Origin of the sequence: Chitinophaga sp. SYP-B3965 (genome assembly GCF_009647655.1) — a bacterium.
In the GTDB taxonomy this organism is placed as follows: Bacteria; Bacteroidota; Bacteroidia; order Chitinophagales; family Chitinophagaceae; genus Chitinophaga.
Window position 1 is genome coordinate 115,343 of the sequence record NZ_WJFD01000008.1, and the last position, 51,576, is coordinate 166,918.

Genomic DNA, 51,576 nt, shown 5'->3' on the forward strand with positions numbered 1-51,576 from the left:
TCGTTCATATCCAGGTTCAGGGCCCGGATAATATTGATCAGTACCAGCAGGGAGGGTACTGTACGGTTGTTCTCGATCTGAGAGATGAGGCCTTTGCTCACGTCTGCTTTATCTGCCAGCTCCTGTACCGTAATGCCTTTGGCTTTGCGCTTTTCCTTGATCTTTGTACTGATCTGGATGATGATATCTTCTTGCATGCCTTTTATTTATTGGGAGGTTCCGTTCTAATCCGCAACAAATTAGATATTTTAGCTTAGCTAACCATCATCCCGGGTAAAGAATACTTTACTTTTGCAAAAATTCAATATATGTTCAGTATCGACCAGATCATTACTGTAGGCTTTACACTCTTCGCTGTGATTGATATCCTTGGCTCTATTCCCATCCTGCTGTCCCTGAAAGAAAAGCTTGGCGAGATCAGCGCCTGGAAAGCCACACTGGCTTCCGGTGTACTGATGGTCGTTTTTCTGCTGATAGGAGAAGCCTTCCTGAAACTCATGAGCGTGGATCTGCAGTCCTTTGCTGTAGCTGGTTCCATCGTGATCTTCATCATAGGACTGGAGATGATCCTGGGCATTGAATTTTTTAAAAGTGATAACGATACGAAGACGGGAAGCCTGGTGCCTATTGCCTTTCCGCTTATTGCCGGATCTGGTACACTCACCACGATCATGTCCCTCAAGGCGGATTTCGGGGATTACAACATCCTGGCGGGGATCCTGGTGAACCTGGTGATCATTTTTGTAGTGCTGAAATCGCTGAACAGGATAGAAAGGATCCTCGGGAAAGCAGGGCTGATGGTAGTGCGGAAGTTTTTCGGGGTGATCCTGCTGGCCATTGCTGTGCGGATCTTCAAAAGCAATATCGGGACTTTGTAATTTCCTTTTAATTAGCTTAGCTTTGCAGACCTTTTAAGGATTTGGCCTCGTCGTACAATGGATAGTACATTAGTCTCCGAAGCTGATGATCCAGGTTCGATTCCTGGCGAGGCTACTATCAAGCATAAAAAAAGTCTTGTAATTGATTTACAAGACTTTTTTATACCCGGATAAATTATTGCTCAATCTTCATTTTCCTGATCACAGCAATTAAATCCTCCATCCATCCTTCAGTATTCACCTTAATATGTTTATAATCCTGTAATAACGGAGGGAATTCAGATATCTCCAGATCGATATTTAGGATAATGAAATTCTTTTTCCCTGAAGCCATCCGGTTGCGAAAGAAGTATTTCATTTCGTCTCCAGCCCATTTAGAGTTTAAGAAATTCCTGGAATAACAGAGCAAACCGATATCAGACTTAGCCAACCCTTCATTTAATTTGTCTGTAATACTATCACCACCGTCAATTTCATATTTATCAAACCAAACCTTTATTTCTTCTTTCTGCAGCTCCTGAAAGATCCTTTCAACTATTGGCTTATCAAACGAAGAGTGGGATAAAAATATCTTGTATTTAAATATACTCTCGTCCTTGCCCCACTTTTGCTCAACGATATTAGCAGAGGCAAATAAAAAAATATCGTTTGGCTTATCAGTCACAATATTAGACACCTGCTCAAATGTACTGAAGGAATAAGAAGAATACCGATTCTTGTTTAACTTGTTAAATATAATATCATCTATACTATAATTAAACAGATAGTTCATTTTCTTTTGTGGATAATGTATGCCAAGCCAGCTATCAAATTCAGTGTCATTTTTCTCAAAAATCACCAGCAATAAAAACTCAAGATTATACGGATTATTGTTAACAAGCAAAGTGATTCCCGTTAACTCCTCATTATTAAACCGTGCAAGTATACTTTTAATGAATTCAAGTTCATCCGTTCTTCTTGCATAGGATAGATTAAAAAGATAAAATTTTGTTGCAATATCAATCATTGTAATAATTTTACTGTTAAGCTTACACTCCTTCCACTACGGATAATGCCCAGGTATCAATAATATAACCTTCTAACTCTTCAGGCGTGCTGGATGTTCTTACTTTTGCGAATATCTTACTGATCCTGCTACGTACCGCAGATTGTTCTTCTTTTATGAACTCAATTGGAATTCCTTTCAATATCAGCCACAACATATAAAAATTCATTGCAGCTCTTGTATTCCCCGTTTGAAGAATAACATCTAACCGCCGGCTCATTGAAAGCTCTGTTGTTTTCCCGGTGGAGCTGGAAATAAGAATTTTTAGTTTTCTTACAAAATCCGTTTCAAAGCTATTGAATGACAGTAAAAGCCCACTCTTAAATGCACGATTCTCCAGTACAAGCTTAATATGTCCCTTACCATTCCCTCCAATCTTCACTACAGGATGATGCCGCGATTTACAGATCTTCAATACCTCTCTTATACTTTTCATTTCCATCATATCTGGCGGTATCATATAGTTCAGATAACACAAGCAGGTGATCATCTCCTGATTTTGCATTCGGCGATCAAATTTTCTTAAGCTAAGCCAACTATTGCGCTCATAAATATCCTTTATAGCGCCAATGATATCACTGTCAACATAAGCATTCCAATACTCGAAACTATTTTCTTTAATCGGAAAAGGCTTATGGTTCAACCTTTTGAACAATTCTTCCGGTTTGAAAGTTTTGTTCTCACTTTGCTTGATCTCTATAATATCTATATCATACTCCATTATTCGTTCCTGAAAGAATTGTGAAAGCTGATCAAACCGCTTACCGTCAATTTCAGGCAATAATTCAGATTTAAGTTTTAACGCGAACCTGTTCTTTCTCGAAGGTTTAAATTCTCCATGCTGGTCCCTGTAGGCTTCACCAATAAAACCAATAATTGTCAATAACCGCTGTTGGCCGTCAATCAATTCACAAACTTCATCATCCCGTAAATAAACGGAAATAGGATTGATCTTAACCCCAAGCAAAATGCTTTCAATTAACGCCGATGCCTTCCTGATATCCACTACTTCATCACGCTGATAAGGAGGTCTTAATTCAAATTTACCTCTCTTCATTTTATTGAGTAAATAACCAATCGAACTCGAAGTGGCTACTGCCTTAGTAGGTTGTTCCTCTGTTTGGGCATGGCGCGTCTTCATATACAGGTCCATTTTCTTATTATAATTAATAAGGAACTCATTATCGCTTTTCAAATATTCATCAAAGGAAATATTCAATTGCGATTCAAAGAATGAAGAAATGGAGGCATATCTTTCTTTAACCTGTTGTGAATACATATTTTTATCCAAGGCATAATAATGTATATTTTTCCCAAGGTGCTTAACAAGCCTATCCTGGAAAACAGCGTTACTTATCCGCTCAATGCTCACATTTTCTTTTTCACAAACGGATAGTGCCCAGTACAAACATTCATATACCAATCCATTAGCGTGAACGTTCTCTCCATTTAATAAAGCTTTCATTTTAGTAAGGAAATGGAGTTTCTTTACAAAACCATCAAATAGAGATGGAATATCTTCTCCGTTCTCTTTATCAATTGTTTCATAAGAAAAACAGTCATAATACTTATTTACAATATCATCCCGATCTCTTACAAATCTGTTGATGGGGATATTATGGAGCACAAGGAGCTGTCGGATATGCTGCATCATTGTTTCCAGGTTTCTGCTCCTATGATCAAAGATGTATGTAACCTGTTCATACGTTGATACGTCCTGAGCAAAACACTTCTTAAAATATACATTGATCTTATCCTGCAGGTACTGCGCCTTGAATACTTCTTCTTTATTCAAAGGAGATATCCCCATATTGCTTCTTCTAAAGAACTCCCGTTTTATCCATTCTTCCTTTTCCCGGTCCATATCCTTTTCATTTTTAGGGCTTATCATTATAAACCGGAGTTGGGTATCCAGAATACGATCTTTCAGAGGCTGGTCAAGTTCAGAGTATTTTTTCCCCGCCAGGTTCCATAATTTATCCAGCCCATGTGGATGCAGCCTGAATTCATCCTTCAAAAACCTGTCTATTGTTTCACAGCGTTGCCTCCCATCTATCACTTCCCAGGTATCCTGTACCATATAAACTACAATTGGAGGTATCTCCCCGTGCAACAATATGGATTCAACTAAATAGGTAGCCTTCGAATCAGGCCAAACATAATTCCGTTGATAAGGTGGCTTATAATTTAACTTCCGGGCCGGGCTATCAAATACAGATTGTATGGCTTTCAGGCTGTTGGTCATAACAATGTTCCCGAATAACTCGTTCATTTTATTATTTTTTTAAGTGATTTCAATTAAACATCAGAACTTAAATTTCCTCTTGCTTTTCCCCTCCACTACGCTATTTAGCTTCCTCATAGCTTTATAAAATTGCTGCATTGCTTTCCAAGGTGTTATGTATAACTCCCGGGCGATCTCGTTAAATTCCAATCCCTTTATATACAGGTCGAGTATGGCGACTTGCAGCTTACTTACGTACATTTTATAATTCATTTTCAGTAATGGTGAATTTCTCATGGAGGATTCCGATGCTTTCTTTATCCGGGGAACACTTATCTTCAGATCCTTAATGCTCTGCTTTATTTCCTCAGTCACAAACTGATAAGATTCTCTGATCCTTTCGGCAATCTCCTTAGGTTTAAGTCCACGTCTTACCAGCTCCATTATAATCTTTCTGCTTGGGGGCAAATAAGGGATCGCCTTTTCTATCAATAGATTATTTTCCATCTCATTTGCAGCGATCCTGCGTTGTTCTTCTTCATCCTCTGGATCATAAACAGCTAGATCTGAGTCATCCAAAAAGTCCACCGACAGCATTTTCCTCCGGGCCGTTTTGCTATTACGGCAAGCCCATTCCACGGCTTTTCGGATAGAATTTCTTGCATGTGAAAAGTCTGTAATCTTTTCTCTACGCTCCCACAACCGGGAAATGGCATCATTAACAATGATCTTTGCTTCGGATCTATCCTGGATACTGTAAAAACAAAATCCAAACACTAAGGCATACAGCCGTTCACAAATGATCGTAGAGCTTCTTTGGTTTCCTGCAAGAAAAAGCTGAAAGTGGTAATCTAATTCTTCGGGATCATTAAATTTTTCATAACCTCTGGATGTACCAGCAGGATCAAGTTGGGGCATAATAATAATACGATGAGATAAAATGAATAGCTGACCAAATTGATAACACTCAAAGGTCAGCATGAATAAAATCTAGTGTAAACGGAAATCAGGTACGCATACCTGTATGCAGCCACTCTAAACAAAAAATCTCTATAAGTGCATAAGGGGAACGATTCAGCTGCAAATGTTGTTTCATTATGAAAAGTTATTTAATGGGGGGTTTTATGTAATCAATCGATCACGGCAGCAAATGAAATAATTATTCAATTCTAAAATCGTTATTTTTTAGTTAACAACAGATATAGTTAGGTATCCTTTTAAAAGAATGATATCATTCTAAAGGAAAACAGCATCTGCCAATATTTCACTTTACATCCTGATATTTCTCCAGCTTCATCTCCAGTATATCCTCCCCCATTCGCCCTACGAATAAATAATCTCCTTTGGTAGCTCCTTTCTTTAAACTACTAGAGAAAGGTGTTTTAAATGCCCTCGGATAACGCCACTGTACATGCAAACTATCTGTTGCAGGATCATAACGATACGTGCCGATATACCTGTTATTATAATGATTAAACTCAAGCACAAAATCGTCCTGCCAATCCATATACACCGTAGTAAGCACACTATCTTTTGTACTATGAGCTGCTACCGGAATGCCATTCACCATAAGATGACTAACCTTGTACTTACCCGTAAATTGCGGATGTTTATCCGGATAGGTATACGTAGCCAACAGGATCAGCGGTAGCAATATCACTACTGCTCGCAACAGGTATGTATTCCGGTTGCTAAGTGTTGCCGGCAATGTGCGGAAAAAGAAATTCACCAAGGAAGTCCGGCACTGCATCAGTAGATATATCGCCCCGGTCATTAAAATGATAGCATGTACCAACACACCTATATGCAGCTGATAAAAGAAATCTATCAGAATGATATTTATCAGAATTGGTACCATACAGATCAGACCGAGCAACCGGGTTCTTGGCCACAAGAGCAAATAAGCACTACCCATCTGTGAAATGGCAATGGCACCATATAAGGATAAGATCGCCTGAAATAAGCCCAGGTGAGGGTTTCTCCATCCAGGCTGTTAAAAGGAAGGTCTAACACTCCAAGTGGCACCACCATTTGCAGATGGCAGATCTTCTGCCAGCCAAATGATGCCAGGTCAAAAGCCAGCGCATAAGCAATGAGGGATTGAAAGAAAACGAGGGAATTTCTCTTCCGCCAAACAAAAGCATATCCCAAACAAACCAACAGACATAATGAAGAAATACCCCAGCCATCTGTTGGCAACAGGATTTGCCCCGGGAGCATTGCTGAGATGCGCCAGTGCCAGCAGGAACATACTACCGCAAGTAAGATAATAAGCCGTCATAAAAAGAGAGATGGACAAAATGAGAAATTACATAACCTTTGGGGGCGTTTTTTTTTTAGAAATGACTATTTCAACCTGATGACCAAGCCGTTAGCCTTCACTCACCTGGCATTACAAAAACCCTTAATTGGGTTACTCCCCAGCATAAATTTGCACTCATCCAATTTCTCCAATAACTCATTAGAATATTTCAAAATAAATAAACCGGCCACAAAATAATCTCCATCATCCCCGCTGCTAAATTGATTTTGCTACCATGTCCATCCCCGCCAGACGGGCCTATGCGTATTAATACTTAAATTTTTAACCGGATTACCCCTGCTAACCTCAAAAATGGGTCTTATAATATGAACCATCATTCACCATAACATCCTACAATGAGTGCAACCATCACCCTGGACCTTGGAATTCTGCTGGAAGTAACCTCCAAATGCAAGCAGGATTATGAGAACTGGACCTTCTTTAATGTAAGGGATGCCAACCGTTCAGTGCATTTTGACACCATCGCCAATGATTATTTCCGGCTGCTTTTGGTGGATATGAATAGCATGCTCAGCCTGTCCAGGAACATCAAGATCACCTTTTGGCAGGTTTTCGACCGCCTCGAAGCCGGGAAATATGGAGAAAACAAGATAAGCATTGCCGATATTATCCGCTGGCGGGAAGTACTCCTGGCCAGCTACAAGACCATTGAAAAGATCAAATTACTGCGGGACAAGAAAGTCTATTATGTCAATAATGAGCAAACCTGCGAGATCTTCATCAGCCGTAAAGAAATAGAGGAAGTGTTGCTGAAGATGGAGCACATTGTGCTGGAGATCTGTTATATCCTGGAATATCCTATCACCAGTATCCCTACGGTGGAGGAAAGATCCAATCATACTATTGCTGATGCGTTTAGGCAAATGTAAGATGCATTAATTAACCGCATGTTAAATAACATCTTTTTTACAAAAAAACATCCCTTTACGATAGTATATCCCTCTCGCACACACGAAAATATTTTTTCTCCTGAACACACCCTGCTACACTAATATGTGCGTCTACATTTCACTTTTGTTAATGCTAAGTTAGCATCTATTAATAGTTCGAATTCCATTCACTCTTCTCTCAATATTTCAACTCTTATTAGAAAGGTTTCATTACACGTTGTGAATATTTTCAAGCACATGAAATTATTCCAAACCATGTCTCGGAACGTACCAAAACAATAAATTGAAAAACTCTTTTTTTATGCGGAACCATTCTTTATTATTCAAACCATTAAACCGTAATCATTATTGACACCGTGCGGGCTGCCAGAGCCTGTGCAGCCCGTCTTTTCAAATAAGATTACCAGCTGATCTTATGGTACACTCCAGTATCCATACCTGAGTATAGCCATGCTATTGCCCAATGGCAAACAATTTTTCTCTTTTATCAAGGGATAGTGTTATTGCTATGCTTATTCTTAAAATTAAAAAAACGACAACCATGAAAGAATTCATTTATGATTTCAGATTTTTACTGGAAACCGCTGCTAAATGCAAACAGGATTTTGCATACTGGCAATTTTTCAAGAAACAGGACTACCAGCTCTCTATCCACTTCCATAAGTTATCGGAAGACTATCTCCGGTTATTATTAATAGACCTTCACGCACTGCTCAGCAGATCGGAGTATGACAAATACTCTTTCCGTTATTTGTTCTCCAGGCTCCAATCAAATATATATCACGAACAAAAGATCACTGACACGAATATTACGCGTTGGATTAATATACTTGACAAACACGAACAAAGCATTGAGAAGGTGAGAAAATGGAAAATCCAAAAAATTGAATATGGCTTTCCAAATCCGGGAAATCCTACAATGATGTCAACGAAGGAATTTCAGCTACTGGTCATTGCCATAGAATTTATTATCATAGAAATATGCTGTATTGAAGAATTGGGCCTGCCGAACCTAGCTACAATAGAGGACCGATTCAGCCATACTGTTGCAGATGGATTCAAAAGGATAGAACTGGAAAAACAAGTTGTAGAATTGTCTAAAAAGTTTAGTAACAACGAAGCCGGAATAAATACAATGCGAACTGCAATCTAAAAATCAATATTATGAAAGAAAATTCGACCAACAAATGGGACTTGATCATGCGCGTATACACGGACCTCGGTATAAAATACATTCTAAACGGTTTAAGAATCCTTACGATTCCATTCCAATACCTCGCCAGCATAGAGCGAAGGATCAGGAAACGGCTTTTAGGACCTCACCACCGGTCATTCGACTCCGGGTACCTTCTGAGGATCTTAAAGAATCCACCCTGGCAAATTTTTCAGGGTTTCAACCAGTACCTGTCACAAATAAAATAGCTACATTGTCTTATGTAATATGACAGACAAAACAGCCACATTCCTGGAATACAAAGCCCTGCTGTTCTCCATTGCCTATAACATGCTTGGCAATGTAGACGCAGCAGAAGACATCGTGCAAGACACCTTCCTGAAGTGGATGGAGATCGACACCATAGACATCCGCCACACAAAAGCCTACCTGGTAAAGATCACTACCAATAAGTGCATCAATTACCTCCACAGCGCCCGGCAAAAAAGGGAGGAATATATCGGCCTGTGGCTCCCGGAACCGCTGCTCAATTATAATCCCAACACTGAAACGCCGAAAATTGAATCCTACCATGCGCTGTCCCTGGGGTTTTTAGTCCTCCTCGAGAAACTGACCCCACAGGAAAGGGCCATCTTCTTACTGAAAGAAGTATTCTCCTACGACTATTGGGAATTAGCAGAGATGTTCGAAAAAACGGAAGATAACTGCCGCCAGATCTTAAAGCGCGCAAAAGACAACCTGGGCAAAGATGCCCGGCGCTTCGAAGTAGATCTTAAAGTACATGAAAAGATCCTGCACAAGTTCCTGCAAGCCATTTCCGAAGGCAGCATGGAAGAGCTGATCGATACCCTCAAAGAAGATATTGTGATGTTTGCAGATGGTGGTGGAAGACTATTCCCTACCAATGGCCAACGCCTCGCCGCTCCGCCAAAACCAATTTATGGCCGGGAGAATGTCAGCAAGCTGTTGCTCAGCGCTGTATCCAAACTGGATTATATCAATGGCCTGGAAAGAGAGATCATTGTGGCGAACGGGCTACCTTCTATTATTTCATATTCCAAAGGACTACCCTTCAGCCTTATTTCTTTTGAACTGGAAGAAGACCAGATCCGGAATATTTATCTCCAGATCAACCCGGATAAACTAAAACAATTTAAAAAGTAGCCGTCACAAAAGAAGCATGCGCCCTGTCTTATGTTTAAATAAAACACAGAGACATGCTTTTCAACACCTCTTTATGGTTCCATATCATCGGTATCAGCCTGATGGCTGGTGTTACCGTAGCAGATTTCGTGCTCACCAGGAAATTCTGGGCCTTCTATGTAAAATCGCCGCAGGAAGGGATTCTAGTACGAAAGATCTCCAATAAGCTCCCCGTATTGATCATTGCCGGCATCTTACTCATCCTGTTATCCGGTGTGGGGATGATGATCGCCACACATGGCGTTTTTGATACTTTCTTATGGTTCAGGATTAAAATGGGATTGGTGCTGTTGGTGATCCTCAATGCGGTCATATTTGGCCGCAGGCAAAACACGCAGCTAAATAAGCTCTTATTAAAAGAAATCCCAGAAGAACAATTACTAAAGCGCATCCAGAAAAACTTAAACACCTTCCATATCACTCAACTCACCTTGTTCGCCTTCATCTATCTCTTAAGCACTTTCAAATTCAATTAATATGAAAAATATCAAATACTGGTCTCTCACCTGCGCGATAAGTTTCTTCATACTGTTCAGCGCTTATTATTCCGGCACTCATGCAGCAGAATTTGCCCAGTTGGGGTTTCCCGAATACTTTAGGATAGAGCTTACTATTGCTAAGATCATCGGCGCCGTGGTGTTACTTTTCCCACAAGTACCGGTGAGGATAAAAGAATGGGTTTATGTGGCCTTCAGTATCAACCTGTTCTCCGCCTTCCTGGCCAAACTGAATACGGGGTCCCCTGTTATTGGTATAATAGAACCGCTTACCGTATTAGCGCTACTGATCTTATCCGCCTGGTATTTACGCAAGAATCTACAGCCAAACTAAAAAACACCCCTTATATTGCAGGTAAATAATAATACCTATGCAATTCTCACTTAAGGGGTTTTTTACCTTACTGTGCGTGTTTAGCTTCTGCACAAATGCCTTTGCTCAGGCACTCAATGATACGGCAGAAGTTCTCCTTGTAAAAATTGGAGAAAACCTGCCGGAAGGCGCAAAAAAGATGGGGGATGTAAAAGTGCTGGATGGCGGTTTTAAGATCAAATGCGGATACGACCGCACCATTGAACAGGCGAAAGAAAAAGCGCGAAAACTCGGTGCGAATGTTATCCTGATCACAGAACTGAAAGCACCAGATTCCAAAAGCACCTGTTACCGCCTGCGCGGAGATGTTTACTATGCAGAAAACATTGCTGGTTATACGCCCATCTCAAGCAGTGCTTTTGACTCTACAATGAATGCAATCGTACCACCTGATTCCCCTTATGCCGTAATATGTGTTTACAGGCCGAAGGGAGGAACCGGCATGCTCGTGCATTACAACCTGAATGTGGGAGATTCTGCAGATTGCCGGATGCGGAATGGTAGTAAGTATTCCGTAAAAATATACAAACCCGGCCCGCTAACGATATGGGCGCAAACAGAAACAAAAGAAGAATTGACTATGAATGTGCAACCCGGGAAAGTATACTTCGTGAAATGCAGTGTGAAGATGGGGGCTTTCGTGGGTAGGCCGAAGTTTGTTGAAGTGGATGCACACTTTGGCTTGTCCGAGTTTAATGCGGTGGAGATGAAAGGAGATCCTGAGCAACAGGGAGATCCTGTATATAAGTAAAATTTAATCATTGGTTTGGGTTCCTTAAAGGCCCCCAAACCAATGGTTCTCAATTAGATAAATACCTCTTTACCATAGAGCCCCCAAATTTTCTTGCTGGTGACTAACCCTACCTCCCTCATTTTTTCGTCTTATAATTAAGTGAATGTTAATTAGATGTTATCGACAAACTGAGAACAGTCTCAAAACATACTTCGATAGCGCATTTAGAGAATCAAACGGCTTGATCCAATATTATTACTCGTTAATACTTAGTTAAATACATCCAAAGTACTCCATCACGGCAATTGCAGGCACCGCAAATGTCGAACGTTAAAGTCATGCCTGTAATTATTCATTTAAAGGCTCAGATATGTTATTTGAATTAATTAAACAGCATCATCCAAATGCGATACGCACGTCTGTTATACCGGAGGAATATGCAAACCTTGCACTCCCTAGCCACGTAGCAGATGTAACTATTGATAATGACTGCACACTTATTCACCAAACTGTACATGAGAGAGGATACAATCTCTGGGTGAATAACTTCTTTATCCACAAGCCACTCAGGTTACATGTGCTTCCTCAGCAACGTTTGTATTCCTTGTATTATAGCGTAGAGAACACGGTAAAACTAATCATCCAAAATAAAGAAAGGAATATACCATTAAGAGATTTCTGTCTATTGGATCTGCCCCGCGGACAACATTTCGGTGACTTTGAAAAAGGAACATACAGATCACTTCACATTACTGTTGATGAACAAAATAAATCAATACTAAAAGATCCGGCTTACGCCGCCGCACTTCTTAGAGAATATTATTTCGATGCGGCTTTCTAGCTTCATCAGACTTAAAACATTCCTATATGAAGAAGAGGAACATGATGATCAATATCATCTCAGCCATTTTTATATTTCTATTTGTCTATACCGCACTAAGTAAACTATACACACATAAGCTCTTTGCACAATCCTTGGAAGAAACACCAATAATCGGGCACATAGGTATATATATTGCTATTTTACTACCTCTCATCGAACTGGGCATCTCTCTGCTTTTATTAATTCCACGTACCAGAAAATGGGGCTTATACAGTACCCTCACCCTGATGATAGTATTCACCCTGTACATCGGATACATGATTGTTTTCACACCCAACCGGCCTTGTACCTGTGGAGGAGTAATAGAAAAAATGACATGGACACAGCATCTTGTATTTAACATAGTATTCACCCTGCTGGCTTTAGCAGGTGTAATACTCGTCTTCAGTAAGTAGATAATCTATTCACTTTAAATCCAACATTTATGAAAAAGCATCTATTAGGCATTTTTGCTGCGGCATCTGCCATTGCATTAAGCTCCTTTACCGCACCCAAAACTGAGGTAGTCAGTTTTCATTTTCTTCCCCCCAACGGATATGAACTTGCATATGAAAACCCCATGTTCTGGGAAGTAGCCGCTAGCAGTTATGAATGTAACGACTATCCCAATGACGTTTGTATTCTAAGGATATCAGAAGATTACCTGTATACCTATCCGGGAACCCGGCGGGATCAACTTGCGGCCTACCTGGCTGATCAAGGCGTAAGCTCCACTGATTTTTCAAATGCCGGGGATGCCGTTGCGTATTTCACTTTCTCCATGAAACCTTAAGCCAATCTAAAAGCGGTTGTATCAAAAGCCGGGTACAACCGCTTTCCTTACCCCCCAATACCCCAAATAAACATGGATGCCCTGCATATATATAACTTAAAGTATGCCCATTGGTTTGGATGATCTTTGTAGATGGCCAGTTGTGCGTAGTGTCTTGCAAAGCTTTACATACCATCAACGTATCAAATATAGCCCACAAAGGTTTCCGGGTACCGTCTTCAAAGGAAGGGTGTGTCCAGAAATAGTCATTGTTATATTTTATCAATTCATTTACGCCATCAAATACCGTAAAACTTTTCGTATTCCCGGATAGGATCAATGCTATGAATACAGTCTGAACCGGCATGTGATGAAAGACCAACTCCCGCCCTCTGAATAGGATGCTTTCCTTATATTCATATTTTATATTCCACTTTGTTTGCACTACGCTGCGTGTCTGGCCCTTTAACCATTGAACGGCCGACTTCAGGTTCTCATTATTAACGTCGTACCCTATTGAGGTCAGGGTAATGATCACACGGGATGTGTAAGTAATGTTTGAAGTATCTCCTGGTTTGCTTCCCCATCCTTTATCCGGATTCTGTACTTTAATCAGCCAATTCAAGCCTCTTTCATATTCATAAGTATTAGCCTTTCCATACTCCTTAAGTGTTTTAAGCGCCAGGCAGGTGGTGTACACACGGGATATATCTCCGGGCATTATTCCCCACCCCTCATCCCGCAAACACCTGATAGCACTTTTCATCAGCCAATTCAAGCCGGCTTGTATTCTTGGATCATTTCCATATTCATCATGTAATGCCAGCAATGCCATGCAGGTGGCTTCTGTGTTAGCCATTTTGTAAAAATTGGTCACATCCCCCCATCCTGCGTATCCTCTGCTGTTACCGGGGCTTTTGATCTGATCATTCAACAGGCTCTCTTCCACATTTAGCTTGTCGTTAAAATCCGCTCTGAAATATTTAAAGGCCAATAATACTTGTGCAGTGGCAATTGCATCTATTTTCTTGTCCTGCCGGTAGTGGGACTTAATATTCTTTAATGCTTCCATAACTGTAAAATCAATTTCTGCTTTTTTAATGCTTTTTTTCATTTACGAAATATTATGGCACATCATAAAGGGTTCTGTTCGACGCCGGTCAGCTGGATCACATCTTCAGGAATGGGCATAGCATATCCCGGGTCATTAGGCGGCAATACATACGTTTTATTATTCACGACCCTTTTCAGTACAATATCTTCCCCTTCTTTGTTTAATCTTTTCACATCCATCCATCGCAATCCCCGCATGATCAACTCCTTTCTCCGCTCAGCGAAAATGAGCCTCAAGGCTTCCCTGGGCGTATTCGCTACTAAAGGAACAAATGTGTTTATAACAAATCGTTTTTCCAGCAACTTGTTTAGATCAGCCATCGCAGCAGGAATATTTTCTGCCCTGGCATAAGATTCAGCACGCATTAAATACACCTCATTAGTGGCCAGCCCGCTGAATAAAGCCACAGATCCTGCATAACTCCCTCTAAAGCCATAGCTATTGCTGCCATTACTCCTAAAGAGCATCTTCTTTCTCAGGTCATTCGGGCCAAATGATGCGTATAAGTTTGAATCTATCCTGGCGGTCATTGGATTTAACGGAGAAGTGATCAGCATACTTGATTCTGTAATGATTTCCTCATTACTATATCTTGGTGCAAAAGGAAATGAAGTGGATGGGTTCTCCTGGAGAGAATTAAAATCCTTTAAGGTGCTTTTCATTTGTAAACTGAGATTTGCATAAGTGCCCATTTCAGGATACTTCCTCATAGAAAGATACGTACGGGCCAGTAACGCATAAGCAGCAGCTTTAGAAGGGCGTATGATATGTTTTGGCATTTCAGGTAACAGGGCTGCCGCCATTTTCAGATCGCTGATGATCTGATCATATGTTTGCTTTAACGAAGCCCTTGTTGTTTTTATATTAGCATCCGGATCTAACCTCAAAGGAATACCCAGGTCTGTATCCGCTGTACGCTCATCATAAGCTGCCGCCCAAATGAAAGCCACCTGCAGGAAAGCCTGCCCTCTCAGAAAAAGCGCATGGCCTTTAAGATTATTCCAGTCTTCCTGGTCTCCCGGAACTCTGTCTACTTTATCAATATTAAATAATACATTATTTGCCCTGTTAACATTTACATAAGCATTTCCCCAGTCACCATTACTTCCCGCCTGAAATAAGTTACCCTTATCCCAGATGTACATCCGTTTGTCAAACTCGTTTAAAAGGTTCCAACTAGCATCCGCCAGGTAGTAGTCGTCCGCGCTCATTTCAGCAGCCCGGGGAATTTTTTGATTGATCAATGGTTCATTGTCCAGCAATGCCTGCAGATCTTTAATTTGATCAGGGGTCACTAATTTCTGGTCCGGCTTTTCGTTCAGGAATTTTTCACAACCAGTACCTAGTACCAGTAGCGCTAAAAATAGTAGACTTTTCATCAGTTATTTTTTTGAAAAAGTAAAGTTGGCACCGAATGTTATACTGGGAGAAATACGTATACTCAGACTCTCAGGGTCTATTTTATCTTTATTCGCTCTCCACAGGATCCCCAGGTTATTGCCTATCACATAGGCTTCTATCTTTCCGAAAGACGAACCGAATAACCGGGGCCGGATTATTTGATAATTTAGATTCAGATTTTCAAGCCTGATATGATCACCTTTGGCTGCCTGATCACTATTCAGCATATTGAACCGGTCCCTGTCCTGCACGGCAAATTTCATGGAAGGTACTGTAGTGGTTCGTTCATCCCCGGGCCTCTGCCATCGTTTGGAATAATCAGCATGCCCAACCATTAAATAACTGAGGCTTTCATAGTTAATAGATTCTTTCCGGAAATAATACCCCAGCTTATATGCTATCCTGACAGTGAGTGTAAAATGATTCCAGCTGATGGAATTACTCAGTGAGCCGGACCATTTAGGCAGCATCCTGCCGATATATACCAGTTCATTGAGTTTTGTACCACTGCCAAGTATCAGTGAATAATTCTTACTGGGTACTCCGTTTAAATATCCTCTGGGATCACCATAAGCGGGATCAAGCCCGGCAGATGGATAAGCGAAATAAGCATATGCAGGATATCCTTCCCGCCCAACTGCCATTCCTCCTGTAATAGACGCTGGGTCTAGTTTCCCGTTATCCTTTAGTTTAATGATCTTATCCTGATGCATGTTCACAATTAGATCCGAACACCATTTTACCTTTCCTTTAATATTAATGGAGCTAAGTACTATGTCTACTCCGTTTCCTGCCATTTTACCAATATTTTTGGTGGCAAGATCTCCTTGTCCGGCAGTAGGATCTATGCGGCTTTCGCCATACAGGTCCCTCATCCATTTTCTGTAAAATTCAAAACTGCCGAATAATCTGTTATTCTTCAAGCTGAAATCAATTCCTGTATTCAGCATGCTTACCTGCTCCCATCGGAGTTCCGAGTCAAAGAAATTTTCTATCCTGGCATAGGGAGAATTTAAGGCTGCATTCTGGCCTTCATACCGGATGGTTGTTATCGCTACTTTCCTCGGATCCACATTACCATTTTGTCCGTAAGAAAAACGCCACTTCAAATAGGAAAGCCATCTATGGTCTGGTTCATTTAAAACAAGCCAGCTGAAACCGGACGACCATAAGGGTTTCCATTTTTCGTTTGTTTTCATCCCAAAGGTGTTGGTGGCATCCCTTCGCCCGCTGATGGAGAAAGTATACTTATCAATAAAGGTATAAGCGGCGTTTGCATAAATGGAAACGAAGCGGATGTTCGTCTTGTTCAATAAAGAAGTACCGGGGATCCTTTCCTCTGTACCTGTAATAAGATGAGGATAGGGATTCATGAAATCCACCCCCGCATTGGAATATATCTCTTCATCAAACCCATAACTCCTGGAAGAATTTTCCTTCGTGAGTACCTCACTTATTTGTCCGCCAGTGATGGCAGCTATATTATGTTTCCCAAATGTCTTATTGAAATCTACCTGCCCCCGCGCATCACGGCTCAGCTGATTAATATTCATAATGTCCAATATGCCGCCCGGAGGAACCATGTATTTTATGGTGTTCCTGGAATAGTCGATCAGGGAAAAACGGTTGATCATATCGCGGGTGTAGTAACTATGTTTATCCTGATGCAGGCTATTTTCCGTTCTTTGGTTTTGAAAACGGTATTTGGCAGACAAGGTCAATTCATTTGTGAGCCAATATTTCAAACCCAATTCTGTATTGATTTCCTGGATATTGGTTCTGTATATGACATGCTTATAGTCCTCCAGCGGATAATACAGCCAATTCTGTAATTTGTCACCGCCCAGTGTATCTATAAACCCTTCCCGGTAACTGTTATAAGTATATAAGGGTATCTGCTGCCCATCTTTATCAAGGAACGCTGTATAGATGGGTAATTGATCTGCCCTGAAACTCCCAAAAGCAGGCGCACCGCTTTTGCTATCACTTTGTGTAAAAAATACATTGCTTGTAAAGTCCAGTTTCCCTACTTTATAGATATTGGAAAACCGCATCGTATATCTTTTGTAATTTTCTTTCAGCTCATTTTCGTTATTATCAAAGCCCCCTGAAAAACGCCAGGCATGGTCTTCCGTACCCTGGCTAACATTTATGGCATATTGCTGATTTACGGCATCCTGATAAAAATACCGGTTAAAGTCATTTCGTACGTCTCTGTTCCTAAGCTGGTCTAATTGAGCTTTGGCCTCAGGTCCCGATATCTTTCCCTCCCTTTCCATTAACAATATACTAACAGCCGGAGTGAGAGAGGCATATGCCGGGAACGGGATCCTGGCATCATAAAATTTATCCTTGAATAATTGTGTTTCCACATCTATCATATCACTTGCGGGCATCAGCTTTAGAGAGAACAGATCAGGCCTTTTAGTGACAGTAACATTGGTACTCAACGTTACATTAAAAGGTTGGTTGAAGCGGCCTTTCTTTGTATTGATCACTATCACACCATTCCCCGCTCTGGCTCCCCAAATAGAAGTGGCAGCGGCATCCTTTAGGATGGTGACATTTTCTACATCATTGGGATTTATATTCCGCGGATCATCATTAAACTGGAAATCATCTAAAATGATCAAAGGTGGTGTAGGGCCGCTAAAAGTACTCAGCCCCCGGACCAAAAAACGATTCCCGGTAGGTTTAAGATGGGGAGGAATTGTTGTCAGCCCGCTTGCTATATACGGAAGGCGGCTTAAAACGTCCGTACCCGCCTGCTCATTGAACCGTCTGTTATTGATTGTTGCGACAGAGCCCGTCGTGGTTTTTCTTGATATATTTTGATATCCTGTTAAAACATTAATATCCACACCGGGTAATTCCTCCGGTAGCGTATTAAGGATGATCCGTGAATAGATCTGACCCGTCGGAATACTCACTAATTTAGATGCATACCCTATGGAAGAGACCTGCAAAGTATCATTACCAGGAACAGTCTTAAAGCTGAAGTAGCCGGTAGCACTGGCAGCCACTTTCTCCTTTCTTAAACTAACCGTTGCCCCAGGAATAGCGGTCCCATCCGCATTCATGACCCTTCCGGATAGTTTTTTGGATGGAATGGAATCCGGTGGCTTACTCCTGGAGGGTTTTTCTTGCATTATATTAGCTGGCTGCACCACATTACTCCTTTCAATTATTACATTAAGACTGTCTTTATAAGACCATATAACCGCTTTTCCTGCAAAGATACGCTTCATGGCACCTTCAACAGTGACATTGATTAAAGGTTCCTTAAGCGTTTCATTGATGTTAAAGTCCTCTTCATTATAATGGAAATTAAGCAGGGTTTGCTTTCTAATGCTTCTAAACACCTCTGCAAAGGTCTGCCCGGCAGCAACCATCTCTATTTTCTTGTCCTGCGGCTTCTGTGCAGATACTGGCATGAAATTCAAGAGAAAAACGATCAGGAAAAATACAAATTTGTAAAGTTTAGTCATTGATCCAGTTTGTGTATTATAAACCTCCCTCAAGCCGGACATCCATCCGGCCTGAGGGCCTTAATAAAATCCCGGCACAACTCATTTGTCTTTTTAAATTGGAAATCTAAATTGGATAGGCAATATCATTCAACTGTAAATAGTAAAAAAATAAAAAACGTGACATTAATTTTCAATTTATATTTTTTAGTCTTTGCAAATAATTAACTAAAACTGCGGGATTTTCGAACCAATTTTAATAAAACATTCCCCACGCCCAATGAAAAACATATCTGCCGACATAGATCTTTCGAACGCCGACGATGAAACACTGCTGCATGAGATCGAAAAAGGAAATAAACCGGCTCATGATGAGATGTACCGCCGATTCTTCAGATTCCTTAAAATAGAAGCCTATTGCCAGTTAGAAGACATAGATAATGCGGAGAATGTGGTACAGGACGTATTTATGGAAATCCTTGAAAAACCGAGGATCAGGCATGGTATCCAGCTAAAGCGTCATCTGTTCAATAAAGTAGTACGACGCTGCCAATCTATCCTAAAGCAAAATGGGAAGGTCAGCTATCAGGATACTTCCGCGATTGGGCTCTATCATGATCCTAATGAAGATTACGATCGCAAAGATGTGCAGAAAAAGTTCGATTGCGCCATTAAACATATATCTATTACCAGCAGGGAAGCCTTCAGATTGCGGTGGAAAGAAAACAAGTCCCATAAAGAAATAGCTATAGCCCTGAATCTGTCCGTTGATGCCGCAAAAAAGAGGATCAGCCGTGGGAAAAAGGAGTTTTTCAATTATCTGAGAGCATACCGCATATACCCAATTTAACATCTACTCTTACTGCAACCTTGTATTTTTATGAACGTACCACCTAATGAGCACCTCTCTCAACTTATTACTGAAGAGATTTCCGGGATTATCAGTCAGGAAGACCAGCGTATTCTGGATAAAGCTAAAACAGATGATCCGAAAGTACATCGGCTCTGGAAAAAGAAAAATGCTTCCATTAAGGAACAGCATGTACAAAACTGGATAAATAAACCTGCTGACCCGGCATCAGGCAAATCGGCTTCGAAGAATGGAAAAATCATCTGGTTAATCCTGTTCGTAATAGTCATCACTGCCGGGTTGTATTTTTTAAATCTCCCATCTAAAAAAACAACTTACCTAACTAAGACCATTGAACTTCGCCTTCAAAATGGATCAGTGATTGATCTGAGCCAGGAAGGAAAAGTAACCACAGGCAACATCACATTGAACAAACTAAAAGGATCATTGACTTATTCTCTGAACACAGAAATTTCAGAACGGGCAGAACTCTACGTTCCTGAAGGCCAGGTATATAAAGTAACATTACAGGACGGTACGGAGATATTCATAAATTCCGCTACAACAGTAAGTTTCCCCACCTCCTTCATGAATAGCAAAAACCGGGAAGTCACCATCAAAGGTGAAGCTTATTTAAATGTAGCGCAAGCCCCTAACCGTCCCTTTATTGTAAAAGCAGACAAAGTAACCGTGGAAGTACTGGGAACGGAATTCAATGTAAACAGTTATAAGGAAAAGCGGATAGAAGTCGCACTCGTGAATGGTAAGATTCGGTTTAACGCAGGGAACAGGTCAGCTATATTACAACCAGGGGAGGTTGCAATAGATATGGAAAACGGCATACATACCAGAAAGTTTTATGCAAATGATCTGCTGAGCTGGAGAAAAGGCCAATTTATTTTTGAAAATAAACCACTTGAAGAGTTAATAGAAGAGATCCATCGTGTGTTTGGACAGGAAGTAATCCTCGAAAATCCAGACATTGCTAACCGGCGTTGTTTTGGCACACTGTATAGAAATGATAGTATTCAGAAAAGCCTGGATTTCCTCAAGCTTAAATATTCTATTGACTCGAACAACGTCGTTCATATTAAATAGATCCATCTGAGTGGCAAAGCGAATTTGTTAATAAAATCCGTTTTGCCACTCTATTATCTGCCTTCATTAACATTTATCCCCCCAAATAGCTACCCAATTGTAGTAATACAACTACCCATTCCGTATTTGTTAGGATTCCTCCTGAGCCGCTGATCCCAACTGCAGTAATATTGCAGTATAATCGTTTAAATTTAAAACGTCGTCGCATATACGTATGGAACTAACGGGTATCTCTGAACGTCTGAAATGTTAAAAATTCTGCAACAACAATGGAAATATTTCAACTGCGGACATATTACAGTAGCATTTCGCAATTTCGTACACGTTCAGTTTAATCCCAAAAATTTACCATGTTAACCTAAAAGAAAATTAAACCATTTAACTATGCGATTTATTTACATGTAATTTTAATTTATCCAAGGAAAACCATCCGGCGTTATTTATTGATTGGACCCATTGCGTGAGATTAGCTTAAAGACATGAGACACCCATTCCACAGATAGCAGATTCAGCCGGATCAACGATTACATTAAAAGGCCATTAGACATGTTATTCCAATTAAGTGAACAGAATTTCCCTGATGCTATCCACACGTCCGTCATACCAGAAGCGTATGCCAGCATCGCCCTACCAGATCATACCGTGAATGCAACTATAGATGATTGCTGCACCCTCATTCACCAGTCTATAGAAGAGAACAATTATACCATCTGGGTGAATAATTTCTTCATACACAAACCCCTTGTGCTTTATGTGCTACCGGAGGAGCCTACTTATTCCCTCTACTATAGTATGGAGAATACCGCCAGGTTCCTCATTTACGATAAAGTATCCGTCATAGCACCTGAAGGATTCAGTATCCTGGAGATGGCCCCCTGCTATCATTATGGGATCTTTACAAAAGGGGTATACAGGTCCCTCCACTTAACAGTTGATGCACGTAACAGGTCTATCCTGCAAAACCAGGATTATGTGACGGCATTATTACGGGAACATTATTACGATATCGCTTTTTAGACATACGATTGTCCATTTATTTAACATTGTGGCATCCATGAATATACTAATTGAAAATCCGGAACTGGAGGAGATAGTCATTCAGTCCAAAGTAGATCATGCTTTGCGTGCGCACCAGATAAGTCTTGCTACAGCACAAACCATTACAGGCCATTTTGGCCACATCCTTACACAGTACATTCCTTTCGATGACTTTACCGTGTGGCATCATATGCTGCACATTAAAAACACGGTAAAACTCTATGCCTGTCAAAGTGAAGACGGGCTTCCCATCATATTTGCACTGAAGGGATCTGTGCTCTCGGTTGAAAAATGCCATATCAGCGAAGGACAGTGCCTGATAGCAACGCCAAACATCTCCGAAGGCAAATACATTGAGCCTGGAGAGTATGAGTTTCTGCATGTAGATATTAAAGCTGGGTACCTCACCAGCCTGGCAGAAATATTCCCCGCACTGAAGCAGGTGAATAACCCAAAAGTAGAGTACAGAGCAGTGATTCCTGTTAAAGCACTGCTACGGATCCATACCCTCTTAAAAAATGAAACGGGCGAAATGACAGGGAAACTTATCATGGACTCCACCGTGAAGCAGATATTGCTTTATACCATTGAGGAATTATCCAAACAACGGGTAAATGGGGTGGTGCTTCCTTTAAAGGAAAAGCAAAAGTTGGAGGCGGTCAGGTCTTTTATCACCAATAACCTGGAAGGGAAATTGACCATTGAGCGATTAGGAAAACAGTTCGGCATTGCGCGCACCTCTTTGAAAGAGAATTTCAGGAAACTGTTTCATACCACCATACATTCTTATATAATAGATAGGAAAATTGAAATGGCGAAGTTGCTATTAGAGGAAGGAGAGACCATAACGGAGATCGCTGAACGCGTGGGATACCCTGATACGACTAACTTTGTGAGGGTATTCAAGAACCAGACTGGTCTTACACCTGCAACGTATAGAGAAAAGAAAACACGACCTAATTGATTATTATTATTTGTCCGATTTGATCAACAAATATCTCTTACGTTGATGGATATTTGAATGTAGACAATAATAATTGCAAAACTAATTTTAAATGTTTCATTGACCTTGTATTATCCTACATCTCCCAATGGAGCTGTAGGTGTTTACAGGGTAAGCAAAAAAAGAACACCGGCCGAATTGATCATTTTTAATTGTCCGATTTGATTAGAAACATTTGATGCAGGTAAATGATATTTGAATTCGAAAAAGATACAGGTCAATTACAGCTTAATCTCCAAAAAGAAATAACAAGACACATTGATCCATAATCTCACTTTGTTATGAAGAGCAAAACTATTGTTGATATCCTAATTTCATTGTTTATCCTATTGTTTATATACACCGCTACCAGTAAGGTTCTCAATTGGGACGATACCGTAAAATCAATGCATAACCAGCCAATTAACAGATCACTGGCAGATGTACTCGTTTATGCTTTACCGATCTTAGAATTGGGCGTTATTGGCTTAATGCTTTTCAACAGAACAAAGCTGCTGGGGATCTATATATTCACAGGAATGATGCTCGCATTTACAGGTTACGTAGCATTGGTGCTCACAAACTATTACGGGAGAGTTCCTTGTTCTTGTGGTGGAATTATCAAAGAAATGGGATGGAGAAGCCATCTTACAATGAATATCACATTTGTTATCCTTGGATTAGTAGCCATATACTTAATAAAGAAAAAGGAACCCAAATACTTTGTTCCGAATAAGAATATGATTGTTGCTGAATAATTACCACTAATTTATTACTACTCATTTCAACATACTGATACGTATCACGTAATAGGGAATATAATAGGTTGCAAACTATTTCTAATCCGTTCCCCTTTACATTCATTTTCCATAAAAGTTCATTTTTAACTATTAAAATTCAAAAAGATGAAAAATTTAAAAGTTGTATTATTTGCCCTGGCCTTGATGGTAGGTGCTGGAAGTGCATATGCTTATAAAGTTGCTGCTAACTGTACTGGTTCTTTGCCTGTTTTCACCAAAGCTATACAAACTGAAACTTTTGTAGCTAATGGTGCTATTGCTGCTGATCAAACACTCAGTAACTACGTTACATTATCTGGCGTTAGCTACGAGTGCCTGGAAACAGATGATTTAGTTTGCACTTATACTTTTGATGTAAATGCTCCTGTTGGTCAAAGGATCAAACAATGCACTGAAGGTATAAACGAAAGAGACTAATTGACATCTTTTTATGAGGGCTGCCTGCAAACGGCAGCCCTCATAAAATTTATATATCCAGCAAAGCAAATCAGTCAACATGCCATACCTGAAGTTCACTTATTCCGCTGCAATCATACTGATCGGTATTGGAAGTGCTTTTGCACAAAAAATGATCTCCTCCTCATCAGCATTACCCGTATATGGGAAAAATATACAAAGTGAAACATTCGTTTCGGTAGGTGCTCTTGCAGCTGATCAGAATATCAATAATTACTTCTCTTTAGATGGCATAGATTACAGCTGCATTGATGACAATCGCGTATGTTCTTATACTTATGACATCTCAGCACCAGCAGGCAGTAGAATTAAGCAGGATTCAGAAGGGCTTCTAGAAGTTGAATAACAAATACCTCAAATCCCTCAAGATGAAAAATTTAAAAGTTATACTATTTACGCTCGCCCTTATCCTGGGTATCGGTAGCGCATATGCTTATAAAGTTACACTTAATTGCATTAATGGCCTTCCTAGATTCAGTAAAGCTGTACAAACTGAAACGTACATAGCTGAAGGTGCTCTTGCCAGTGATCAAACAATCAGTAACTATGTCTCAATAAGTGGCAGCAATTACGAGTGCCTGGAAATAGACAACCTGGTATGTACTTATACCTTTGATGTAAATGCTCCTGTTGGTCAAAGGATCAAACAATGTGATGAAGGTATGTACGAATCAGGCGATTGATCTCTTTTATGAGGGTTGCTGCTTGTAAGTAACCCCCATACATTCTACAAGAGATTCCTTTTTATGATACTGATCAGTGAATCCTTATTCCGAAGCTCCGAATTAGAAACGCTTGCGATCCTTCCGTTCTTATCTATTAAGATAGGCCTTGGATAGGACCTGATGCTATAATGCTTTATAATAGGATGATTAGTTGATAGCGGGCCTGTATTTAGATTTATCAAATTATCCTTTCCTATTGATGTATAAATACCGCTTCGGACACTTTTTTGGAATACCTTAAAATCCTTATCGATATTGACCGTTATAAATATCACATTAGTATCTTTTCTAAAAAAATCTTCTACGAAAGAAAGCTCTTGTCCATAATATTTGGAGCAGGCCCCGCATCCTGTATACCAGAAATCCATCATCACTACCTTTCCTCTAAAATCGTTCATCGTATAATCATTTCCATTATAACCCTTTAATTTAAAGTTGAACGCTTCCCCTCCTATCTTATTATTATCATGGAGCTCGTTCAGGAAATCAATGTATTTCTTATTTGAAATCATGCTGGTTGCTTTACTAAACAACCCGTCTACATCACTCGTTTTAATAAAATTCTCTATCGTGTAATTAAGGACCAATTCATCCTTTGCAATTCCATTATAACCAGCGATATTATCCAAAACCGATTTTCCATTACCAAATTTTTCAATCGCCAGGATCTTAAACCTTTCATTTAATGTACTAACATATTCTAAAGCATTAAATAATGCATAAGTGGATGTATCAAGCAGCTTGTTTTCTATACTATCCTTAAAGTACCGTTTAAACTTTGCAATCTCACCTTCCATTGTCTTCTTAGCAAGATCGTCTTTTGCCTTTGTTAAGTCATATAAAAACCTATTAACGTAAAGCTTCAAAAGAAAGGCCTCATAGTAATCATTCTTTACTTTTGAAATATTCCAGAATATCTTAAACAGTTCAGGAGTAATCTTGTCTTTATAGGTATTTAACAGCTCCCATTCCCCCTTCATTATTCTTCTGGGTTGTTCTATCGCAGCCAAATAGGTGCTAAAATCCTGGACATACTGTTCTTCAGATTGTTCTGCTTCCTTTTTTACTTCTTCATTACTTATCTTTTCGAGATGCTTAATAACATCCTTCGATCCATATTGATATTGCATCTTTGCTGCCCCTCTTCCCCCAAATTCAATTTCACTCCCTGATGCATACATAACAATGCTATCCCCATTTTCCATTACAAAGTTTTCGAATATGGGTTCGGGGTTCCCCCGTTTAGTTGAACCGCAATACAATGATACATAGCTATACTCTACGTTGGAATTTAGTTCAAAATGGAATGTTCCATCTGCGCTAAGTGCGGCCCTTTCCATGTGAGGCAAATATTTGGCAAATTTCTCAGAACAAAGGTTTTCCCATAAACGCAGCCTGATTGAGTCCCCGACTTTATAATCCTTTATCTTCCCCGATATAATAATTTTCTGGGAGGTATACTTCTCATTAAATGCTCCTCCGGCATCAAAACACAATAACATGGAGAGAAAAAACAGCATTAATGAGCCTGCATATCGTCCATTCATAATTCGCCCTTTTAAGTAATAATAATTAATTGTCAAGATATCTATCAGATCGTTTTTCTACTATTCTATGCAGGACATTAACTTTAATTTAACAACAGGATCCTACATAAGAATAAGAGTATTATTACTATTAAAAGGGTTAATTGTTTAAAGAGAATTTTAGAAAATTAAATTCTGCGCAGTATAGGCTAAAATAGCTTTGCCCGCTAATCCTTAAAAGGACTAGCGGGCAGAAAAATATTATATGCTATTTATCTCAACGTATATTCTGCTCTATGCCGGAAAACGCAATAACATCATTAGGGATAGGCGCCACATACCTTGGATCATTTGGCGGTAATGTATATGTTACACCGTTCAGTATCCTTTTCAGCGTGATATTCGCACCTTCTTTATTGAGTCTTCTCAGATCTGACCATCTCAATCCTCTAAGGATCAGTTCTTTCCTCCGCTCAACTAAAACCTGGCGCAAGGCATCAGCACCATCTGTGGCCACATAATCTACAAATGTTGTTTGTCCGCTAACTTTACGCCACCTCGTCTTCAGCAGATCATTCAAATCCTTCATGGCTTCCGTAACCTTTCCTGCACGTGCATAACATTCTGCGCGTATTAAATAAACCTCATCCGTTGCAAAACCACTGAACCGTACCCTCTCATTGTAACTGCCTTTCAAATTTCCTGCGGCTGTATAGTATATCTGCTTTCTGAGGTCATTAGCTACATAAGAACTCAAAATGGTTGTATCAACAAAAAAACCAGCCGTTACACGTAAACTTGCTATGACTGTTGATTCTGACAATACGCAGCTTTGATAAATTGACTCTACGTTGAATTTAGTAAAAGGGTTGGTTGATGAAAGGGAAATTGTATTGTAATCTATCAATTTATTATAGATCGCTAGTGTGCTATCCGCATACTGCCCTGCCATCTTATAATCCCTCATACTAAGGAACGCCCGTGCCAAAAGAGCTGTAGCTGCCGGTTTTGACGGTCTATTCCTGTTCAATTCAGGTACCTGAACCTGCAACAGGTTCTTCGCTTCAATAAGATCATTAATTATCCTATCATAAGTTACCTTAACAGTAGATCTCTCGGTTTTATCATCAATGCCTGCTGTTAACCGTAAAGGAATTCCGTACATGTTTGAAGCTGCACTCTCATCATACATAGGGCTATAGGCCTGTGCCAGATTATAAAAAGCAAATGCCCTGATAAATAATGCGCTTCCTTTTATGTTATTATAAAAGGACTGGTTTGATGCATTCACTTCTATATTTGCCAGCCCCTCCAGTACTACATTCGCATAAAACACTTGTTGATAGGGTAAATTCCAGTCACTGATCTTTTCAACACCATTATAGATCTCCTTGTTCCATATGTAACAATTCTTCTCGTGTATCTTCTTCAATCCGTTCCAGTTATCATACTTAATATAGTAATCATCTGAGGAAAGATCACCAAAAGCGGGTGTTTCCCTCATATAGCTATCTACATCAAGTAATTTCTGAAAATCCTCTAGTGTTGAAGGAATAGTGATGGTTGAGTTAGGACGCTTTTCTAAAAATTCCTTATCGCATGACATTAATGGTATCAGGACAATTGCAACCGCTATCACGCTGTAATATCTATATCTGTTCATATCTAGTTCATTTAGTATAGTTAATCAATCTATCTATCTCCAGGCACCTCTTAGAGGTCCATACTTACGCCAATCGCATAAGAACGAGGAGTACTGATACCCCCAACAAAGTCAGGATCAATTCCAGCTTTGTTAGATTTCCAGATCAATCCTACATTATTAACATATAAATAAGCATTCAGATTCTTAACAACATTACTCCGGAATTTAATAGGATAGTCCAGCCGGATATCCTGTATGCGGATATGATCACCTTTCAACACGTTAATCTCAGCATTTGCGTATAACAGATCCCTCAAGCTATTGGATGGATAGATCATAGAAGGAACATTCGTATGGCCTTCGTCTCCCGCTTTTTTCCATCTGTTCACATACTCATCCTCTATAGCACCTGAATTACCAAGGATTCCGCTGTATTGCAGGGAGGGTTTCCTGATATAATAATCGAGTCTATAGGTAATATTAACCGTCAAACTGATCCCTTTCCAATCAAATGAGTTTATAAAACTTCCAAAATAAGTGGGTTTTGCATTTCCGATATATACCGCATCATTTATATCAGTAGAAGAATACAAGGCACTATAATCTTTACTGGCTCCGCCTTTTAAATACGATTGCGGATCACCAGTTGCCGGATCAAGACCTGCCCACTTGTATGCATATACACTGTATAACGGCCTTCCTACAACCGGATTAATTATTGAATTGTAAAAGAGTGTATTAAGTCGGCCGAAATCCAGTTTATATTCTGTCACCTTTTCTTTGGAATGGTTAAATATTAAGGTGTTTTGCCATCTGAATTTCTTATCAATAATTATGGATTTTAGCATAATATCAAATCCTTTCCCCTCAATATTTGCCGTATTACCAACAAAGGTTGTTATCCCGGAAGTAGGATCAATGGGGCTGGAACTAATCAGGTCATCGCCCTTTTTGTTATAAAGATCCACACTCCCGCTAATTCTGTTTGTTAGCACCCTAAAGTCCATCCCTACATTGATAATCCTGGTCCTTTCCCATCTCAGCGAAGGATTAGGAGGATTTTTCACCAACAAAATAGGTGCATTGTAATTATTTACAGCTCCTGCTGATGCGGTGGCAACTGCAGACAAGGAGTTATCCACGTTACCATTTAAACCATAGGTAGCTCTCAGTTTCAAATAAGAAACCACTGTGCTTTTGAAGAAACTTTCATTGGATATATTCCAGGCACCGCCAACAGACCATAAAGGCACCCCTTTCTGATTGGTTTTAACGCCGAATAGATTGGATTCATCCTTTCTTACACTTCCTGACAAAATGTATCTACGATCAAAGGAGTAGGAGCCATTCGCATAATATGACCTGAACCGGTTCACTGAATTATAAAGAGATATTGGATACAGGAGAGGAATTCGTCTTAAACCGTTATTATTAAAGATTGGATATTCCTTATTAAAATCAACCTGTGCTTCTACTCCTAATTCAGTATCATATCCATACAGGCGCCTATTAGTTCTATTATTAACTAATTCACGTTGCTCTGCACCAGCTATTATTGCCAGTTCATGAATACTATTAAAGGTTTTTGCATAATTTACCTGGCCCCTCAAACTAGATGCAGCGGTTTTCAAATCATCCAGGTCCACAATTGCACCTAATGGAATAGCTCTGTTAACCTGGTTTGTAGAATAGTTAACATCAGAATATTGATTGATCAGATCCCTGGTATAGTAGGAATCTTTATCGTACAAGAGCCTGTTAGCAGAATTCCCATTTGCATACTGGTAATTGAAACTTACATCTAATCCATCTAAAATTTTGTAAGAAAGCCCTGCATCGAACCTATAATCAATCGACTTTGACGTATTCCGGTTTAGCCCGATCTCAGCTAAGGGGTAATACCGCCAATCCAATAACTTTCCCTGTCCGGCAGTATCAAGAAAGCTTTCCCTGTATTGCCTGCCTGCACTTAATGGATCACTTTTTGTTCCTAATGAATAATAAGGCTCCAGTGAATTTATGCTCTCAACTCCCCCCAGATCCATATTCTGCTTTGAAAAATAAACACCCAGATTAACCTGCAATTTATCTTTCAGGAGCAATAGCGAATTTTTTGCATTGATGCTTATCCGCTCAGTACTATTCCCTACCAATGTCTGATTTCCTTTATCATACCCCAGTGAAATATAATAATTCTGATTCCGGCCACCTCCGCTCAGATTAACCGCATATTGCTGGTTCACGGCTGGCCTGTAAAAGTATTTGCTCTGTTCCGCAACAACGTCATTTTGTCTGAGCAGGTTCAGTTCATTATTCATCTGTGCTTCACTGATCAAGCCATCTCGTTGCTTAATGAAGATCTCAACAGCAGGTGATAAAAGGGGATGTGTAGTACTATTCTCGTCAGTACTATAATAGCCATTATCAAACAGATATTTTTCGTAATCAATGTAATTATCTGCCTTAAACCGGGGAATGCTTCTTAGGTTAGGCTTTTCCGATACAGAAACGTTTGAATTAAACGACACCTTTAAGGGCTGATTATTCCGTCCTTTTTTTGTAGTGATCACAATAACACCATTTCCGGAATAGGCGCCCCAGATCGAAGCCGCCGCCGCATCTTTCAGCACCGTGATCGTTTCAATATCATTGGGGTTGATCGTACTGATATCAGCTGGATAAGGAAAGTTATCTACTACGATCAGGGGATTAGGATTAGCAAAAATGGTCCCCCTGCTTCTTATGCTAATGGCAGATTCATTTGCCCTCCCCTGTGCATTCTTATTAAATACCAGTCCGTTCACCACTCCTTCTAATCTATCCAAAGCATTGGCAGATACCCTTCTGTTCAGTAGTTTGTTATCCACCAATTCAAAAGAACCCGTTGCCCGTTCTTTTGCCATATTCTGGTATCCGGTTGACACTACTTCAACTCCTTGTATATCTCTGATCAGAGAATCCAGTTTAATAACCAGTTCCCTTTGCCCGGCTACTCTATATTGCTTTGCCCCAAAACCGATCGAAGAGATCAACAATGTGGCATCTGCAGGAATATTAGCAAATTCAAAATTTCCGTTGCCATCTGTACCCTGTCCCCTTCCCTGCCCGCGCAAAGAAACGGTGGCGCCCGCAATGGGTCTGCCCTGAACGTCCATCACCTTTCCGGACACATTCATTAATGGAACAGAATCTTTATCCTTATTCTTTGGTACGCCATCCACAATGATACTTGGCCCCTGGTCCTTTTCACTTTTTCCGATCCGCACGATGTTATCAATGTAAATCCAGGACATCGCTCTGCCGGCAAACAGGTATTTCAACACTTTTTCAACGGTCATATCTACAGAAGGAATATTTACCCTTTCATTCTGGTTAAAATCGTCGTTGTTATAGCTGAATCGCAGCCCTGTCTGGTCTGTTATACTTTTAAGGATTTCCTTTATTGTTTTATTCTTAGCCGCTACACTTACCACTTTATCACCGGGACTGTTCTGTTTGGCCTGGCCTTCCACATTAAATGAGATCACTAAAAAAAGAAAGAATGTCAAAAATTTCAGAAAACAAGTTGATTGATTAGTACAGCTACTCATGATGTTCGTATTTTCTTTTAAAACTGCCTCTGCACTTAAAGAAGTCAGAAGGATTCCACCACTTAAAAAAACTTCCAGATGTATAAGCTAAACGGTAGAAAATGCAGCTTTTCTGCAGGTATAGATTATAAATTAATGATTGATCTTCTGTTTAATTAGTATCCGGGTATAGGACTATACCATCTAATGTATGCGGTTAGATTAGTTTTACAATATCCCATGATCAGCAATTGGTTTATTCTAATTCCCCTGACTAATGTTCTACTTTATAAGTTGCGTCTTTGTAAAATAGGTGACATTAATTTTCAATTATTTTTAGAATAAATAAAAAATAAACCCGGTTTAAATAACAACTTTTTAACAATCACTGTTATAAATTATGATTAATATAATTAAGAGATAGATTAATTTTACAGCATTACGTAAACCATAGCAACTGTTTTCTTACGTTTTTTCTAAGTTTTTTTTCTCGTGAACCTTCTGCAGTCCTGTATTGTAAGTATATAAGGCAATTACACAAACAACTATGAGCAGCACACAGTGGAAAAAGGATTGGAAAAACTAAAACATATACTATTTTTACGAAGTCCATTATGTTCTGCCTATAATTCTGACTAAGCGAGAATTATCTATTACACTGAATAAGTAAAAACCAACTCAAAAAGAGCGGATACACTATTATGGATTTTTTGCAGTCTGACGATCTAACGCTTTTGCATGAGATTAAAAACGGAAACGAACTGGCATTCAATGAAATGTTCAGGCGTTACAGCCGTTTCTTAAAGATCCAAGCCTACTACAAGTTGAAGGATACCCAACTTGCTGAAGAAGCTGTGAACGACGTCCTCATTTCTATCTGGCAAAGGCGAAATAACATTGAGATCAATATACCACTGAAGGCTTACCTCTTTAAAGCCATCACTAAACAGTGTGCCTATAAAGAAAGGAGCCTCCGGCAACATAGGCTATTGGTAAACCATGTAGATGTGATGGAAACAGACTTTGGTTTCTATCCCGCCACCCTGGAGAATAAGGAACTCGGCCAAAAGATCCTCAACGCCATAGCTCATATATCTGCCCCATCCAGCAGGAGGGCATTCGAGATGCAATATATCTACCACAAACCCCAAAAGGAGATCGCCCAGGAAATGAATATGTCCTTAGATGCTGTAAAAAAGAAGATCAGCAGGGCCACTCAGGAAGTACGCTCCCTTTTAAAGAAAAGTCATTAACAATTCAGGTCTCCAATTGTTAATTCCCCCTCTTCGTGTCACCATTTATTATTTAATGCAACTTTAGATTTGTATGAGCTTACCATTAACCCGTTATGAACAGCTGATTGCCGAGGAACTTGCCGGCATCATTACTTCAGAAGATCAGGCCGCTTTGGACAAAGCAAAAGCTGATCATCCGGAGGTATATGAGCTGTGGAAAGAACAGCAGTCTCTTTTCGCGCAAGAAGATGTTCGCAGCTGGCTGGAGCAGGATACCCCCCCACCAGTTATTGATGCCCCCCCGGTAGTAGTAAGGAGGGGACAAGTTAGACGTGTGTTGATGGTAACCACTAGCATAGCAGCTATTACAGTCCTTATTATAGGTAGTATCTATTTTCTGGGGCATAAAGAAGAAAGCGTTTTAACAGTCAATACCAGGAAGCCAGCCATTGAACTCAAGTTGGAAAACGGGTCTGTGATAGACCTCAGCCAGGAAGGCAAAGTGCAGGCTGGTAACATCTCATTAAGCAATCAGCAAAAATCATTGACCTATTCTGCCGGCAATAACAAGGAAATGGCTACCCTATCCGTACCAGCCGGTAAAGATTATAAAGTAACACTCTCCGATGGTACAGAGATCTTTATGAACTCTGCTACCTCCCTACGCTTCCCTATATCTTTTAATAACGCTTCCACCCGGGAAGTAACGATCACCGGGGAGGCTTATATAAAAGTAACGAAAGACCCCAGCCATCCTTTTATCGTTAACACGCCCGAAGGATCTGTGCAGGTGTTGGGAACAGAGTTCAATATTAACAGCTACGAGAAAGGAGATTTTCATGTAGCGCTGGTAGAAGGGAAAGTGCAGTTTAAAGCAGGAAGGGATTCTGCTATCCTAAAGCCAGGCTTCTCAGCTGTCTATAAGAATAACAACATACAAACCGAACGCTTTGATGCGGATGATGTGCTCAGCTGGCGGAAAGGCATTTTCCTCTTTAATGATAAAGCGTTGGAAGAAGTGTTTAAAGTGATTCCGCGGTGGTTTGGGCAGGAAGTGGTGATAGATAATCCTACAGTAGGGAAGGAGCATTTTACCGGGTTGTTTGACAGGAATAAGACTATCCAGCAAAACCTGGATGTACTAAAAGCTTATAATGGCATTGATTACTCCATTGATGGGAACAATGTTATTCATATAAAATAACCATTCGAGAACCGTCCGCATACCATTTTATGTATTCCTGAACTAAACTGTTTGTAAGTAGTTCTGATTTAGATTTTGGTTTTTACATAATCTCAATTCTAATGCGAAATCAAGAGGGGCTTCTGCCCCTTTTATTATCTCTTCTTCCCGTTCCGCCTAAATACAGAGACAAACTGGTAAATGCAATAACCGGTAGTAACACACTTTTGCCCTCAAATTATACCTGAAAAAGTTAAGCTATTTCGTCAATATCTGTCTCAGGTAGTTTTAACGCTGCAGGAGTTTTTAGCAAATACAATATTCCATTGATATCAATGCGAACTTCATCCGCACCTAGAACCCCTTTTACCACTAAATCAGATAGCTTGTCAATTATTTCAAGCTTTTCTTTTGCAATTTTTACTTTCAATTGCTCATTTTCGAGTACTACCTTTTCAAGAATTAAAGCATGAATTATTTCCACATCACAATCCGACGGTTTGTCCTTAAGCTCTTTTTCCAACAATTCAGTCTCTTTTTTGGTCTTTTCAATTTCAGCGTTTACCTTTTTTGTTTCAGCGTGAGACACCTCCCCACCTGTCAAAGCTTTTCCTACAGCCTCCTTAGCCGTCTCCAATACTGCTTTTACTTCCTCTTTTGCAAATAAGTTCTTTATATACAATCTTATTCTTCCAATTAAACTCCCAACCTTTATTTCCTCTATTGCAATTTTCACATTATCAATATTGGATAATGCGTTTATGATTAAATATAAAGATTGAATTAATATTGCTGCGTCATTTGTCCGATCCGAAATACCGAAGTCAATTGTCATTTCATAAGAGGTATCCCCCTCTTCGAATTGGTCGTTTTTATCATTCCACGTTAGCTTGAGAACTTCGTGGTTATGACAATATGCCCCAAAGTTCGTTTTGTAAACCGGAATTCCAGTTTCCCAAAAAGCATCACAGCCAAAATCTTTAGAAATCCCTTCCTCAGCGTACTCAAAAAGTGGAAAATATCTTTCAAATTGCTTTATAGAAATGAGGTTTAAATTAATTTTCTCTTCCTTAAGAAAATTCACATAATTCCCTTCCCATAGGAAAGGAAAGTTTTGACTAACGTTCCGAAAGTAGAAACTTTCATCTTTGATCTTATTCGAATTCTTTAATAAAATCGTAGAGAATTTAATATACCTATTAAAAGCCCAATAAATTGGACGGTCAGTAAAGCCCTTAAACTTGAATAAAACAAGAAAACAATATAAACAGTGGCTAATGTAAGAATATACAATAGCATTAGATTGTTCGCTGCTGGTAGTACTGAACTGTTGATATTCCAGGTCAAAATTCGCGAGGTTGTGATAGAACCCTTCTATTTCAAAATCATTTGAGGCATTGAGTCTATGCTTTTCAATTAGTTCGTAGAATTCTTCAAAAATATTACTTTCTCCTAGTTCTGAAACCGGTGCTTGTATTATTTGCATAGTTAATATTCAATTTTCTATTCAACATTTGGATTACGCTCAATACATATACATAATTAACCATGCAAATAATAAGCATAGTATCATCTTAATAAGATTCCAAAGCGCGTTGTAAGGGTGAAGGAGCTCACCTGAATTTTATCTATATTCGATGGATTACTGTTAGGAACTGTGCCAAGATCATTTTAGTTTGCAGTTAGGAAATTGGGATGCAAAAGTTTGATGAGTATTACCGTCTCAATGGAATTGATGCGTCATCTTGATAAAACGGACCCTTTCTTTAATGATTGTTATAAGGCATTAGCACTACAATATCATCATACGCAAAAAGATCCAAGTCGCCCAAACAACACTATAAGTTTTATTCCTCCACAGGATGAAATACTCTCTCATTTCTTTTTTGGTACTGCTTCTCCATTATACAACCATTTTCTTGAAGTTATTGCAACATTAGAAAGGATTGTTAAATATTTAGATGAAGACAATGTTGATCTAGAACTAAATAACTTAAATGCAATAAGTGACCAAATATTGCATGAGAAAACTGGAATCAAAGATAATTTTGAAGAGTTCATTAAGTCATACACCGGAGGAGTAGCTAATTGGTCTCATTTTAAGAAAGATAAAAAGGTAAAACCAGAGTTATTAAAGGATAAAAAATCTGGGAGGTTGTTGTCACTTTTCGCATTAGCAATGCTGAATAGAGCACATACTACACACGAACTTCCTTTTGATGTTGAAAAAATTGATGCAAAATTCGAAAAGCCATTGGAAGAGTTTCACTCATACTTTCAACCATTACTTATTCTGGTCCAAACACTTTTCACCAAAATACTCGATGGTGTTGTCGCTATGGCCGATGTTAAGAATCCGAAATGGAATACATATAATGATATTCAAATTTTGGCTGCTGCTTGCTATGCTACTTATAGAGATAGAAATAAGGATGTGAAAGTAGTTTTAGTAACCGATGACAATGGTATTCATACTGCATGTAAAGGCACCAATATGGAAAATAACGTTTGGAAGGTGAACCAATATTTGTCGTATATCTACTAATAGACAGTAGGTAAAAATGCATTTCGAAACTAAATCCTCTCTAAAAATCACCTTTAAATCACACCATTGATCAACTGCCGGACCAAATGAGCCATATGTTCCGCAAAAAACTGATTAATAATTGGAGTAGCTGCATGTTTTTCCTTGCTGGAGTAATGTTTAGTCCAAATAACGTCAAATTGGTGATTGTCCTGCAAGGCCTGAACTGCGTTTACCGTACCGCCTGAAGTCCGGGTGGCGCAAATGATAATCTGGCAGCCTCGAGCCAAAAAAATCTTTAGACTTTCAGGAAGCCGGCTACCAGGATCTCCTTGGCTTTCGATACCTATTTTTATATCCCCGATAGTGACAATCACCCGGTTATCCCCTCCAGTTATCAAAAACTCTACGATTGCGCCAGGAAAATGACTGGGAAGGACATCTATAACTGCGTTAACCGCGGTGGATTTACCGATGGAAGATCCGCCTGAAATTGCGATGACTGTATGTTTCATTCTATTTAGGTATTTGAGGGTCTCTTAATATAAACTATTTCTTTAACAAAAGCTTTTCAAACAAATTCGCCAACATCTGATTACTATTCTGACCAGCTTTCATTTTCTCCAATTCCACGGTACTTTCATCTTTCCTTAACACAAAGTTCCGTTCTGTTTTAATCAGCTCCGTTAAGCACAATGTAATCATTGCCTGATCCTCCTGATAAAGTGCCGTTTTTAAAGAAATCAATTTGAAATCAATATTCGTTTTCTCATTATTAAAATATTTAATCTCCTGTAAATTTGCCCTGTAAAGCTTCAGAAAGAAAAAGGCAAATATCTCAATAAATACCACCAGGGAGATCCGGGGAATATAATGAGAAAGCAGGCTCACGGTATCGCTGTATTTTACCTCATTTAAAAAAACTTCATAGGTTAAGCTAATAATCGCAATGGCAGTAGACAATGTTCCTATTACCAGGTTTAAGTTTGCGCTTCTCCTCAGCCTGCTTAACTCCTCATTGATCCTATAAGTCGCCTTGTCAAATTCACTGATCAAACTACTCAGCTTTGCATTTTTCTGTGCAATATCAGAAAATGTCTTTTCGATCTTGTCTTGGATATACGCTTGAGTGAATGTTTCTTCTATTACGTTTCCAACAATACTATCAAGATCCCTACCATCGTCCAATATCCCCGCCTTCTTCTTAAAGTTCAGAAACTCGTATCTTAAATTATAAAGTTGAAGATAAATTTCACTATTGCTTTTTTTACTACCAGAATTTATTGACCCAAATCCATTCTGGAGGTACTTTAAAATAAAAAAACCAACTCCTATTACTAATGGAACCCCTAAAATAATGGGTTGCATTTCTTTCCTGAAAGGATCCAAATTAATAAGAGTAATAACGCATAATAATAGCGAACCAGTAAATAAAATAGAAACTAATCTTTGCCGAAACTTCTTAAATTTATATTCTTTCTCAAGCCGCGATCTTGCCTCTGCTCTCAAACCCTTTATTTCATCTTCTAATCCATCATAAGAATTTTCATTAATATCCATTTCATTCTAAATTTAGTGTTTATAAATTCGCACTAAGGATATTCTACCTTTAGACTCAACCATATCGGAAGCTAAATTATCCGTTGATTTCTTTTCGAAACCAATACATATTTCAACAAGCTTCTGAAAAAAAACTAATGGATGTATATTCATTCCTTTCTCAGGGTTTGATTAAGTATGTAAACAGCTGTAAAAACCAAACAGTATAAATAGGGAATCCGCCCGCAGGAATGGTAATGTTGATCCCTCAGAGAGTATCTGTGTTTTAAGGAAAGCCTAAAACTCAAATGCATGAAAGTTATTACTGAGTAGGAAACCCGTGTTACCTGTAATAAAAAGTCCTCTTCATTATCATAAATACAAAATGGAAGATCGGGAACCGAAATATATATAAAAAAGAGGCAGTATCTCTGCAATACGGATTCTAATATGAAGAGCCTTTAAACTTAAAAAAGGGGGAATAAGGTAGATAAAAAACTCAGCCTTTCTTCCCATGCCGCCTGAAAGCAGCAATGAACTGGAATATGCAATAACCCGTAGCAATACGCCCAAAAAAGTCCAGGAATTTAGCAAATCCGTTCAACTTTTCTTTATCTACCATAAAATCAATCTTGTGCGTGATATCCAGGAAGGAAAAGAAGTTGCCTATAAAGTCGCCAGTGCCACTCCATTCAAAGGGCCTTCCCCAGTTAGCACTGATGAAGTACAATATATAAATAGAAAAAAGCACATAAAACGAAAAACACAGTGCTCGACGCCAGCTTTCTCCGTGGTTATTGGATTTTTTATTCAGCCAGAAGTTGAACAGGTCAAAGGCCTCTTCGCTCCACCATTTGCGAGGCAGTTTACCAGGCCTTTCATCATAGTATAGCGACAATAAGCGTTGCTGATTAGCCATAGCTTTAGCATGATACCAGGTTCCTTCAACAATATCGCCCTGGTTTTCAAATATTCTTTTCAACTGGTTATATATGGATATTTTCTGTTCGAAATAGACTTTATTAGGTAAAGAGGCTTCCAGTTCCTCATTGTATATGTCTATTTTCTCTCTGGGAAGTTGGGTGCCGCTAATAAATACCTCCAGCAACTTACTATCTCTATATTCGAAATGAAAACCTGTCAGATTGCTTCCGGTTATTTCCGTTTTGCCCAATGAGCTATTTACAATCCTAAAAAGTGGTTGGATATGCCCCTTTAAAATAGGATTATTCCTAAGGGCGTCAACTTCAAAATCATAATCATGCCTAAGCTTTTCCAACAATGCCCTTTTATCGGCATGAATATCTCGCATCTTAATTTTATTCTCTTCCTGATTATATTTTTTAATGCGTGGCTGCCACACGAAAGGTTTAGCGGCTACCTCTATATTGCGTAATATGAACTGCCCTTGTATCAATAATTCCTGCAATTGAATAATATACACTTTACTATTTATGATAGAAACGATCGTATCTTTTAATAATGATGTTTTATATAGTTGTAGATGATTGATGCTACAACTATCAATGTATAATTCAAATTTTACACCAGTTTCTATGACTAGCTGATGCAAGCTGCAATTAGTGATCTTCATAACAGATACAATAGCATTACGCAATGTTATGCTACAGAAATTATGCTCTATCACAATTGCGCCTACCTTTCCATTCTTGATCCGTATGTCCCCACTTAGGCTACCTTCATGAATTTCAAGCATCTCAATCTGACTGTCCCCCAAAATAGAAACCGGCCCTACTAAACTGTTTTTAGTAACATTAATACTATCGGCCTTACTACTGTTGAAACTAAGGGCGTCGCATTGGCTATTATTCTTTATGTAGACAAAATCAGCGCTGCTTTTATCTCCCACATGAATAGATTTACAATGGCTCCCACCATCAATCCAAATAAAACCACCCGCACTCTTTTTTTCGATATATATATACCGGCATCGGCTCCCTTTTTCAATCAAGATGCTTCCACTTTGGCTCTCTTTTTCTATCAGGACCTGTTTGCTTTGGCTGCCCTTTCCGACTAATATAAGTTTACACTTGCTATTTTGAGTCACCTCCACATCACCAAACTGGCTTTTTTCCTCAATACGGATATTCCCGCCTTCACTCTCATTACTGATCCGAATTCCAGCACATTTACTATTATGCTTAATTGAAATGTCTTCACATTTACTGTTGGCCAACACGCTAATCTTCTCAATACGCGATCCATTCTCCACATAGATACTTTCGATCTGACTATTCCTGAGCAATGAAATTTGTTCCATGCTGCTTTCGTCACTGATATAAATAGATCTACATTTACCATTTTGAATAACCAATACATCCCCACAACTACTGCTATTATCAACACGGATAGCCCCACATTTCCCATCAGTAATGATCTGAATATCCTTAGTCCTACTACTGTCAAAAACAATAATATTATTACAAGTGCCACCATGGCTCAACAGTATATTCTCATTCCAACTATCCTTCCCTATTTTTATATTTCCTATTTGGCTATTTGTCTCAATCCGAATACCTTTCTCTATATATGTATGAATAAATACCCATTCATTCGTAAATGTTTCAGATAGATTGAATCCTGGTAGGATACATTTCAGGAAAATAAATGTTGGACGAAAATCAGCCCCTCCATATCGCAAAAATTCCAAAAGTCTTTCATCCTGAGATAAACATTTGGTCTCTATTAATACGATATACAACTGGTCATCTTCAAAATTAACATCAGGAAACATTTCCTTATTGCTAATGTCTCTTCCTCTTTTACGATAAAACCATTCTCTCTGTATAAATGACAGCCTTTGTACTGCACTTATAAATTCGTCACTGGAAATTTCATATTTAGTTTCTGGTGGAGTGGGTATAGTAATGGAGCTCATTGGGGGTAGATATATGATTCTCTAATTTACATTCTTTTTAATATCATTCCAATACCTTAGCCAAAAGCGCCTTGATGCTCCTTTTCTCTCCAGCGTTCGACGTTTCGTTAAATTCATCTATGGTAGGTATTATCAAATGTTCATAATCCCGCTTCTTACCTATAAGGTGAAGGATGAATAATTTGTCATTAGGAGCAAGTGTAGATTCATTCAACATATCTTTATACTTCTTCTCCATAAATCGCCTGTTTACAAAATAACTCCATTGAGTATTAAAATCCTGGCGTTTGAGCCAACTCAAAATGACAGGCCTGGCAGGGTTCCTATCGTCTACCACATAGTTTAAAGCGTAGTTAATCACATGAACGGCATTTAACATTACGGTGTCTCGATGCATGTTATCATAATACTTTATAAATAACAGAAAATCCTCCATACTTGAAACAGATACCTTCAAACTCCATTTACTAAGGGCTCTAATGGCAATTGAGAGCACCCTTTGGACAGCAGCTGCCTCCTCTCCAAAGTAAGGAACCAGCCCCTCATGATCAAAAGGATAATCTAGTATTTTTAAGGCTTTTTTATCATCTACAAAGCCAAATTTAGTTTCATCGCCTTCGATGGCATGCACGCTTACGGATCCAAAGCGCATAAGCATGCGCCTATGCAGGCCACTGGATTGAAGTAACACTTCTGCCTCATAGACCCTCTCAATATGAGCGATATCAATTTCAGGAAATGTTTCCTTTACACGACTAAGGTACCTTTTGGTAAATGCCGGTTCAATAACTTCCGTTGTTTTCACATGATCAAAGATCAGATCCATTCTCATCTGTTTACATTCCAATTGTCTCACAAACAGGATCCTATTTTCAATTAAAAGCTCTTCCTGGTCTTTCTTCGATCCGTGTTTACTCAATTCCCGTCTGGTAATTCCGATCCTATACTGAAAAGGCAACTTTCCCTCGTAGTTCTCAATGAACGTTTTTGAATTAAGGTATTTTAACATTTCCTCTCTGAAAGCGCTGGTTGTGAATATCTCTGCGGACCATGTTTCACTATGATTAAAAAGATGCCACTTCAGCTCTTCATTCTTTGACCGCAATATTTTCAATAACTCGTTTTTAACAGCCGGTATATAAGAGTGGCTTAATAAAAGAAAGAAGCCAGCCTCTATAACGCCGCCAGGTGTTCCCTTTTTCTTAATGACTGTTATATATTTTTCAAACAGGTAATACTGAAACTGCTCCATATTGAGCAATCCCCAGAAGACACCACCGAAAGATCCATTTGGCGGATCATCTGCATCCTTGATCATTATGTCAAAAGCAGTGTCCATGATCTCTTCAACCAGGCTGAACTCTACTTCCACATCATTTGCCAACACCTGCATGACTACTAAAAGCGGGCGAGATAGCGCTGGGAAAATGTCTTTAACATTCAATATATCCTTAATGAACCTGGATGCAGTTTGCCTGCTGATCCTTGTATTATCATTTAACCGGAAAATAGAAGCCGCTAATGTGATCACCTCCCGCCAATTGGCGTCATATACATAGATATCCAGGTTTTCTTTAAAAGCGCCTTCCTTCCACCTGGCCACAAACTCTATGGCTGCGAAATATTCCTGGAAGGTTTGATGCACGAAACCGAACATGGCTTCCCCCTGTTCATTTCTTCCCTTTTCAAAAAGGAAACCCGCATCTTCCCGGAGAAATTCAATAATGTCCCTTACATCGCTTTTCTCCTCTTTAGTGCTTAATTTTGGGTTGATCTTTCTATACTCCTCCAACAATAATCCCTTCAACTCGCTTTCTGAGATAAGGCCAGTGGTATAGTTCTGATGAATATGAAAAGAAATGGGAGATAACATCTCTATCAGCATTTCCTTATCGAAATTAGCCGGTTTACTTGGCTCCCGCTGTCTTACCCAGTTTTCCAGGAAAGTAGAGGTAGCTACTTCATACAGGGCAACTCTTTTCTCCGGTAGGGTATTTCCCTGATAGTGAATTAAGGCGATGATCGTTAATAGCAATGGGCTACCAGCCAATTCATACACAGATTTATTTCTAGAGATGGCCCTCAATAGATCATCTGTATTATTATGATCACCTTTATCCCCCATAATTGCGGCAAACCAGTTACTGACAAACTGCTGGATCTGTTCATGTCCAAACCGCCCTACCTGTAAATGATGAAAATGCGCATTCAACTGCACTTCCTTGTATCCCACTATCCGGGAGGATACAATGATCTTTATCTCCGGATACTGGGCTATGAAAGCATTGATCCTTTCCACTACATCATGTCGCAGTTTGATCCTGTTGATCTCGTCTATACCATCTATCAAAACGATCAGCTGGCTTTTCTCCAGTTTCTCTGCAAACAGGTGTTCATATTTTCTGTCCAGTTGATCAATGATGAATTCTGCAAGGCTCTTGTAGCTAGCCGCCAGGTATTTGGCATACTCACTGCCCTTGATCAATACTGGTAATAGTTCTGCATACTGCAGCTTCTTTGTTCTATTAGTGCATATATCATAAGCCAGGTACTTTAATATGGTGGATTTCCCGGAGCCTGGATCTCCTAAGATCACCAGCCTGTTTAATTCAGCCAGGGCCTCTTCTATTCCAAACACTTTTTCCGTTACATGGGTCACAAAAGCATTGTTCTCCATTTTCAGCTCCAGTGGAACATAGATATCCTCCAGGGTGATCTTCACCAGGGTATTATTGATCTTGGGAGAAAACCCTTTTATATCCAGGAATTGATAGCGATTGTGAATGTATTGATCGTAGCTTTCAAGGCCCTTGCAATATAACTGCCATTTGTCCATAGCGGCAGTATCAGCGAATTGCCCTTCGAGGATTTGCATTACCCGGTCTATTGTATCCGGGTTGTTCTTTGCGTTTAAGGCCCGGTAGAGATCTGTTCTGTCCAGTATCTTCCAGGCGCTGCGTTTTGCCTTTGGGGGTTTATCAGTTATTATAAAGAGGTATAAATTGTTGAACCCTTCATCAGTAAATTTGTGGATAGCGGCATCCTGTTTCTCTCGTCTGGTGGTTGAAGTCACCTGCACAGCTACGCCTGCCGCCTTATCTCGCAGATCTATGGCCGGGTAGTTTTTACCTTCTGTGTAGTTAACATTCTCCAGGTTCCAGCCATACACTTCATTCAGTACTTTGATGAGGATGTTCTCCGCATGCAGGTTAATACTGAACTCTCCGTTTGCATTTAGGATCTTAACCTGTTCTCTAAACCTGGAAAGTAATTGTGAGATGCGGAATAACTTCTGAGCCTGGTTCATAATTGTTCGAAAATGTTCTTTACGTTGATAGCGCTCAAACCGGCGCCGCGGCTTTTCTTAAGGAATCCAAGTGTGAATGAGGTTAAATGTGATGTTATAGTGGGAACATATTAGCCGGCAGGCCAGTCGGTACGGGTATGTTCATAGGAACATAGTGTATCAGCAATGGGATGGCTTTTTCAATAAGCAGGTTTAAATAATACATTAATAAAATAATCATTTAATCTTGTCATTGGGATTTACTGGTTATGTTTCCCGGAGATCGGAAAACGTATTGTTTTAGTTAGTGTAAAAACATAAATAGTTTATACTTCCAATAAGACTACGTAAAGTATGGGGTAGGGTGAATTATGAGTGGAGGAATTTTGAAAAACTCATTACGTTAACGAATGATTAATAATTAAAAGGCGAACAAACATGCCTGTGCGTTTTTGTCAATTAGCTTAAAAGTCTTGTATCCTGCTGCCGTGCCTCTCTGTTCATCCTGTATATTAGCTCTCCTAACTTAAATACTCAACTTAAATTAACAATTTAAATGAGCCACTGCGGCCCAATTACATTGAAAACTTCGCAATTTGCAATTAACACAGCTTAAAGACACGATCTACCATGAATCCTTATTGTTTTAAAATCCATTTAGCAAGAAAAAGGAGAGTTCAATAATCACATTATTCATTTTTTGCATGTAATTCTATTGCTCCTTGACCGGTATTAATTACATCAGATAAGCTTAAGACACGCTTTAATTAACTTAAGGCGGCTAAAAATTACAGCCAGATATTAACCATTACCACAAAATTGAATACGATCATGCCATTCCAATTGCGTAAACAGTTCTGTCCTGATGCTATTCCACTTATTGGTTCGGGAGAACGTATCCTATACATAAAGCATCTGTGATTGCAGACTTGCTAATTATAGGATACCGATAATTTTATTTTACACGGCAAATCATACAACCCCATTGTTAATACCATTAACCTTGTGCTGCCAATGAACATATTAATTGAGAATCCGGAACTGCAGAATATATCCATTCTACCAGGCGTAATTCCATCTATGAAAGAATATGAGATATCAGTTGCCAGCGCAACCACCATCAAAGGGAATTTTGGCGATATTCTTACACAGCAGGTGACGTTTGATAACTTTATTGTTTTATACCATGTTCTGCATATCACGCAAACCTTGAAATTCAGGATAGTAGATAGCACCAAATGTATTCCTTTCCTGTTTGGCATAAAGGGTACTATTTGCCAGAATTTGAAACCCAGTGAAGAACCTTGCCTGTTTGAAGGGCAATGCAAACTATTATCTGTGGCGGCACTATTATCAGAAAAGGCACTGCCGCCCGGGGAATATCATCTGTTTCAATTAAACGTGGCCCGCGAGTATTTATCCGATTTAAAGAGCTCTTATCCGCATGTACTGAATGATCGCTTCATTAATGAAGTGGGGGATCCTGGATGTACCCATATCTATACTACGATAACGCCTTTACGAGCTTTACTCCGAATACGATCTATTATGGATTGTAAAGATGCGGGAGCTGCCGGACGGTCTCAAATCATATATAGCGCCAATCAAATACTGATATATATAATGGAAGAATTGGCTACCAGAAAAATCAATGGCTTCTCGCTGAGTAATAAAGACAAGCAGACCCTAATAGGTATCAAGGCTTATATTATCAATAATCTTGGTCAGAAGATGACAATCTCCGCTCTCGGTAAAAAATTCGGAATAGCTGATACTAATCTGAAAATTAATTTCAAGACAATGTTTCATACCACCATCCACAATTTTGTGATTGGCAGTAAGATGGAACTGGCGAAGTTATTACTGGAAGAAGGAGAAGATGTGAACCAGGTGGCATGCAAAGTAGGTTATCTTGAAACAACTAATTTCATCAGAGCATTTAAAAAATTGACAGGGATGACACCAGCCAATTATAGATCTGGCTTAGCGCACCGGAATTGATCATTAATTTTTGTCGGAAATGATTACATCCGATTGAAAGAGTTGATTGATATTTGAAGTATATAAGGGCCTTATGCTTTTAGAGCCTAGACAACAAGATAAGGCAACACAGATTAATTCCAGAACACAGATTAAGTAACCATTTCTTGATACGAAATTCATCTAATATTCTTATTCCACTAATGAACCCATATTTACTTTCTTCTATTTATCAAACTAATCTTTAACCCATAATCGTGGTTTGCAATGAAAATGTCGAAAATTATCATTGAGTTAATTGTAGCCTTACTCATTGTATTATGGATATATACCGGGTTGAATAAAATGTTGGATTATGCCACTTTTAAAACCCAGTTGGGAAGGTCACCATTTATTCAGCCATTGGCAGGATTTATTGCTATTACTCTTCCTACTGGTGAACTGCTTCTTTCTGGCTTATTAATCTTTAAGAAAACACGAAAGCTGGCCCTCTACTTATCCTTTGGGTTGATGCTACTATTCACCGGGTATATATGGATAATGCTAAATTATGCATATGATCTACCTTGTAGCTGCGGGGGGGTACTTGCAAAATTATCCTGGAACGACCACCTAATATTTAATAGTGGGTTTACAATATTATCATTACTAGGGATTATTCTTATAGAGAAACTTCCTAAATCTTCCGTAACGATAAACACATTAAAAACAAATCCTCAATCCTAGTGGTTTTCATTCTTCCTATATGCATAGGAGAACAATGCACAACTAATTGAATATGAGAAAAATAGTCACTTATAGGATTATTGCTATAGTAATCATTGTCGCTGCTTTGTTAGGCATTCTAATGACTACAACAAAAATGCCCAATGAAGAAAAAAATGGCTTTACAAGAAACTTTCTAACGGAAGAGCTATCAGTTATGCAACACGCCCTGATTGATCCATCACTCAATAAGATAAGCGGCGTTTCAGAAAAAACAATTTTTCTTGCTGGTGGAACTCCTAACGCTATACTAATGCTAAATAAAAACCTACTGCCTAGCGATACACTTATTGTTAACCTAAATATTCCAGCTGATAAAATAGTGCCATTCTCAGTTACAATTGACTCGCCTTGGCTTTATATACATATTAATAATCTAAGAAGTATTATTCATGGAAAATTTCCAAATCAAACGCTTACTAAAACTGAAATAGAAGGATCTATATTTCTCAAATCGATACAAATATCACCAAGCTCGTGTATTATAAAAACTGTCAGCACCTCAATGAATAGTCAAATACTCAGAAAAGTCAATATTGAAACAGGTGAAACAATTAAAGAGATCGAGATTGGCAATAACTCCGGCCTTTCAAAGGATTGGCTTTCTTCTGATGGAATGTTGGAATACAATAAATCCAATTCGAAACTAATATATGTAGAATACTTGAGAAATAAATTCTATTGCCTGGATAGCAATCTAAATGTATTATATAATAGCAATACTATAGATACTGTATCTGTGAATGAAATCAAAATGACAAAAGAAGTAGAAAGAGGAGGCAAGCTAAAAATGGTTCCATCAGGGGCAAGAAAAATAGTAAATAAATATTGCTTTTTAGACAATAAGAATCTATATGTTATATCTGGTCTTCGTGCAGATAATGAAAGCTTAAAGAAATTTAATACTAACACCGTAGTCGACTCATACAACATTTCTAATGGGAAATATAGAGGAAGCTTTTACATGAAAAAATATGAAAATAACGGAATTCAATCTGCCTTATTAAACAACGATACTTTAATTACATTGTCTGGGACAAACATAATTACTTATCATTTGGAGAATAAGCTCTAATATAATAGTCATATTCTGAAAAATATTGTAGCGCTGCAAAGGGAAAATCCATCCCCTATATAAGATGGAAATTATTAAAAATATAAAACAAATAACTATGAACCGTTTAAAATTTGGATTTGCATCCATTATTGCAATCTTAGCTGTAACAATAACAATCGCTGCTCAAGCAGGAGCCTTTGAGACAAAAAAATTGCCTCCTCTTCCAGACTGTTATCTTCCAAGTATAAGTTATGACAGTAATGCTGATTGCGTTGCTGATAGAAGTGTAGACCTTCCTGATGCATGTAGTTCAACAGATGCTTTACAAGCTCCTGGTAAAAAAATATTCAGTGGGCTTTCTACGAATCCAACAAATGTAATTGACCAAGATGAATTTGCAAGCGAATGTAATGGAGCACAAAATTTTGTTTGCTGTGTATTTGTAATAGAAGATACAAGCACTCCATGCGCCGGTCAACAACTAATTGATTTGGAAGGACTTGGAACTGCTAAAAGATGGATAGTAAGCAGTGTAGCATGCAAACAAGTACAAGATTAATAATCAAAATGACGTAAAACCAATCTGCTTAATATATTGGTATTAAGCAGATTGGTTTTCATATTTAAAATAAACCATGTACATCAATATGTTTCCTTTATTAATTTATTAATCAGGGGACTAAAATCTCCTTCACTTAAAATATCGTTTAATAAAACTAACTTACCTTTTTTATTAAAAAGCAATAATTGAGGAACTCCCCAAAATTTATATTTTTGCCATATTAATGCCCCTAAAGTATTTTTCTGGCCAACCTTACCGATTAACGCAACTGGCCAGTCAGCACCTATCCTATTAATAATATCTTTAACGTCAGATGTTGCACTTTCATCATTTAAACAAGCTGAAACAACGACAAAACCACGATCCTTATATTTATCATATATCTTTCTAATCGCAGGCATCCTACCAATACATCCTGTACACCAAGTTGCCCAAAAATCAACTAAAACGACCTTTCCTCTCATTTTCTGGAAGTCAATCTCTTCACCATTTACTGCATTATGCTTAAATTGAAATGTGTCTCGCTCCGACATAAGTGAAAATATACTTCTTTGCGACTTTGTCCATCTTTGAATACTAATGTTAGGATAATTCTCAAGAGAATCAAAAAATAGTTCCATATCAATTTCATTCAATCCAAACGCTCTATAATTCGACAATAAGATTGTTATTGCCTCCCTCAATTTTATATAAGCCATGTAGGATTCAGGATTGGAATCAATTTCATAGTCCAATATCTCTTTGGCAGCAGGTATAAATAACTTCTTAAATTGTGTAAAGTCCAATTTCCCGTTTCTGCCATATTCCTTATTAAAAGAAAATCGTAAAAATATACTAACCGAATAAGCTAATAAACTTTTATATGTTCCTATTTCACCTTTTTCTTTGAAGTAAATTTTACATTCCTGTAGCATTTTATATTGCAATCTCTCCCATTTCCTTAGTTCACTCCAGTCTATTGGAACTGAATATTGACTAACCGAAGTATTTCTACTTAACAGAACCCTCATTCCTTCCTCAATATCTATCCAATAGTGATTGAAATAGATACCAAATCTTAATGTATTGACTAGCCACTCATACCTTTTTGGATCCTTAGGATATTTATCCCATAATCTTGATCCTTCCATTCTATATTTATTATACATTCTTTCAAGGAAAATATTCCTAAACAGCAATGAATCTTTCTTCAAATATGAATAAATATCTTTTTCCCTATCAAGATATAAGATAGTATCCAAGTTCTTAAAATCATGATCTGCTTTCTTTTGATCGCTATTACTAAGCTGAGCTACTGCTTGCAAAGGGATCATGCTTAATAATACTAATATAAGCTTGATACCAAACTGAAAGTACGGTTTATTGTTCGTATAGGTCCTTATACATTTCACCTCCTTCATTTCCTTATTACTTTATTTTTATCATACTGATCAATTAGTTAATCTTTTATTCATTGTTAAACTATCAATTGCCTTATATAATTCATCTCCCCGCAGATTTTGCCTTTTTCTGCTAGAAGAAATAATGTATCGAGGCCCTGAAATGCTTCCTCGTCTATTATAATCAATTCCTATTATTACCCCATCACCATTTACAAGAATATGCGCTGGAATTGAAAGAATGTCAAAGATTTCTTTCGATATCTTATTTTGTTCCAGGCCATTTGTCCATGGCATATCTTCTTCTATTATAGCATTTGTCCATGATTTATAATTTTCATCTATTGATATGCTGAGAATATTGAACCCTTTAGAGCCAAATTCCTTGTAAACTTTCTTAAGATTAGGTATTTCTTTTCTACAAGGAATACACCATGAGGCCCAAAAATCTATCAGTGTAAATTTAGATTTTCGTATAATCTGCCAAGCAGATTGCGATTTTCCATCCGTCATTTTTATCAAAAAATCTGGAAGTACTTTTCCAATTTCAATAGATTCACTCGCTCTTCTAGTTATTATATGCTTTTTGAGTTCAATTCCGTAATAACTATTTTTAAGGGGGGCAGGCATTTTATCATATGCCGTCTGCTTTGTATCTAAGTCGAGCCTTGAATTCTTCAAAATAAATAATGGAACTATATAAGAAGATGGATTCTTTTCTAGTTTTTTAAGGAAAAGCCCGTTATAATTTCCTTTTATTTCGGCTACTTTATTACTATCATTCTTGTTTGCTTCTATTTCTATATTAGTTTCCTTTATAAGATTTGAAACAGTTTGCAGAAAAATATCATGCTCTTGAGTAGGAAGAGATCCTTTAATATTAACCTCTGGCCAGTCCTTTAAATCACCATTAAGGATGATTGTTGAGTTATCAAGTAACAACCTTACCCAAGACATTCTTTTGTCTCTTAACTTTAAAATGGCAGTATCCATTTTCACATAATGCAGCTCTCCTTCTAATGATAATTCTCCTATAAATGAAAATTGTTGATTTTTGCTTTTAGTTCTGGCTAACGTATCAGCAGTACCATTTTCATTGTTTGTTATAAGATAAAACAACACCCCATCAGGCAGGTTCTTTATTTGCCCATTTATCTGATACCCATGCCTGTCTTGTGCGGAAACATCATAAGTTGCAATAATTAATACGATAACACATACTAATATTCTCATTTATATAATTATTTTCTATGGTTTAAATCAATAAAAAATAACACAAAGATTCTTATAATTTAAGTCCATGTGCTAAATCCCACTTATAAGAGTAGATATCATCGAAAAAGGGTTAAGAAAACTAAAAATTTAAACAATGCTAAAACTTTAATAGCTATCGTACAAAACGATCATCAGTTAAGGAAACGTATGATCGCATTCTAACTGATTTGCTTTTAGCAATAGAGTTATTACCATCGACGGCAGCACTTCCGTCTCGTGGCGCTAAAGTAAGCGCTTTTGCATTGCT

44 protein-coding genes, 1 tRNA gene and 1 pseudogene (1 of these 46 running past the window's edge) are annotated in these 51,576 nt (G+C 38.7%); 27 read left to right on the forward strand and 19 right to left on the reverse strand.

All coding sequences use genetic code 11. The features are described from left to right. Nucleotides 1-197 carry the 5' end (the start) of a helix-turn-helix domain-containing protein gene (locus tag GFS24_RS28030; RefSeq protein ID WP_153665674.1) on the reverse strand. 388 nt of this gene lie to the left of the window's left edge, so only the first 197 of its 585 coding nucleotides appear in the window; its start codon is at nucleotides 195-197; its stop codon lies off the left edge, out of view. A 111-nt stretch (nucleotides 198-308) separates the two neighbouring features. On the opposite strand from GFS24_RS28030, the gene GFS24_RS28035 reads away from it, so the two are divergent. Together GFS24_RS28035 and GFS24_RS28040 are read left to right on the forward strand one after the other, a co-directional pair. After that, on the forward strand, nucleotides 309-878 hold the full coding sequence (locus GFS24_RS28035; protein ID WP_153665676.1) for a MarC family protein: 570 nt from the start codon (nucleotides 309-311) through the stop codon (nucleotides 876-878). Nucleotides 879-921: 43 nt separating this feature from the next. Continuing rightward, nucleotides 922-993 (forward strand) — tRNA-Arg (locus GFS24_RS28040). Nucleotides 994-1,053: 60 nt separating this feature from the next. Here GFS24_RS28040 and GFS24_RS28045 read toward each other — a convergent pair. The 5 genes from GFS24_RS28045 to GFS24_RS28065 all read right to left on the reverse strand — a co-directional run bounded on the left by GFS24_RS28045 (nucleotide 1,054) and on the right by GFS24_RS28065 (nucleotide 6,367). After that, entirely contained in the window at nucleotides 1,054-1,884 is an 831-nt protein-coding gene (locus GFS24_RS28045; RefSeq protein ID WP_153665678.1) for a toll/interleukin-1 receptor domain-containing protein, read from the reverse strand. Nucleotides 1,885-1,906: 22 nt separating this feature from the next. Continuing rightward, nucleotides 1,907-4,168 carry a DUF262 domain-containing protein gene (locus GFS24_RS28050; protein ID WP_173003224.1) on the reverse strand — a complete coding sequence of 754 codons (2,262 nt, stop codon included), beginning with the start codon at nucleotides 4,166-4,168 and terminating at the stop codon, nucleotides 1,907-1,909. A 60-nt stretch (nucleotides 4,169-4,228) separates the two neighbouring features. Beyond that, nucleotides 4,229-5,128, reverse strand: a complete 900-nt coding sequence (locus tag GFS24_RS28055; protein ID WP_173003225.1) for an RNA polymerase sigma factor — start codon at nucleotides 5,126-5,128, stop codon at nucleotides 4,229-4,231. 283 nt (nucleotides 5,129-5,411) lie between these two features. Further along, a complete protein-coding gene (locus GFS24_RS28060) occupies nucleotides 5,412-6,005 on the reverse strand; it encodes a hypothetical protein (protein ID WP_173003226.1) in 594 nt (197 codons plus the stop codon). Between the two features lie 5 nt (nucleotides 6,006-6,010). Beyond that, nucleotides 6,011-6,367 carry a hypothetical protein gene (locus GFS24_RS28065; protein ID WP_153665686.1) on the reverse strand — a complete coding sequence of 119 codons (357 nt, stop codon included), beginning with the start codon at nucleotides 6,365-6,367 and terminating at the stop codon, nucleotides 6,011-6,013. A gap of 438 nt (nucleotides 6,368-6,805) precedes the next feature. Between GFS24_RS28065 and GFS24_RS28070 the strand changes: the two genes are divergently transcribed. The 9 genes from GFS24_RS28070 (at nucleotide 6,806) to GFS24_RS28110 (ending at nucleotide 12,995) form a co-directional block, all read left to right on the forward strand. After that, complete coding sequence (locus tag GFS24_RS28070) at nucleotides 6,806-7,339, forward strand: hypothetical protein (protein ID WP_153665688.1); 534 nt, start codon at nucleotides 6,806-6,808, stop codon at nucleotides 7,337-7,339. Nucleotides 7,340-7,901: 562 nt separating this feature from the next. Next, on the forward strand, nucleotides 7,902-8,513 hold the full coding sequence (locus GFS24_RS28075) for a hypothetical protein (protein WP_153665690.1): 612 nt from the start codon (nucleotides 7,902-7,904) through the stop codon (nucleotides 8,511-8,513). A 288-nt stretch (nucleotides 8,514-8,801) separates the two neighbouring features. Further along, complete coding sequence (locus GFS24_RS28080; protein WP_153665692.1) at nucleotides 8,802-9,698, forward strand: sigma-70 family RNA polymerase sigma factor; 897 nt, start codon at nucleotides 8,802-8,804, stop codon at nucleotides 9,696-9,698. 53 nt (nucleotides 9,699-9,751) lie between these two features. After that, nucleotides 9,752-10,213, forward strand: coding sequence for a hypothetical protein (locus tag GFS24_RS28085; RefSeq protein ID WP_153665694.1), 462 nt, complete (start codon nucleotides 9,752-9,754; stop codon nucleotides 10,211-10,213). Between the two features lies 1 nt (nucleotide 10,214). Further along, on the forward strand, nucleotides 10,215-10,568 hold the full coding sequence (locus GFS24_RS28090; protein WP_153665696.1) for a DoxX family protein: 354 nt from the start codon (nucleotides 10,215-10,217) through the stop codon (nucleotides 10,566-10,568). A 37-nt stretch (nucleotides 10,569-10,605) separates the two neighbouring features. Next, nucleotides 10,606-11,358, forward strand: a complete 753-nt coding sequence (locus GFS24_RS28095) for a hypothetical protein (RefSeq protein WP_153665698.1) — start codon at nucleotides 10,606-10,608, stop codon at nucleotides 11,356-11,358. 352 nt (nucleotides 11,359-11,710) lie between these two features. Continuing rightward, the gene (locus GFS24_RS28100) at nucleotides 11,711-12,181 is read left to right on the forward strand and encodes a hypothetical protein (protein ID WP_153665700.1); all 471 of its coding nucleotides are present in this window, start codon (nucleotides 11,711-11,713) and stop codon (nucleotides 12,179-12,181) included. Nucleotides 12,182-12,207: 26 nt separating this feature from the next. Continuing rightward, nucleotides 12,208-12,618 carry a MauE/DoxX family redox-associated membrane protein gene (locus GFS24_RS28105; RefSeq protein WP_153665702.1) on the forward strand — a complete coding sequence of 137 codons (411 nt, stop codon included), beginning with the start codon at nucleotides 12,208-12,210 and terminating at the stop codon, nucleotides 12,616-12,618. Between the two features lie 29 nt (nucleotides 12,619-12,647). After that, on the forward strand, nucleotides 12,648-12,995 hold the full coding sequence (locus tag GFS24_RS28110) for a hypothetical protein (protein ID WP_153665704.1): 348 nt from the start codon (nucleotides 12,648-12,650) through the stop codon (nucleotides 12,993-12,995). Here GFS24_RS28110 and GFS24_RS28115 read toward each other — a convergent pair. The 3 genes from GFS24_RS28115 to GFS24_RS28125 are packed head-to-tail and all read right to left on the reverse strand — an operon-like array spanning nucleotide 12,973 to nucleotide 18,977. After that, nucleotides 12,973-14,088: a prenyltransferase/squalene oxidase repeat-containing protein gene (locus GFS24_RS28115; protein ID WP_153665706.1), complete on the reverse strand. Its 1,116-nt coding sequence runs from the start codon at nucleotides 14,086-14,088 to the stop codon at nucleotides 12,973-12,975. The two genes, GFS24_RS28110 and GFS24_RS28115, sit on opposite strands and share 23 nt — an antisense overlap. A 20-nt stretch (nucleotides 14,089-14,108) precedes the next feature. Next, entirely contained in the window at nucleotides 14,109-15,467 is a 1,359-nt protein-coding gene (locus GFS24_RS28120) for a RagB/SusD family nutrient uptake outer membrane protein (protein WP_153665708.1), read from the reverse strand. 3 nt (nucleotides 15,468-15,470) lie between these two features. Further along, nucleotides 15,471-18,977: a SusC/RagA family TonB-linked outer membrane protein gene (locus GFS24_RS28125; protein WP_173003227.1), complete on the reverse strand. Its 3,507-nt coding sequence runs from the start codon at nucleotides 18,975-18,977 to the stop codon at nucleotides 15,471-15,473. Nucleotides 18,978-19,236: 259 nt separating this feature from the next. On the opposite strand from GFS24_RS28125, the gene GFS24_RS28130 reads away from it, so the two are divergent. From GFS24_RS28130 to GFS24_RS28165, 8 genes are all read left to right on the forward strand, one after another. Next, a complete protein-coding gene (locus tag GFS24_RS28130) occupies nucleotides 19,237-19,806 on the forward strand; it encodes an RNA polymerase sigma factor (RefSeq protein WP_153665713.1) in 570 nt (189 codons plus the stop codon). 30 nt (nucleotides 19,807-19,836) lie between these two features. Beyond that, complete coding sequence (locus GFS24_RS28135; protein ID WP_153665715.1) at nucleotides 19,837-20,904, forward strand: FecR family protein; 1,068 nt, start codon at nucleotides 19,837-19,839, stop codon at nucleotides 20,902-20,904. A gap of 546 nt (nucleotides 20,905-21,450) precedes the next feature. Continuing rightward, entirely contained in the window at nucleotides 21,451-21,921 is a 471-nt protein-coding gene (locus GFS24_RS28140; RefSeq protein ID WP_153665717.1) for a hypothetical protein, read from the forward strand. 37 nt (nucleotides 21,922-21,958) lie between these two features. Next, nucleotides 21,959-22,906 carry a helix-turn-helix transcriptional regulator gene (locus GFS24_RS28145; protein ID WP_153665719.1) on the forward strand — a complete coding sequence of 316 codons (948 nt, stop codon included), beginning with the start codon at nucleotides 21,959-21,961 and terminating at the stop codon, nucleotides 22,904-22,906. A 320-nt stretch (nucleotides 22,907-23,226) separates the two neighbouring features. Continuing rightward, entirely contained in the window at nucleotides 23,227-23,682 is a 456-nt protein-coding gene (locus GFS24_RS28150; RefSeq protein WP_153665722.1) for a MauE/DoxX family redox-associated membrane protein, read from the forward strand. Nucleotides 23,683-23,829: 147 nt separating this feature from the next. After that, the gene (locus tag GFS24_RS28155; protein ID WP_153665723.1) at nucleotides 23,830-24,141 is read left to right on the forward strand and encodes a DUF6520 family protein; all 312 of its coding nucleotides are present in this window, start codon (nucleotides 23,830-23,832) and stop codon (nucleotides 24,139-24,141) included. A gap of 79 nt (nucleotides 24,142-24,220) precedes the next feature. Next, the gene (locus GFS24_RS28160; protein WP_153665725.1) at nucleotides 24,221-24,526 is read left to right on the forward strand and encodes a hypothetical protein; all 306 of its coding nucleotides are present in this window, start codon (nucleotides 24,221-24,223) and stop codon (nucleotides 24,524-24,526) included. Between the two features lie 22 nt (nucleotides 24,527-24,548). Further along, complete coding sequence (locus GFS24_RS28165; protein ID WP_153665727.1) at nucleotides 24,549-24,863, forward strand: DUF6520 family protein; 315 nt, start codon at nucleotides 24,549-24,551, stop codon at nucleotides 24,861-24,863. Between the two features lie 44 nt (nucleotides 24,864-24,907). Here GFS24_RS28165 and GFS24_RS28170 read toward each other — a convergent pair whose 3' ends face one another. The 3 genes from GFS24_RS28170 to GFS24_RS28180 all read right to left on the reverse strand — a co-directional run bounded on the left by GFS24_RS28170 (nucleotide 24,908) and on the right by GFS24_RS28180 (nucleotide 31,624). Then, nucleotides 24,908-26,452 (reverse strand): TlpA disulfide reductase family protein, encoded by a 1,545-nt coding sequence (locus GFS24_RS28170; protein ID WP_153665729.1) that lies wholly within the window; start codon nucleotides 26,450-26,452, stop codon nucleotides 24,908-24,910. Between the two features lie 256 nt (nucleotides 26,453-26,708). Continuing rightward, nucleotides 26,709-28,094, reverse strand: coding sequence for a RagB/SusD family nutrient uptake outer membrane protein (locus GFS24_RS28175; RefSeq protein ID WP_153665730.1), 1,386 nt, complete (start codon nucleotides 28,092-28,094; stop codon nucleotides 26,709-26,711). 50 nt (nucleotides 28,095-28,144) lie between these two features. Beyond that, nucleotides 28,145-31,624 carry a SusC/RagA family TonB-linked outer membrane protein gene (locus tag GFS24_RS28180; protein ID WP_173003228.1) on the reverse strand — a complete coding sequence of 1,160 codons (3,480 nt, stop codon included), beginning with the start codon at nucleotides 31,622-31,624 and terminating at the stop codon, nucleotides 28,145-28,147. 722 nt (nucleotides 31,625-32,346) lie between these two features. Between GFS24_RS28180 and GFS24_RS28185 the strand changes: the two genes are divergently transcribed. Continuing rightward, nucleotides 32,347-32,898, forward strand: a complete 552-nt coding sequence (locus GFS24_RS28185; RefSeq protein ID WP_153665734.1) for an RNA polymerase sigma factor — start codon at nucleotides 32,347-32,349, stop codon at nucleotides 32,896-32,898. Between the two features lie 73 nt (nucleotides 32,899-32,971). Next, nucleotides 32,972-34,084, forward strand: a complete 1,113-nt coding sequence (locus GFS24_RS28190; protein ID WP_153665736.1) for a FecR family protein — start codon at nucleotides 32,972-32,974, stop codon at nucleotides 34,082-34,084. Nucleotides 34,085-34,316: 232 nt separating this feature from the next. On the opposite strand, the gene GFS24_RS28195 is transcribed toward GFS24_RS28190, so the two are convergent. Next, nucleotides 34,317-35,549: a hypothetical protein gene (locus tag GFS24_RS28195; protein WP_153665738.1), complete on the reverse strand. Its 1,233-nt coding sequence runs from the start codon at nucleotides 35,547-35,549 to the stop codon at nucleotides 34,317-34,319. A 240-nt stretch (nucleotides 35,550-35,789) separates the two neighbouring features. Between GFS24_RS28195 and GFS24_RS28200 the strand changes: the two genes are divergently transcribed. Continuing rightward, the gene (locus tag GFS24_RS28200; protein ID WP_153665740.1) at nucleotides 35,790-36,608 is read left to right on the forward strand and encodes a hypothetical protein; all 819 of its coding nucleotides are present in this window, start codon (nucleotides 35,790-35,792) and stop codon (nucleotides 36,606-36,608) included. Between the two features lie 53 nt (nucleotides 36,609-36,661). Here GFS24_RS28200 and GFS24_RS28205 read toward each other — a convergent pair whose 3' ends face one another. From GFS24_RS28205 to GFS24_RS28220, 4 genes are all read right to left on the reverse strand, one after another. Continuing rightward, nucleotides 36,662-37,102, reverse strand: coding sequence for a hypothetical protein (locus GFS24_RS28205; protein ID WP_153665742.1), 441 nt, complete (start codon nucleotides 37,100-37,102; stop codon nucleotides 36,662-36,664). A 34-nt stretch (nucleotides 37,103-37,136) separates the two neighbouring features. Beyond that, nucleotides 37,137-38,147 carry a hypothetical protein gene (locus GFS24_RS28210; RefSeq protein WP_153665744.1) on the reverse strand — a complete coding sequence of 337 codons (1,011 nt, stop codon included), beginning with the start codon at nucleotides 38,145-38,147 and terminating at the stop codon, nucleotides 37,137-37,139. Nucleotides 38,148-38,625: 478 nt separating this feature from the next. Further along, a complete protein-coding gene (locus tag GFS24_RS28215; protein ID WP_153665746.1) occupies nucleotides 38,626-41,025 on the reverse strand; it encodes a hypothetical protein in 2,400 nt (799 codons plus the stop codon). Nucleotides 41,026-41,068: 43 nt separating this feature from the next. Then, on the reverse strand, nucleotides 41,069-44,332 hold the full coding sequence (locus tag GFS24_RS28220) for an SMEK domain-containing protein (protein ID WP_153665748.1): 3,264 nt from the start codon (nucleotides 44,330-44,332) through the stop codon (nucleotides 41,069-41,071). A 993-nt stretch (nucleotides 44,333-45,325) separates the two neighbouring features. Here GFS24_RS28220 and GFS24_RS28225 point away from each other — a divergent pair. The 4 genes from GFS24_RS28225 to GFS24_RS28240 all read left to right on the forward strand — a co-directional run bounded on the left by GFS24_RS28225 (nucleotide 45,326) and on the right by GFS24_RS28240 (nucleotide 48,672). Beyond that, a complete protein-coding gene (locus tag GFS24_RS28225) occupies nucleotides 45,326-46,312 on the forward strand; it encodes a helix-turn-helix transcriptional regulator (protein WP_153665750.1) in 987 nt (328 codons plus the stop codon). A 246-nt stretch (nucleotides 46,313-46,558) separates the two neighbouring features. After that, on the forward strand, nucleotides 46,559-47,017 hold the full coding sequence (locus GFS24_RS28230) for a MauE/DoxX family redox-associated membrane protein (protein ID WP_253906621.1): 459 nt from the start codon (nucleotides 46,559-46,561) through the stop codon (nucleotides 47,015-47,017). 52 nt (nucleotides 47,018-47,069) lie between these two features. Beyond that, nucleotides 47,070-48,131 (forward strand): hypothetical protein, encoded by a 1,062-nt coding sequence (locus GFS24_RS28235; RefSeq protein WP_153665752.1) that lies wholly within the window; start codon nucleotides 47,070-47,072, stop codon nucleotides 48,129-48,131. A gap of 64 nt (nucleotides 48,132-48,195) precedes the next feature. Then, nucleotides 48,196-48,672: a hypothetical protein gene (locus tag GFS24_RS28240; protein ID WP_153665753.1), complete on the forward strand. Its 477-nt coding sequence runs from the start codon at nucleotides 48,196-48,198 to the stop codon at nucleotides 48,670-48,672. An 83-nt stretch (nucleotides 48,673-48,755) separates the two neighbouring features. Here GFS24_RS28240 and GFS24_RS28245 read toward each other — a convergent pair whose 3' ends face one another. Together GFS24_RS28245 and GFS24_RS28250 are read right to left on the reverse strand one after the other, a co-directional pair. Next, nucleotides 48,756-49,988 carry a TlpA disulfide reductase family protein gene (locus tag GFS24_RS28245; RefSeq protein ID WP_173003229.1) on the reverse strand — a complete coding sequence of 411 codons (1,233 nt, stop codon included), beginning with the start codon at nucleotides 49,986-49,988 and terminating at the stop codon, nucleotides 48,756-48,758. A 117-nt stretch (nucleotides 49,989-50,105) separates the two neighbouring features. After that, entirely contained in the window at nucleotides 50,106-51,287 is a 1,182-nt protein-coding gene (locus tag GFS24_RS28250; RefSeq protein WP_153665757.1) for a TlpA disulfide reductase family protein, read from the reverse strand. 170 nt (nucleotides 51,288-51,457) lie between these two features. Between GFS24_RS28250 and GFS24_RS29545 the strand changes: the two are divergent. Beyond that, nucleotides 51,458-51,576: pseudogene (locus tag GFS24_RS29545) on the forward strand (hypothetical protein); the annotation flags it as partial.

What these genes read in the sequence shown, in the direction of transcription:
- GFS24_RS28035 (WP_153665676.1), top strand. Translation starts at nt 309, where the DNA reads ATGTTCAGTATCGACCAGATCATTACTGTAGGCTTTACACTCTTCGCT.
- GFS24_RS28045 (WP_153665678.1), bottom strand. Translation starts at nt 1,884, where the DNA reads ATGATTGATATTGCAACAAAATTTTATCTTTTTAATCTATCCTATGCA.
- GFS24_RS28050 (WP_173003224.1), bottom strand. Translation starts at nt 4,168, where the DNA reads ATGACCAACAGCCTGAAAGCCATACAATCTGTATTTGATAGCCCGGCC.
- GFS24_RS28055 (WP_173003225.1), bottom strand. Translation starts at nt 5,128, where the DNA reads ATGCTGACCTTTGAGTGTTATCAATTTGGTCAGCTATTCATTTTATCT.
- GFS24_RS28060 (WP_173003226.1), bottom strand. Translation starts at nt 6,005, where the DNA reads ATGGTACCAATTCTGATAAATATCATTCTGATAGATTTCTTTTATCAG.
- GFS24_RS28065 (WP_153665686.1), bottom strand. Translation starts at nt 6,367, where the DNA reads ATGCTCCCGGGGCAAATCCTGTTGCCAACAGATGGCTGGGGTATTTCT.
- GFS24_RS28070 (WP_153665688.1), top strand. Translation starts at nt 6,806, where the DNA reads ATGAGTGCAACCATCACCCTGGACCTTGGAATTCTGCTGGAAGTAACC.
- GFS24_RS28075 (WP_153665690.1), top strand. Translation starts at nt 7,902, where the DNA reads ATGAAAGAATTCATTTATGATTTCAGATTTTTACTGGAAACCGCTGCT.
- GFS24_RS28080 (WP_153665692.1), top strand. Translation starts at nt 8,802, where the DNA reads ATGACAGACAAAACAGCCACATTCCTGGAATACAAAGCCCTGCTGTTC.
- GFS24_RS28085 (WP_153665694.1), top strand. Translation starts at nt 9,752, where the DNA reads ATGCTTTTCAACACCTCTTTATGGTTCCATATCATCGGTATCAGCCTG.
- GFS24_RS28090 (WP_153665696.1), top strand. Translation starts at nt 10,215, where the DNA reads ATGAAAAATATCAAATACTGGTCTCTCACCTGCGCGATAAGTTTCTTC.
- GFS24_RS28095 (WP_153665698.1), top strand. Translation starts at nt 10,606, where the DNA reads ATGCAATTCTCACTTAAGGGGTTTTTTACCTTACTGTGCGTGTTTAGC.
- GFS24_RS28100 (WP_153665700.1), top strand. Translation starts at nt 11,711, where the DNA reads ATGTTATTTGAATTAATTAAACAGCATCATCCAAATGCGATACGCACG.
- GFS24_RS28105 (WP_153665702.1), top strand. Translation starts at nt 12,208, where the DNA reads ATGAAGAAGAGGAACATGATGATCAATATCATCTCAGCCATTTTTATA.
- GFS24_RS28110 (WP_153665704.1), top strand. Translation starts at nt 12,648, where the DNA reads ATGAAAAAGCATCTATTAGGCATTTTTGCTGCGGCATCTGCCATTGCA.
- GFS24_RS28115 (WP_153665706.1), bottom strand. Translation starts at nt 14,088, where the DNA reads ATGAAAAAAAGCATTAAAAAAGCAGAAATTGATTTTACAGTTATGGAA.
- GFS24_RS28120 (WP_153665708.1), bottom strand. Translation starts at nt 15,467, where the DNA reads ATGAAAAGTCTACTATTTTTAGCGCTACTGGTACTAGGTACTGGTTGT.
- GFS24_RS28125 (WP_173003227.1), bottom strand. Translation starts at nt 18,977, where the DNA reads ATGACTAAACTTTACAAATTTGTATTTTTCCTGATCGTTTTTCTCTTG.
- GFS24_RS28130 (WP_153665713.1), top strand. Translation starts at nt 19,237, where the DNA reads ATGAAAAACATATCTGCCGACATAGATCTTTCGAACGCCGACGATGAA.
- GFS24_RS28135 (WP_153665715.1), top strand. Translation starts at nt 19,837, where the DNA reads ATGAACGTACCACCTAATGAGCACCTCTCTCAACTTATTACTGAAGAG.
- GFS24_RS28140 (WP_153665717.1), top strand. Translation starts at nt 21,451, where the DNA reads ATGTTATTCCAATTAAGTGAACAGAATTTCCCTGATGCTATCCACACG.
- GFS24_RS28145 (WP_153665719.1), top strand. Translation starts at nt 21,959, where the DNA reads ATGAATATACTAATTGAAAATCCGGAACTGGAGGAGATAGTCATTCAG.
- GFS24_RS28150 (WP_153665722.1), top strand. Translation starts at nt 23,227, where the DNA reads ATGAAGAGCAAAACTATTGTTGATATCCTAATTTCATTGTTTATCCTA.
- GFS24_RS28155 (WP_153665723.1), top strand. Translation starts at nt 23,830, where the DNA reads ATGAAAAATTTAAAAGTTGTATTATTTGCCCTGGCCTTGATGGTAGGT.
- GFS24_RS28160 (WP_153665725.1), top strand. Translation starts at nt 24,221, where the DNA reads ATGCCATACCTGAAGTTCACTTATTCCGCTGCAATCATACTGATCGGT.
- GFS24_RS28165 (WP_153665727.1), top strand. Translation starts at nt 24,549, where the DNA reads ATGAAAAATTTAAAAGTTATACTATTTACGCTCGCCCTTATCCTGGGT.
- GFS24_RS28170 (WP_153665729.1), bottom strand. Translation starts at nt 26,452, where the DNA reads ATGAATGGACGATATGCAGGCTCATTAATGCTGTTTTTTCTCTCCATG.
- GFS24_RS28175 (WP_153665730.1), bottom strand. Translation starts at nt 28,094, where the DNA reads ATGAACAGATATAGATATTACAGCGTGATAGCGGTTGCAATTGTCCTG.
- GFS24_RS28185 (WP_153665734.1), top strand. Translation starts at nt 32,347, where the DNA reads ATGGATTTTTTGCAGTCTGACGATCTAACGCTTTTGCATGAGATTAAA.
- GFS24_RS28190 (WP_153665736.1), top strand. Translation starts at nt 32,972, where the DNA reads ATGAGCTTACCATTAACCCGTTATGAACAGCTGATTGCCGAGGAACTT.
- GFS24_RS28195 (WP_153665738.1), bottom strand. Translation starts at nt 35,549, where the DNA reads ATGCAAATAATACAAGCACCGGTTTCAGAACTAGGAGAAAGTAATATT.
- GFS24_RS28200 (WP_153665740.1), top strand. Translation starts at nt 35,790, where the DNA reads ATGGAATTGATGCGTCATCTTGATAAAACGGACCCTTTCTTTAATGAT.
- GFS24_RS28205 (WP_153665742.1), bottom strand. Translation starts at nt 37,102, where the DNA reads ATGAAACATACAGTCATCGCAATTTCAGGCGGATCTTCCATCGGTAAA.
- GFS24_RS28210 (WP_153665744.1), bottom strand. Translation starts at nt 38,147, where the DNA reads ATGGATATTAATGAAAATTCTTATGATGGATTAGAAGATGAAATAAAG.
- GFS24_RS28215 (WP_153665746.1), bottom strand. Translation starts at nt 41,025, where the DNA reads ATGAGCTCCATTACTATACCCACTCCACCAGAAACTAAATATGAAATT.
- GFS24_RS28220 (WP_153665748.1), bottom strand. Translation starts at nt 44,332, where the DNA reads ATGAACCAGGCTCAGAAGTTATTCCGCATCTCACAATTACTTTCCAGG.
- GFS24_RS28225 (WP_153665750.1), top strand. Translation starts at nt 45,326, where the DNA reads ATGAACATATTAATTGAGAATCCGGAACTGCAGAATATATCCATTCTA.
- GFS24_RS28230 (WP_253906621.1), top strand. Translation starts at nt 46,559, where the DNA reads ATGAAAATGTCGAAAATTATCATTGAGTTAATTGTAGCCTTACTCATT.
- GFS24_RS28235 (WP_153665752.1), top strand. Translation starts at nt 47,070, where the DNA reads ATGAGAAAAATAGTCACTTATAGGATTATTGCTATAGTAATCATTGTC.
- GFS24_RS28240 (WP_153665753.1), top strand. Translation starts at nt 48,196, where the DNA reads ATGGAAATTATTAAAAATATAAAACAAATAACTATGAACCGTTTAAAA.
- GFS24_RS28245 (WP_173003229.1), bottom strand. Translation starts at nt 49,988, where the DNA reads ATGATCCCTTTGCAAGCAGTAGCTCAGCTTAGTAATAGCGATCAAAAG.
- GFS24_RS28250 (WP_153665757.1), bottom strand. Translation starts at nt 51,287, where the DNA reads ATGAGAATATTAGTATGTGTTATCGTATTAATTATTGCAACTTATGAT.